This is a genomic window from Spongiactinospora rosea (genome assembly GCF_003315795.1).
Lineage (GTDB): Bacteria > Actinomycetota > Actinomycetes > Streptosporangiales > Streptosporangiaceae > Spongiactinospora > Spongiactinospora rosea.
Window position 1 is genome coordinate 448,939 of sequence record NZ_QMEY01000001.1, and the last position, 50,087, is coordinate 499,025.

The window sequence follows — 50,087 nt, forward strand, 5'->3', positions numbered from 1 at the left end:
CTCGGTGACGCTGAGATCGCCCTCGCCCCCGGCCGAGAGCTCTACTCCTGGAAGCGCAACGGCAACTTCGCCTACAAGCGGTTCCGGCAGGCATATCCCGACCTGGCGCGCGAGTACACCCGTACGGCCAAGGCGATCGATGGCGAGCGCTTGGCCGCGGAGCAACCAGAAATTCACCGGCGCTTTCGCGCCCGCGTCTTCCGAGTTCCAGGGGGAACCGTATGAGCAACCTCGGCCAACGAGTGGCCAACCGCGCCCAGGGCGGTCAGCGTCGCACCGGCAACGCCGTCGAGCTCCAGAAGAAGAAGGTCGCCACCGCGCGGCAGCTCTTCCAGCAGATGCGGCCTCAGTTCGCCGTGGCGCTGCCTCAGCATGTGAGCGTTGATCGATTCCTGCGCATGGCGCTCACGGCCGTCCAGAAGACGCCGAAGCTCCTCGACTGCACGCAGGAGTCCCTTCTCGCCGCGTTGCTGGAGTCTGCCCGCCTGGGACTGGAGCCCGGAACCAAGCAGGCCGCCATCGTGCCGTACGGCAAGACCGCCACGTTCATCGCGCAGTGGCAGGGCCTGGTGGAACTGATGTACCGCTCCGGCCAGGTCATGTCGGTCACCGCAGAGTTCATCCACGAGAACGACCCGTGGAAATACCGGATCGGCGACGGCGGCACCTTCTGGCACGAGCCCGACGTGCTTTCCGGCGAGCGCGGGCCGATCGTCCTCGCCTACGCCTACGCCGAGATCAAGGGCGGCGGCCGATCGAAGATCGTGACGCTCAATCGCGGCGAGGCCGAGTTCGTCCGGGACAGGTACAGCAAGGCGTACGCCCTCGCCGAGCAGCATCGCCGCGAGGAGCCTGACGAGTTCGCCCGCGTCCCTGACAAGGGGTGGTTTAACTCGACCTGGCACACCGAATTCGACGCGATGTGGCGTAAGAGCGCCGTCCGCCGCCTCGCGGACTGGGTGCCGCAGAGCCCGGAGCTGGTGGAGCTGTTGCAGCGCGAGAACCCGGCCGGAGAGAGCGAGCCCCCGGAGGTCGATTTCGACTTCGACGGCGAGGTCGTCTCCGAGACCGAGGAACCCTATACACCTGATGGAGACCAGGCTGGTGCGCGGTCCGACGTTGACGAGGCCGACTGGCCCCCGGTCGTCAGGCCCGGCTCGGGAGGCGGCACCGATGCCTCGTGACCCGCACCCCGGGCCCGGCTGCTCCTGCCGGGCCTGCATTGCCCGGACCGACCGGCTTGCCCGCGACGCCAAGGGCGCCCGCAGAACCGGCTGCCTGACCGCGCTGGCCATGCTCCCCATAGCGCTGATCAAGAGGACCACCCGATGATGTACGCCCTGATCGACAATGACGGCGAGCTGAACATCAAGCACGGCGCGTGGCGTACCGAGGTCGGCCCCGAAGGGCCGGGCCGGGTGCGCCTCCAGCCGGACCCGGACGGCCACGAGTGGGCCGGATGGGTCAACGACGACGGCCACCGGCTCGGGCTGCCGCGCAACATCGTCGGCGGCCTGATCCTCAACGCCCTTGGTGCGCCGCCGAGCCCGTACCCCGGGCCGGTCGTCATCACCGGCTGGGGGCCGCTGCCGCACACCGAGGTGCGCGGCCTGTCCGCCTTCGAGGCCGACGCCGTCCGCGAGATCCACGACCATGCCCGGCGCGCGCTGGCCGGCGAGGCGGCGAGCTGGGCGGATGACGCCCGTGCGATCGCCGAGTACATGCGCACCACGCCGACTCCCGGCCTCACCGTCCTCGCGGGCGCGGATGCTCTTGCCCGGCTCAGGGGGCGACTGTGACCGAGAAGCAGATCGTCATCATCGCTGGCCGCCGCCACGCGCTGGCCGCCGCCCGCAGTCTGCGAGGCGAGCCGTGATCCGCCTGCTGATCGCGCTGGACCAGTGGCTGAGCGCCAGCCGGTGGCGCGTCCCCGCTGTCATGGTCACCGCTGCGGCGGCCACGGTCGTGCTTGCCGTGGCGCTCACCGAGGTCCTGACATGAGTGGCCTGCGCATGACCGTGACCTGGGAGTTTTCGGACGGTCCTGCTGAGAAGGCCCTGGCGCTCGCCGAACGCTGGCTCGCCGAGCAGCTCGGCGAGGGCACGCCGCCGCCGCGCCCGGTCCGCGTCGAGTGCCAGAGCATCACCACGACCCGGCCGAGCGTGCTGACGGCGCGCCGCCAGGCGCTCGGGCTCACCGTCCGCCAGCTCGCCGCCCGTGCCCGCATCGACCCGCAGGTGATCGCAGCGGCCGAGAACGGTGCGCTCGCGCCCGGCACGGCCGGTTACTCCAGGGTCTCCGCAGTCCTCACCGACCTGGAAGCCCGATGACCACTCGACCCGCCGCAGCCTCCCTTCCTGCGGCGCGCCCGCCAGGCGACCACCCGACGCCGTCGGCGGGCACCCACCTGGCCCCGGACCATATCGGGGGCCGGGACCAGGTGGGACCACCAGACGTGCAGTCCCGCCCGCCGGGGGACGGGCGGGACTGCACACCAGCGGGCGCGGTGGGGGCCGCGCCCGAACCCCGCGCGACGGACCCCTCGCGCGGGTGCCCCTGGCGCTCCTCCGGCCATGGAGCGGGCCGTGGAGTCGAGCGCCAGGGGCCTCAGCTCAGCGGAGGTGTGCGATGAGACTGCGTGACCGGTACGGCGCGTACGGCACGAGCACGGAGACGACGACTTCGTGGCAGCAGCGAGGGATCTGCTGGGGCCACGAGGACCCGGATTTGTGGTTCCCGTCTGTCGCCGACTTCAAGGGTTACCGGGACGCAGGGCATGCCGCCTATTCCGACGCCCGCGTGATCTGTGCTCGCTGCCCGGTGTGGCGGCAGTGCCGGGAGTACGCCCTGGAGGCGGGCGAGGAAGACGGCATGTGGGGCGGCCTGACACCTCGGGAGCGCCGTGCCATCAGGCAGAGCCGAGCGGCCTGAAGTGCAGGTCAAGGCGACCGTAAGGGGGAGTGCGTGTGGGGCTGATTGCGGTAGATCCGTTCACCTGGCGGCGGCTGATCCGGCGGGTCCGCCTCGGCTCGCCCGCGACGAAGCTGGTCGCCTCGATCCTGGCCGACTACGCCAGCCCGGACGGAAGGGACGTGCGGCCGGGCATCGAGCGGCTGGCGCTGGTGACGGAGCTGAGCGAGCGGTCCGTACGGCGAGCGCTCGACACCCTGCGGGCGCTGGGGCTGATCGAGCGGGTGCGCGAAGGCAGCCGCCAGGGGCGGCGAGCGCTGGCGGACGAGTACCGGCTGACGTTCCCTGACGACCTGGAGCGACGGGTGCTGATGCTCGGCCCCGACGAAAAGCCTCTGGTTCCTGTGGATAACCACCGATCTCCGGTCACCATGTCCGCCGATCAGGCCCCATCCAGAGATTCACCGCCCGATGAACACCGGACATCTGATACCCGATCACCGGACATGAGCGACCGGATCACCGGACACCATGTCCGCCCACCTAATCAGGACCTAACCACCCACCAACCAGAACTCATCTCTTCGCCGTACAGGGCTGAGGTGGAAGGGGTCCGGCCACGCGCCGCGCCTGTGGAAAACCCGAATTCGATCACGAGAGGAGGACGCCGTGCAGCCCGCAACCGACCCGATCGCCGAACAAGCCCGGCGCCTCACTGCGGCCTTCGTGCGCCGACTGACCGAGGAGGGCCACCGCGACCCCGGCCAGCTCGCCGCCGAACTCGTGGTGATGGCCCGGGGCCACGGCTGGCGTCCCGTCGCGGCGCTCCAGAAGCCTGCCGCGAACGGAGGTGGCAGCGAGCCGGACGAGGACTTCCGCGCCCAGCGTGCTGCGCTCGACCGTCGGCGGCCCTGCACCTGCGGCGATGGCGTACTGGACCACCGCCTCGACGGCCCGCGCCGTACCGACTGCTCGAAGTGCCCGTGCGTCCAGTACGCCCCGGTCCCGGAGAGGAGCGCATGATGCCGATCCGGCCCCAGGAGCGCCACCGGTACCCGGCCGACTGGCGGGCGATCAGCGACCGCATCCGGTTCGTCCGGGCGGGCGGCCGGTGCGAGTGCATGGGGGAGTGCGGCCACGACCACGGCGCCCGATGCACGGCGGTGCACGGCGAGCCGCACCCGGTCACCGGCTCGCGCGTGGTGCTCACCACGGCGCACCGCAACCACCGGCCCGAGGACTGCGCCGATGACAACCTCGCGGCCTGGTGCCAGCGGTGCCACCTCGCCTACGACGCCGAGCACCACGCGGCCACCGCCGCCCGCACGCGCGAGGCCCGCCGTACGGCAGGCATGAGCGCGCTATTCACGATCCCCGAGAGGAGTACACGATGACCCCGCCGACTCCACTGCGGCTCGCGGGCAGGCCCACACAGGGCGGCCTGGTGGTGCCATGGATCTCCGTCCACCACGCCGACGGACGCGCCACGCTCGGCGCGGTCCACGGCTCTCGGGTGGACACCTGCCTGCGCGGCCGACGCTGCCAGACGTGCGGCGAACACCTCGGCGATCGCCTGGTGGTGCTGGTCCGGCCGCAGGACATGACCGACAGGTACACGGCCGAGCCCGCGATGCACCCGGAGTGCGCGGCGTACTCGATCGCCGCCTGCCCGATGACCAACGGCCAGATGGACCATTACCGCCCGACGCCGCGTCACCTGGCCGGGCGGTCCTGCGACATCCCGGGCTGTGACTGCGCCGGGTGGGTGGCCGCTGAAGATGCGACGGCGCGCCGGAACGCTCCAGCCGAGCCCTATTACGCCGTGTGGCTGCGGCTGACGGACTACAGGCTCGCGACCGATCGCACGGGGAAGCTGCTCGGCATCGCGCTGGCAATCAGGCCGCTGAAGATGCGACGAGTCGGTTCCGGCGAGCCAACCCCCGAGCAGGCGGCGCTCGCCCTGCTGCTGGACATGCCCGGGGACGGTGCATCGTGAGCAACCCGGTTGACGATGTCGCCTACACCCGGCCGATGATCAAGGCGTTGCGCGGGCACGTGGATGCCTTCGCCGAGTCCATGGCGGGCGCGCGGTCCGCTCATGGCGCGCTGGAGCGGGTACGGCCGTGTGCAGTCGCCTGGGTGTACTTCTCCACGCTGGTGGCCTGGGCAGAGGATCACGGCCTTGTCGATCCCTGGCTTCGAGCGGAGGCGAAGGGGCGGCGCGAGCTGTACGCGCCGCCACAGGCCGGCGGCATGCTCGGGTGGCTCGCCCGCGCGTACGCCTCGTTGTGCGTGCATCCGGCGACGTGGTGCCTGCTCGACCCCCGGTACTCCCAGCTTCGCGAGCACGACCCGAGCGAGCAGGTCTGCCGCGATCTCGTGGACTGGTGGACGGGCGACGCGCCGTCGCTGGCCTACGAGACCACGACCGGCCCGGCGTCGATTTCCGGGTGGATCGTCGGCGACCTTCTCCAGGCGCTGTCTACCGAGCGAGTCAAGGCGTTCGCGTTCGCGCAGACGCCGTGGTGGGTCGCCGACGGGATCACCGACTTGACCTTGATCCCGGCCTGTGACGAGTTTCGCGACGAGCCGGTGGTCCGCACGATCGACGCGACGTGCGGGACCGGGCACTTCCTGGTACGGAAGATCGACTACCTGTGGGAGTGGTACACCACCGGCGAAGTCCACCCTCGGCAGATGCAGCCTGGAGGGGAGCCGGACAGCCGGGTTCGCCCGGCGACCGGTGGACCGCGCCTTGAGCCGGCTGAGGCGATCCGGCGCATCATCGCCGGGGTGGACGGCTGCGAGATCGATCCGCTCACCGCGGCCGTCGCCCGCCTGCGGGTCGTCGTGGCCATCGGCGAGCTGATGCATCGTTCCGCCTTGATCCCGGCCCTGCGGCTCGACGGGATCCCGCCGTTCCAGCCGCGCATCGTCGTCGGCGACTCGCTGCTCGCGGGCAGGATTTCGGCGGCGGAGTACGCCAAGGTGCATCCCGAGCTCGCCGAGATCACCAACCTCGGCATTCCTGATGAGCGCTCCGCTCGGTCGGTTCAGCTCGCCATCGGCGGTGGAACGTGATCGACGTCACCGCCCTGCGCGTACACCTGGACGCGCTGTTGCCGCTCGCCGTCGCCGACCTGCGTCGCCACGGCCACACACGCGATGAGCTCACGGCGATGGCGGCCCGCTGCGGCAAGGAGTTCAGCCACCTGGGCGATGCCGCGCAGTGGCCTGCCCGAAGCAGCGGGGAAGCGCTAGGCGCACTGCTCACGGGCCTGGCCGCCGCCGAACTCGTCAACCCGGGGACCGGCCACCAGATGATCGCACTACTCGACAGGAGAGGGGCATGACGGCCCCGCTGATCACTCTCACCGTCCGGGGCGAGCCCGCGGGCCAGGGCAACCTCAAAGGCACCGCTGGCGGCAAGCTCCGTCACGCCAACGGCCGCGACCTGCACGACTGGCGGGGCCGGGTGCGGGGGGCCGCGCTGGACCTGCTCGGCGCGCACGAGTACGCGGCGCTCGGCAAGAGCGGCGTGTGCGCGCTGTGCAGCGTCCCTAAGACCCAGCACGCCGAGCTGCTCGGCGCGGTCCGCCTGGAGGCCGTGGTCACCGTGGCCCGGCCGAAGACGGCGCGCTCCAACTGGCCGATCACCCGTTCATCGAGCGACTGGGATCACTACGGCCGTGCGATCGGCGACGCTCTGACCGGCGTGACGTACCTCGACGACTCACAGGTGGTCGATGGGCGTTGCATCACCACCTATCCGTACGTCCACGAACTCGCGCTCGGTGAGCCCGGCGCGGTGATACGGCTCTGGGCAGTGACGTAATGGTCGCCATCGAGCGCGCCACCGCCGTGCCGTACCCGAAAGGCGGGCCGCCGGCATGCCGTGAGCACGATCCCGAGCTGTGGTTCCCGCCGCACGATGACCGCTTCGCGCGGCAAATCTGCGCCGGATGCCCGCTGGCCAGATCCTGCCGAGAGCACGCCCTCGCCTACGACTTGTACGGCATCTGGGGCGGCACGTCCCGCCGCGAGCGTGAGACCCACTGGCGGGAGCGCGGAATCCGGCCGCTGCCTGCCTACGTGCACAAGGACGTTGCTGAGCCGTCGCCTCAGCCCCGGCCCCGGAAGCGGCCCGCGCGCCCCGCGGCCGACGTTGTCCCCGACCCTCCACCCGTCGAGCAGGGGCCCAGCAAACGTTGCCCGCGCTGCCGGATGGTCCGGGCGCTCACCGACTACTACCCCAACGCGGCCAACCCGGACGGCCTGGCCGCCTGGTGCAAGCCATGTTTCCGAGAAATCGCAGGAAGGGACGCCACTCGCCCATGACCACAGTTCTGAAATTCGAGAGCAAGCTCGCCGTGGCCGCCGCCAACGCGCTGGAGCCGCACATCCGCCCTCTGTACGACCAGCCCGGAGCTACCCGGCTGGCGGTCATGGAGATTCGGCACATTGAGCGGACGCAGCCCGCCGACGGCTCCGACAAGGACCCGTCGGTGCGCGTGAGGATCATCGGCTGCGAGGTGCCGAACCGCGAGCAGGAGCCGCACGTCCGCGAGATGATGCGCGCTCTGTACGTGCAGCGCACCGCACAGGGCACGCTCGACGACGCGGGCGAACTCCAGCTCTCCGACCGCACCCTGAAGAACGCGGGGCCGGTACTCCACGCCATTGAGGTGTCCCGGCTCCGTGCGGGCCTCGCACACTGGGTGGACTACGCCGCCCGGGTCAACGCCAACGGCAAACTCACGGTCAGCGAGATGCATCACGAGCTCGACATCGTGGCCCGCGGCTTGAAGGCGCTGCTCGACGGCACTCCCGAGGAGGCGTGATGCTGCGCTACCTCTTCGCCGCTGTCGGTGTCTTCCTGGCCGTATACGTCGGCCTGCTGCTGCTCGGCGTCGCGACGCTGCCGTTCCGCACCGCGGCCGGGGTCGCCGAGCGCGTGGGCGACCCCGACGCAGTCCTCTACAACTACGAGCACTTCTTCGACCTCTGCGCGGACGTCCGCACGGCTGACCGGCAGATCGCCGATAAGGAAGTGGAGATTGCGGCGTACGAGCGGCGGAAGCCAGACGGTGAGCCGGGCGACCGCTTCCAGGCCGCCCCAAAGGGTGAGCGGCTCGCGACCGAGCTGGCCGGACTGCGCGAGCACCGCGCCGACTTGGCGGAGACCTATAACGCCGACAGCGCGAAGGCCAGCCGCAACGTGTTCAAGCCCGGGACGCTGCCGAAGCGCATCGGCGACACCACCCCCACCTGCAACTAACCCGAGGAGACCCCGATGAGAACCAGATACGTCGCTGCGGCGATGGCAGCGGTCGTTCTCCTGACGGCCGCCGGAGGCTGCGACAGCGCCGAGGACCGGAAGGCGGCGCAGGCCGTCTCCGGCGATCAGCAGAAGAAGTACGAGGCCGCCGACCCGTTCCCCGCCGCCGCGCTGAACGGCCAGTCGCTGGAGCGTAAGAACATCTCCGAGCGGCTGGTCCGCTACAACAACCCGAACAAGATCAGCTATATCTACCTGTTGGCGGAGAACGGCCAGGTCATCAGCTACTTCACCATCAAGGGCAAGGTGTCCAACGCGGGAAGTCAGCTCCTCCCGGAGGATGACATCCTTGACCCGTGTAGCGCGGACTACTGCCCGATGGCGGTCGATTCGGCCGGCGATGACGGGTCGTACGGCCCCGACGAGAACTCGATCTTCTTCTTCACGACGGACGGCACTCTCGTGGAGTGGGACGGCCTCTACCTGCTGTCGGATCGCCCGCTGGAGATCAAGACGCCCGTCTCGCTCGTCGCTGAGGTGAAGTGATGGGCAAGCTCGAAGCAGAAATCGGCTGGGACGCCGTACCCGCGTCGCCGGTTGCCGAGTCGGACCGGATGGAGCACGGGTCGTGAGCCCCGACCCGAAGCCGCCGCTGCCCACAGCGCTCGGCGAGCCGATTCCTCGGATCCCGGTGGACGAGCGCGAGGGCGGCCCGTTCGACCAGATCCGGCACATCGCCACCATCGCCGTAGATCTCTGGTCGGTGGGGCCGGACGGGCCCTACTACAACCCGGCCCAGACCCGATCTGAGACGACCCGCCTCCAGATGAGGGAGGCGCTGTTGCACCTGCTGGAGCTCGGATTGCTCGATATCGACACCGAGAGGCTGGCCGCCTCCCGGAGCTGGCCATCGACCCGCGAAGTTCAGGAGGGGTAATGGGCTACATCAGCTACCTGTCGGGCGAGATCACGATCGATCCGCCGATTCGCTGGGGTGAGCTTCGCGGTAGTGACTTCGTCCGCACCAAGGAGCGTGCGGAGCACGAGCGGCTCGTCTGGCTCCGCACTGTCGAGAAGACGGTGGACACCGAAGAAGGTGTGCTGACCACCGTGATGGCGGTCGCCATCAGGCCGAGCGAGGAAGACGAGCTTCGCGCTGACGCGCTGGCCCGCGAGGTGCAGGAGATCGTCGCAGCGCACGGCGACGGCCGGACCTTCGAGGGGCTGATCCTCGTTCGTGGGGAGGAGTCGCCGGACATCTGGCGCGTCCGTGTCGTGGACGGTCACGCGGTGGAGGAGCGGCCCATGCTCCGCTGGCCAGATGGCACCGAGGAGGTGGCCCAGTGATGATTCATGACCACACGACGGGGTTCGCCTCCATCCTGATCGTCAGGCGACAGCCGGACGGGACCACACTTGCCCGCCGCTGGCACACCCGCGCCTGCTGCGCCGAGACTCTGGCGGCGCAGCTCGGGAAGCCACATGAGGAGATGTTGGCCACCGCTCCGGCGGCCGACGCCGTACGGGATGTCATGCGTGACACCCCCGGCATCATCTGGGACGCGTCGTGAACGTGTCTGAGGCGCGCGACGTGCAGAGGGTGCTCGCCTGGATCCTCGGCGGTGAGGTGACCGACGAGGTCGCGATGTGTGCCGCCGGCCGCCTGGCCGCGCGGGCGCACGACCGGCTCGGCGCGGGCCCAGCCGAGGCCGCCCTTCGAGCCGAGTGGACGCGACGGCGCCCGATGGTCGTCCGCGACTGGCCAGGGAGCGACGATGCGTAGACCGCACCCTGTGGTCCAGATCCTCATGGTGCGGCGTCACAAGCTCGGGCTGCGGCAGCGTGACGTGGCTGACCGCATGGGCGTGAACCGGGTGATCATCGCCGAGTGGGAGATCGGCAAGCGCGACCCCCGCCTCAGCAACTTGGAGGCGTACGCGCATGCGCTGAACCTGCGGATCTCCTTTGAGGAGGTCGGCGATGCCTGATCACGCGATCGCCGCCGTCTACCGCTACGCCGACCGGGACGGCGACGAGCTGACGGTCGCCAGCGTGGCTTACGACGGTGTGCCACACGCGGCCATAGGAGTACAGACGAGCCGCGGCCCGGCCGCCGTACATGTCCACCCCGAGGAAGCGTGGGAGTTGTGTGAGGCGATCCTGACAGCCGCGGGCGTGGACGGCGTAGGGGGCGGTAGGGATGGCTAGCTGGACACGCCGCGAGCGCACCGTCACCTATGTCGAATACGCGCTGGATCTGCCGGCTAATTGGGCCGAGGTCAGCAAGATCTTCGCGGAACTCAACCAGGAGCTCGGGGAGCGCGCCGAGTGGGACGACGCCGTCGAGGTGACCTCCGACAGCGCGGAGCTGGTGTTCCGCTACGTCAAGGAGGGCCCGTGATCGAGATCGCCATGCCGACTGATGGGCGCCCAGTCGCTGCCGGTGTCGCGCTGGACCGCGCCCGCAGCGATGGTGGCCTGCGCCTGCGGATCGCCTGCGCGCTGTGGCAACGGGACCCGCAGGACGACCGAACGCCGTCGGCCGCCGGGCACCTCGGCGGCTACGTCTACGAGATGGCCGACCGGGTGGCCGCCGTGGTCGAGGAGATCCGGCGCGAGGACGCCGAGCGGATCGCCGCGGCGATCGAGGCACGCCGCTGCCCGTCCCCGGAGCTCTGCAAGAACTGCGTATGTCGCCGAGAGGACGCCGCTCTCGTCCGCACCACGACGGGGGAGGCGGTCGCCGAACCGGCTGAACCGGAGCTGTCCGCGCGCTTCCTCTGGCACTGGAGACCGATGTCGCCGCAGGAGGTATGCGACATGACCGGCATCCCCGAGGACGAAATCCGGCGCCTGTACGGCGACACCGTGCTCGTGAAATGGGACCTGCGCGGCCCGCAGGAGTTCCGCTGGGGCGGCCCCGGCCCGTCGCCCGAGATCGAGGAGACGCGAGCGATCGACGACCGCGCCATGGAGGGGAACGACGGTGACCAGCCCTGACGACTACCTGCGCACCGCGCTGCCGGTGCTGCTCACCTACACCCGCCAGGTCCTGCTCGATCTCGACCTGGGCCGCATGCGCGCCGCGGCCGAGGAGGCGAGCGATCAGACCGCCGTCGATTTCCTCAGCGCGGCGATCGTGTTCGCCCAAGCGGCGAGCCTCGCCCGCGACCGCGTCTACCCGGAGGGAGCGTGATGTTCCGCCACCGCCACCGCTACACGCCGATCGGCGTGCTCCATGAGCGCGCGCCGTTCGCCAACGCGACCACCCTCGTCCTGCGCCGCTGCTCCCGGTGTGGTGCGCACGACGTCGAGACGCTGCCCGGTCGCTGGGACGAGGCGCTGTTCGTGCACGGCACGGCCGCGCCCGATCCACAGGGGGCCGATCATGTCTGAGGTCGCAGGCTTCTGCCCGATGGGCTGCGGCCGGACCCTGTTCCTTGCCGAGGGCGGGCACGTCACCTGCTCGTCACTCCGATGCCCGAGGCCGACGGTGGTCGATGAGCTGCTCGACGACCGGGAGTCCGAGCACCTCGTGCTGTTCGACGCCGCCGGATTCACCATTCGCCACCCCTTGCACGAACGCCTTGGCGACGCCCTGATGATCTGCCCGCTGCACTCCGACATCCAGGGCAGCAGCGGGCCGCCGGTCGCCCCAGGCCGCTATCGCGCCGTCCGGGTCGCGGACGGCTGGGTTTGGCAGATCAGCCGAGGTGTGTCGTGATCGCGGCGGCGGTCAACGCGGCGCTCGCAGCCTGGTGGCTGTACGCGGCCTGCTACGTGGGCCGCCAGCTCACCGTGCCGCTCAATGCCGCCGACTTGACCGTGTTCCTGCTCTGGACCGGCGCGGCCATTGCCAGCGCCGTCCTAGCCGCCCGCGCCATGGAGGACCGACCATGACCATGATCAAACGCTGCGACGGCTGCGGCTCGGAGATCCGTGACCGTGACGACTGCGTGACCGTCGTGCGCGACAGCCTGTACGGCGGGGGGATGATCCACGATCCGGTCCTTCCGGATCAGGACAAGCCACTGCACTGGTGCCACGGGTGCGCGACGAAGGCCATCACCGCCACGAAGGGAAAGCCGTGAACGAACCACACCTCACACCCGCTGAGCAGGAGGCGCTCGACGCCCGTACGGCCCGCTGGGCACGCATCGCGGGGATCGCCGCCCTCGCGGCCCTGGCCATGGCCGGTGCCGCCATCTGGCTCGGCGACACGCGGTGGGCCTGGACCGGCGGCCTGGTCATGCTCGCCGCTGGCGGCTTCGGTGCAGCCGCCGCCATGGCCGCATCCCCTGAGACTCGGCGGCGCATGGCCGCTCGCCGTCGCGCGGACGAGGAGATGCCGTGAAATCGCAACCGGTCAAGGTCGAGGTCGATTTGTCCACGATTGAAACGGTGTGCGCCGAGCTGCGTGAGCTGGTCCGCGAGGCCCACGGCGTCACCGGGGATCTGCGCAAGGCCGTGAAGGACGCCAGACGGACCGTGGAGTCGGACATCGCGCAGACGATGGAGGCCGAGGTGAAGCGGCAGGTCGCCGAGCTGGGCGAGGTCACCGCCGAGGCGATGCGCAACTCCGTGGCCAAGGTCGGCCGCGAGTTCGATCGATTGGAAGCGATCTTCCTTGGCGCCGACCCGCAGTCGAAACGCAAAGGGCGGCCGCCGCTGGAGGACCTCATCCGCGAGCACCTCAACTCCACCCGATCCCAGAGAGGAGACACCTGATGAAGCGGAAGCACGCGCACGAGTACTCACCTGAGGAGTTTGACCGTGCCGTCACGATGATCCAGTCGGACGCGGACCTGCGCGCCGACATCGAGGCCATCACCGGACAGAGCCTGGAGGGGAAGACCCCGCGCGAGCTGTTCGATACCTTCCGCTCGATCCAGCATGCCGCCGAGGTCCAGGCCGCCGTGGTCAACTACGGCCGGGCCCGTCAGGCCGTTCGGGACACCCGGGCCATGCTGGAGGCGGACGCGTCGGCCGAGGAGGCGCTGGGGCTCGCCCGCAAGGAGATCGAGCGCCTGGAGAAGTCCAACGAGGAACTGAAGCGGAAGAATCAGGCCCTGTCCGCCGGTCAGGGTGCGACGCCACTGCGGGTCGCTGGAGGCCGGGCGTGAGCGCGGCCGACATCTTCGGGATCGCTGAGCCGGTCGCCACGTACCGCGTGCGGCTCCAGGTGCACAGCAAGATCGTGGGGGGCGTGCCATCGAGCTCGTCCGTCATCAAGGGCTGGCTGAAGACGCGCCTCGACCTGGGCGACCGCGACCTCCAGGAGCTGGCGGAGCAGACGTTGCGCGAGCGGTTCCCGGACCGCCAGCCGACCGCCGACGCGCTCGCCGGGGCGCTCATGGAGTCGGAGGCCGCCGAGCTGTCGGTGAACGGCTTCAAGCGCTTTGGGGACGTCCTGACCTACGAGGCGCGGTGCATGAAGGCCGCGATCAAGGAAGCGATGAACTCGGCGTATCCCGGCACCGACTGGGACGGAAAGAAGGGGGCCGGTGCCCACAAGCCGAAGATCGGCCAGCCGCTGCCCGCGAGCTTCCGCAAGGGCCTGATGAGCACCGCCGCTGAGCGCGTGTTCGTGGTCGGCGATGTGCACCGCGACTACATCTCGCTCGGTGTAAGCGCGCCGAGTGGGATCGAGGAGCGGGTGAAGCACGTCAAGACCCCGCAGGGGCCTAGGTCGTCGATCGCGCGCGTGGAGTACGTCGAGTGCCCGACCTTGAGTTTCACCGTGCGCGTGCACGACGACTTCCTGTCGCGCGAGGCGTGGGGCCGGATCTGGGTTCGCCTTCAGGACATCGGGATCGGTGCCGACCGCAGTAGGAGTGATGGGCAGTTCGAGCTGATCACCTGGGAGCGGGTGTGAGGTTCCGTTCCAGCGACGCCGTATCCGACACGGCTAGCCCAACCATGCTGACAGCCCACCGTTGCTCTTCGCGGGACGACCTGCCCGGCCCTGCCTCCACGGTCCCGGCCTCACCACGCCGACACCCCAGCTCTAGTCACGCGCCCGCCGCATCGGCCCGCTTCGACTTGCCTTGCTCGCGTCTGCTCATGCCAGGCCGTCGCACGTCAGCCCAGATCGACACGTCGAGCCGCGTCAACGCCAAGCCCTGTCGCGCCCGTCCTGTCCGCGCCGACCAGCCTTGCCGGGCCAATCCGCTGCTCTCCGCACCGACTTTTCGAACCCAACCCGCCCATGTCCGGAGCCGTCCATGTCCACCCCGTTCGACTGGCCTACCGCTACCCGAAGCCGACTGTCTCCGCGCGACTGCTCTCCCCCAGCCAGGTCCGGCCAAGGCGACATCCCCACCCAGGGCATGCCTGCCCGACCTCCCACCTCCATCCTGCCCATGCCGAGCCCCAGCGACAGGCCGTACCCAGCCTTTCCTGGCCCGGCGACACGTCATGCCGAGTCCCGGCGACAGGCCGTACCCAGCCTTTCCTGACCCTGCGACACGTCATGCCGAGCCCTGACGGGCGCGGACCGACCCACCCCGACACGCCGATCCTCACCTCACCCATCCGGCCCACCTGGAGGTGCCCATGACCGACTTGCGCCAGCGGTACGCCGCGGCGATGCTCGACAACATCTATCCGCCCGAAGAGATCACCGAGCGGGCGACCTACTGTGGGCGGGTCTTCCCCGCCATAGAGCGCATTCTTGCCGTACGCGACCAAGAGGCCGAGCGGCACCGCATCGAACTGGCGGCTGTGCGCGAAGCTCAGGATCGCGCCACACGGGCCGAAGCCGCCCTTGCCCGCGCTCTGGCGGTCTGCGGCCAGGCTCTGGCCACACCCGACGCCCCGGATCGCTGGTTTGTCGCCGCGCAGGTGAAGGCCGCCATCGAGGGGCGGCCGTGATCGCGCTGATCGTGCTGGGCGCGCTGGTCGTCTACGCGGCGGGATTCATGGCCACAGCCCGTGTGATGGCCGCTGTGGACCGCCGCGCGCATATGGAGCCTGACGAGGGTTTGATCACGCTGGTGGCCGCCGGTTGGCCCATCTTTGCTCCCGTCTGTCTCGTGCTCTTGATCGGAAGGCTGCTGTACCGCCTGGCCACGCGCGATGCCGGGATTCCTCGCGCCGAACGCCGCCGCCGGCAACTTGCCGAGCGACAGTCGGAGATCGCCGACCTGGAGCGCTGGCACGCCGCGTTCGACCACCGGGAGGATGGATGACCCCAGCCGAGGAGGTGCCCGCCCTCGTGGCCGAACTCAGGCCGCTGCTCGACCAGCTCGCCGAGCTGCTGCCCGAGCAGGTCGCCGATGCAGCGCGGGGAAGCGCGCAGCACCACAAGGTCACCGGCAGCCCCGCACCGTGGCACCCCGAGGCCGGTCCGGTGCTGCTCACCATCCACGCGGGGGTGCGCGAGCTGGAGCAGGATCTGCGGTATCACGTCGCCGGGCACACGGGAGCGGCCCGGGGCGGGTCCGATGCCAACACCGCGGCGGCGCTCGACTCGATCGAGCGCCTGGTCCACGGCGTGCCGGACGACGTGGCCCGGGACGCGGCGCGCCGCCTCGGTCGCTGGGTCGAGCGGGCCCGCCAGGTCCGCGACGTGGGGGAGTCCGAGCGGTGGATCCCCATCCACGTACCGAAGGGCCAGATCCCGCCCGCCTGCCCGTACTGCCGTACGTACAGCCTGCGGGTTGCGCAGGAGTCCGGGCGGGTGCGCTGCGCCAACCCACGCTGCACGGACGAACGAGGCGAGCGGCCGTCTGGCCGCATCGACAAGAACCAGATCAACGGAGATGCGATGCTCATCTGGCAGGACGGCCGAACGATCTACTACAGCCCCAGGGAGGCATCATGAGCGACGGTAGGCGGAGGCGAGCTGAGCTGCACAGAGCAATGGCCGCTCAGCACTCCCTGATCGCGGCGACCCTCGGTGTCACTGCGGCCTTCCAGGATGTGATCAGCGCGGCGCGAGACGGAGACGCTCGCGACATCGCCGCTCACCCGGATCTGGCGTACCTGGACGTCCAGATGGACGGCTTTTATGGGGAGGTGTCGTGATCTGCAAGCCGTGTGCCGCCATGGCTGACCTCGGCATGTCCGGCGAGTGGCACACCAACGGACAGTACGCCGGACAGTGCAACGACGAGTGCCCCGGCGGAACCTGGTGCGACTGCCAGCACCGGCCACCAAGGCTCGTGCTCGTCGCGCAGGGCGCGCCAGCAGCGCCGACCGCAGAGCAGATCGCCGCCGGGACCGGCATCGCCGAGCACCTCGCCTTCATCGAGGCGTCTTGAGTCACGACGACATCCGGGCGCGCCTGGCCGCCGTCCAGGGCATCGAATGGAGGATCGAGCGTGAGCGCGGTGAGGAGTACTACGGCGACTGGTTGAATGTTGGTCCCGTGAAGCTGATGACCACGTTCAGCCCGGGGCCGCGCGATGCTGCGACCACCTCCCAGGCGGAGGCGGTCGCTGAGTTCATCCGGCCCGCCGCCGCCGACATTCGCCGCCTGCTCGATGCGGAGGAGGGCCTTGTGGAGAATGAGATCTACGGCCCGCCGCCCGCGCCCGACCGCGGCGAGCCGGCCCGCCTGCTCGCCGACGCCATCGAGGTGCTGCGCCCCGACGGCAGCGCGGTCAGGATAGACCTCGTGGCCTTCGCCAATATCGCCCTGGCGGCGCAGCGGGAGAATGTTGGGCTGCACGCCGAGATCGACACCCTGAAACGGCGATTGGACAACCAAAAGGATCGTCAGCAGCGCGCGGGAGAACTCCTGGCGTGGCGGGGAGACGCTTGGTGAGCGGCAAGCTCTGGCTCATCGACGGAACGGGAGCTCTCCGGCAGGACCGCGACCCGTACGACTGGGATCGGGGGGGAGGACATTCCGAACCCTCCGGTCGTCGCGATCGTCCGGGAGCTCCTCCTGGCCGGACACCGAAGTGAAGCGCGAGATGTACGAGAGGCACTTCGTGGGGCGGGTGTTCGGCGTGATCGACGACCGCGCCTCGGTGGTGGCCATGTGGCGAAGCCTGGACCTGACCGTCGTCCAAGTTGCAGAAGGGGCATTTTGATGAACGACCAGCCTGACCTCGCCAAGATCTTCGCCGAAGCTGGCGCGAAGCTCCAGCAAGGGCTACAGCAAGCGGGCAACACCCTCACTGTGCAGGGCGCGATGGGCTGGGCCTACCGTGGCGACCTGGAGAAGCTCGCGGCCGCCCTGCGCGGCATGAGCACCGAGCAACTCCGCGAGGTGTCGGCCGCCGCGGCATTGCTCGCCTCGACCGCTGACGAGGAACTGGCCGGCCGGGATGGATGAGCTCTCACAGTTCGTCTCCGCCCGCCTGGACGAGGACGCCCAGGCGGCCGAGACGCTGTTGGGAGCGGACGCGCGCATCGGCCTCAAGCGGGGCGTGCCCGCGCCCCGCTGGGAGTACCAGACGGGCGGCATGATCCGGGGCACCGATGGCACTCTGCACGTCCGGTTCACGTGGGTGCGGGAGGCCGAGCACATCGTCCGGCACGACCCGGCCCGGGTGCTCCGTGATGTCGAGGCCAAGCGGCGGATCCTCGATGAGCACGCCATCGTGTATCGGGATGTCGTCTGGCTGGAAGATGACGGCGAGGGGTTCGAGGAGCGGTCTGCCGAGCTTCCTGTCTGCGGCCGATGCGTTTCAAAGAACGCAGCGTTCCACAGCCGTGGCGACGTTCCCGAGGGGCCGTGCGTTACTGTGCACCTGCTCGCACTTCCGCACGACGGCCATCCCGATTACCAGGAGGAGTGGCGGCCATGACGGGGCTACACGGGGGCGGAAACTGGGAGGGCGGGTATATCGACGCGTGGGGGCGTCGATGGGTCCATATTCCGTATCAGGGCTGGCGTCGCGACGATCGATGGGTGTACCTCCAGTCGCGAGCCTCCAGGGGGCGGCGTCGTACGTGACTCACACGCCTACCGCCGCCTGTCGAGAGGTGCACTGCTACTCGCATGGCGTGGACGAGCCCGGCCCGCACTACCTGATCTGCTTGGAGTGCGGGCACGGGTTTCCGACCGCTGACGCGCTTCTTGCCGATCGCGCGGCGCTGGTGGAACGGCTGAACGCCAGCCTGCCACCACCGCCATGGGATCCGGCCTTCGAGGGGCCCATCGAGCCCGACGGCGACCCCGAGAAGATCACCTATTGCCCGCATTGCACGCACGATTTCTAGACGGACGACCGAAAATCCGGTTACGACTTGGACGAGTATCGCGGCAGAGACTTGACGAGCACATAGAGGTGCAGGAACGTGCCAATGCAACAAAAGGCACATCCGCGTATTGGAGGGCCTCGATGGGCGATTCACCGTCGATGCCGACACCGACATGGCGCAGGGCGATCAAGGTGCGTCCGCTGCCCGACTACCTTCGTGAGCGCTGGGACGAAGAAGAGGCCGAACTCGACCGACTCCTCGGCATGAGACGTCCGCAGCGCTACATCCGCATCCACGGCGAACGCATGAGGGCCGACATCTTCGCCAAACGGAAGATCCTCGCCGAGTGCGAGAACATGGACAGCAACCTCGCCCGCCTCGTGCTCACGCTCTTAGCCGAGCCGTACGCCGACCGGCTTGACGGACCGGCGCGCTCATGAGCGAGCGGGACCGGCTGGCCGTGGTCAAGGCCAGCCTCAAGGAGCAGCGCGACCTCGTGGTCTGCCTGGAACCGCGCGCGGACCATGACGCGTGGTGGCGACAGCATCTGCGCGGACTTCGCGGCGCGATCGAAGCCAGCGAGGCGCACCTCGCGGTGTATGAGCGGCTCGCCTCGGAGGGCGAGCGGGCGTCCGCGGCGGCGGCCTTGAGCCTGCTCGAACTGGAGCAGGCCGCGATGAAGGAATGGCACGATATCGTCGTCAGCCGTCCCGGGTGGGCGGCTGGCCCGCCAGTCGGCCGATGACCGGCCCGCTTCCTCAAGGTGGCCACCGATGACTAAGCGGGTTCTACAGTGAAACCAGTTGTAGCTGCGAGGAGATCATGACCGAGGTCCGCGTCAACATCACCGTGGGGGACACCGCGGAAGTGACGACCCCCAGGCATCCGTACACCGCACCACTGCGCATCCCTGCCGCCCGGATCGCACAGCAGGCCGGCCTGCCCGCATCCGAGTTGCCAGGCCGCCGCTTCACCGTGGCGGCCCTGACCGATCAGGACGCGGACGGCTTCACGCTCCTGGACGACCCCCGCGTCTGAGAGGTCCCGCGCGGTCGGCCGCCGCCGACGCCCCGCCCCGGCCGTGCGGCGATGACGCGGTCCAGAGTGGACCGCTTGATGTGGGCCACACCGTACACGTCCACCCAGCCAGGCAATCGGCCCACTGCGCGGTCGTGCCGTACGGCCGCGTAGGTGACCCCCAGGGCGTCGGCGGCGTCCTGTTCATCGAGCAGGTCGCCGGGGTGCTCGCGTGTGCCCTGGGGCCAGACCGGCAGCTCGCGGCCGTCGCGTACGGCCTCGACTTGAGCGCGGTCGTAGAGCAGCGTCCGGCGGCCCTCGTTCAGTGGGCGCAGGCCGAACGCCTTGGCGCCGCCCTTGTTGCTCCAGGTCTTGTGGCTGATGCCCAGGATCTCGGCGGCGCCCCGCCCGTCCACCACGTCTCTTCCGTTCGGGATCACCTCTAAACGATACCGCACTCATGCCCCTTTTGGGAAGCCGAGAGAGTCGCCGGATCTGGTCACACGGATGCGTACCGAATCCAAAACTTATAAGCAGTTAGTGCCCGAAACTGCTTCCATTCGGGGTGTGAATGCGGTATAGTTTTTCTTGTCGGAAGGGGGTCGGAACCCCACCCGACAGCAGGTTGAAAACTCAAGAGAGGAGATCGTGGTGGAAGACCACGACCCGCTGGCCTGGCTGGGTGCTCTGCTCATGAGCGCCTACGCGACACTCGGCAAGTTCATGTGGAGCCTGCCGGTGCCCACCGGGCTCCCGGTCCCCGAAGGGCCGGACGGCCCCGACGCCGTAGAGGCGATCACCAGGGCGCGAGCTGCCTTGCGTGACCAGCCCATGGACGACATCACCAGGTCCATGATCGACCGGATGTGCCTCGAATGGCTCACCGTCCTGGACCTGGGCGCTGTGGTCCGCATGGCGGGTCCTGATCCGTGGCGGCTGGAGGCGATGTCCTACGGGATCGACCGCTTCTTTGCCTTGGCGGAAGTCGTAGGCCCCCGGCTCGAAGAGTGAGCCGTCGCTGCCCCGGGCTGACTGCCCGGGGCGGCACTCCTGGTCTCCGCCCTTGGGTGCGCGGGCATGAAGAGGGCCGGCGCGACGGCACCCCGAGAGGTGCTGTATCGGAAGTCGCGCCGGCCCGCAGGTCGAAACTCCGAGGAGTTCAACGTCATCGTATCGCTCGCCCGCGCGGTGTTACCCCGATCGGTGATACCCGCGCCGCTTGCCGAGGGCCGAATTTACTGTGCTGCGCCTCCATCGCTTGACGCCGTGCTCGATCTCGTCGGGCGCTGGCCATCGCCCGCGCGAGATGTCGGCGTCGATGGTGCCTCGGGCCAGACCGGTGTGGTCGGCGATCTGGGCGATGGTGAGCAGATCGTCCGGGCGGCCCTCGGCCACTGGAGCGGCCCGCAGGAACACACGGCGCACCAGCTTGTCCACGGCGTCCGCGTCGTACTCGGCCCACCGGCCGCGTCGCCCGCGCGGCTTGGGCCAGTCCGGGTGACGCGTCCACGTCTTCTGGACGGTCGTCAGCGCACGGTCGTACTTCTCGGCGATCTCCGGGGCGATGATGCCCGGCGCGGGTACCACGTGCGGACTCCTCTCGCGAGTGATCAACATGGCGGACCCGTCCGGTTCTGGGTGGCCCGCCTTCCTTCTGACTCCACCGCCCGGCCCCGGGCTGGCTGCCCGGGGCCGGTGAGAGGGTTACGCCTCCTCTTCGCCCGTCAGGACGAGGTGTGCCAGGCTGATGTGGATGATCGCCATGTCGCAGGCGAAGATGACAGCGTCATACCGCCAGTCGCGCATCTGATCGAGCCTGGCGAGGGACATGACGTCGAACGCCATCATGATGTGCAGCACCGCCAAGTCGAGTTCCCCGAGGGCCGCGTGGTCGGCGGGCTCGGACTCGATCAGGGTCCGCGTCCTCTCCATCCCGTCCATGAACTCCTCGATCGTGGAGCCGACCGCGAGGTGGGGGAGCTGGATGGGGAGGGGCAGGAACGTGAGTGCCTGCGTGAGGTGGTTGAGCGCGTGGGAGATGGCGGCTGCCATCTCGCCGTGGCGCTCGGGGTTGTCAGCCATTGCTGACCCCTCTCTGTGGAGTTTTCAACCTGCCGCCGGTCGGGGTTCCGACCCCCTTCCGACACCCCTTACATTACATGGTTGGAGTAGTGATTTGCAAGCTTTCGGGCATGCTGAATCCACCGAAACGGCCCGGCCTCACAACCGCGGGACTAGCTCTGGACCGCGGTGATCCGCTCCCCGTCCACCGCGGCCCGGAATCGCCGCCCGGGAAGGGAGGCGACCACCAGGCCGAGCATGGCCGCCAACTCCACCGCGGGCACCCTGAGCGGATCGGCCACAGGATGGAAGGGTGTCGCCACCTCTGCGTGCGGCCCGAAGAGCAGCGACACCCGGGCATCCACCCAGCGCGGCGGCGCGAGCCCCTCGCGCGCCGCGTCCGGCCCCGCCTCCCAGTCGTTCACTCTGACACCGCCTTCACCGCTTTCGGCCGACCACCCTTGCGCTCCCAGGTCGCCGCCCAGCGCCGCACGGCGGCCCCCGGCCAGATCGCCCCGGCCGCCAGCGTCTGAAGGGGCTGCGGGAAGTCGTCACGCCGACTGAGCTGATCGGCGCGCTGGCGGGTCACGTCGAGCAGCTCGGCGATCTCGCGCACGCCCATAAGCTCCGGGGGCGTCTGCCGGAGTTCTTCATCGAGCTCGTCCTCCGGGAGAGCCTCGACCCGCACCGCGCGGGCCGACACGCCGAACTCGCGCAGCGCGGCCGTCACCTCCCGCACGGCCGCGTCGATCGCCTGCCGGACGGTGGATCCGTCGATGCTGAGCTGGATGCTCACCCGGTCGGCAACCTGCCTGCCCGCCGCATAGGCCGCGCCGGCGGCGGGGTGGCGCGCCGCGAGGCGCTCGCGCAGGTGCGCGTCAAGCGCCTCGCTGTAGTCGGCGCCGGTGTCGGCGTCGATCCGCACACTCCACACGGGCCTCATCCCCTCGCTGGCGGCCAGATGAACCCGGCTCGCCGTAGTACGGCTATGGCGTTTCGGAGACCGCGATCATCACCCGGCGTGGCCGCCAGGGTTCCGATTAGGCGGCTGTCCTTGTAGACCTTCCAGTGGCCCGAGCGGCCCATTGTCACCTCGAAACCTTGCCGCCGTAGCGCCTTGATGATCTCTGCGATCTCCTTGCGGCTCATGATGCCCTTTCCCTTGCTCACTGTCAATGCAATCACAGTACCGAAACTATTGACAAAGCGCAAGAGTAAGCGCATCATGGAATCAGGAAGGCAGGAGGTCGGGGCATGTACGAAGTCGGCGCAGAGGTCACCTACCAGGGCTCTATCGAGCATCTTCACGGCCAGATCTTTACCGTCGTGGCGCACTGCTGCGGGGGAGAGCGCTACCGGCTCCAGGGCCGCAGCGAGGCTCTGCGCCACGCCCGCCCCGCCAGCGTCGCCCGCTACGCGGAGCCCATCGAGGCCCTTGCCGTCCTGGAGCGGGCCATCGCCGCAGAGCGCCCGGTGGTGATCACCTACATCGCGGCGGACGGCGAGTGGACGACCCGCACGATCGAGCCGTACGAGCTGGACGTCACCGCGCGCGGGCACCTGATCGTGCGCGCGATGGACCGGCTCAGGCGCGCGGAGCGCACCTTCCGCCTCGACCGGATCGACAGCCTTACGCAGTACCCCGGCGTGTTCCTGCTGACCGCCGCCCGCATGGAGCGTGACGCGCTGGCCCGTATCCGCGCCGAGATCGCCGAAGTCGCGTCGGCGGGCTTCGGCGGCTACGACGGCTACGGCGCGATGCGCTGGACCCCCGAGTGTCCTGTTCCCGCTCTTTGATCCCCACGCCGGGCGGCATCCGGCCGCCCGGCTCAACCCTCGAAGGGAATCCGCGATGACCATCACCGACGTCAACGAACAGCTCTATCAGCAGCGGCGGACCGCGATCGAGTCCGGCCGGTGGACCCGCCGCGATGACGGCTCCTATGTCGCCTGGGACCGGGCCGAGGTCCTCGGGCGTGAGGGGCTGGACATGACCACCGGGCAGGCCGCGCTCTACACCTCCACCCCCGCGTGGCACGGTCTCGGCAACGTCATCCCCGGCGGCATCTCCGACATCGACGAAGTGCTCCGCCTGGGCGGGATCGACTTCGACGTCGAAAAGCGCGACGTCCGGTACTCGTTCATGGGCGATGCCGACGCCGTGCCCGCGCTGCGCACCATGCCCGGCCAGTACGTCACCGTCCGCTCCGACACGGGCGCGGCCCTCGGTGTCGTCGGCTCGCGTTACGAGGTCATCCAGAACCGCGAGCTGTTCACCTTCCTGGAAGACCTGGTGGATCAGCACGGCGTGATCTGGGAGTCGGCGGGCGCGCTGCGCGACGGACGGCGGGTATTCGTGTGCATGCGCCTGCCGGAGAACGTGATCATCGACCGGGGCGGCCTGGCCGACGAGATCGTCCTGATCCTCTCGGTGATCAACTCTCATGACGGGCGCGGCACGGCCGAGGCCGTCCCGTCCGGGTGGCGGATCGTCTGCGCCAACACCGAGCGGTTCGCCCTGCGCGACGCGGTGTCCCGTTGGAGCATCCGCCACACCTCCGGCGCGCTGGGGCGGATCGAAGAGGCACGCCGCGCCCTCGGCCTCACCGTTGAGTACGCCCACGCGTTCGAGGAGGAGGAGACCGCACTCGCGCGCACGGACATCGCCCTGGACGAGTTCCACCGCGTGATCGCCGACCTGTGGCCGGTGGACCGGGACGCGTCCGCGCGCACCACGGGCATGGCCGACCGCCGCCGCGAGACCCTGACCGCGATGTTCGAGGGCGAGTCGGTCCGCGTCGGCCGTACCGCTTATGCGGGGGAGCGGGCGATCACGGACTACCTCGACCACGTCGCGCCGCGCCGCCCCGGCAAGACCATGACGGAGGAGATCGCCCGGGCGACCGCGCTCATGGAAGGCGCGGACGACGCCATCAAGACCACGGCCCACAAGAGGCTCATGACCCTGGTCCGCCGCTGACCACCCACCCGGGGCGGCCCGATCGGAGGCCGGGCCGCCCCTTCACCCGGAAAGGGAGATCATGATTCACCACTGCGAACGCGGCAGCGCCACGCTGGCCGCCGTCCAGATGACGCCGGACGGCGGCGCGATCTACCAGTCATGGCAGATCTGCGGCTGCGTCCTGGCCGGGCTCCTCGAGGCGCTCGGCGCACCCCAGCGCGAGGCCGTGGCCACCGCCGAGCAGGTTGATGCCACCGGCAATGCCGTCATGGCTGCGGGCGGCGGCATCCACCTGGTGGGGCCGGAATGAGCGGCGAGCCCGAGATCCAGGACGAGCTGGCCCGCCTCGCCGACATCGTGGACGGCCAGGGCGAGGTGACCTGGTGCGGCTGCGGTGAGCCGATCACCGAGTACTACGGCGAGTGGTTGCACGTCTACAACCCCGCGCTGACCGGCGCGAACGACCACGACGCGGAGCCCTGAGAGGAGGGGAGATGGTCATCGCCGATGACGTGGCCGCTGACTTCGCTGACGCCTTCGGGATGTACTGCTCGGGGGACGTCGCAACGAAGCTTGCCTGCTCAGAAGTGGACGCCCTCGCCGCCATGTTGACCGCGATCGGCCGCGAGGATCTTGCCGCCGTGTGGATCGAGGACCACGCCGAGGACGACGAGGAGGGCGACGCGCACTATCGCCCGCCCTTGTGATCTGAGACCCCCTGCGGGCCGGATATGCGACCCGGGGCCCAGCCGCCCCATCGACTCGCTTCCGGCCCGCAGGGCTCAGGACTCCTCGGCGGGGTCCAGGGCGTCGGACAAGCGCAGGTAGTCGAGCACCGTCCGCAGCCGCACGCCTGCGGCCTGGGCCTCGCGCACGGCCGCCGCGATCGGGGCGAGCACCTCTCGGTGCTCGGCGATCGCTGCCTCCAGGCGGTGCAGGTCGGAGGTTACGTGCGGCCGGTTCTCGGCCATGAACCTGATCACGTCCGCGGCCGGCGTCGGGGCGTCGAGTGGGAACAGGCAGTACTCGCCCGTCGCCCACCGCCACGCGGCGTCCTCTGTAGGGCTGGAGACCTCCGGCGTCAGTTCCACGCCTGCCGCGGTGCCGGCGGTCCCGGGTAGAAGAAGCCGGTTCGGGGACACGTCGAGCGCGAGGGCCAGGGCGACGAGCTCATCGGAGTCCACCCGGCGCTGGCCTTGCTCGATCTTGTGGATGCCGGATGCCAGGATGGGGCGCCCAAGCTCGGTCACGCGCGCGGACAGGGCGCGCACGCTGATCCCGCGCGCGTCGCGCAGAGCCTTGATGTTGGCCGCCACGCGCAGGCCGGTCGGTCCTGGCTCCTGGATTGTCCCCATGGCGGGCACAGTAGTAGCCGGTTGACGAACGTGCAATACGGCACCAGACTGTCCCCATCACGGGTACAAACATCAGTGCGAGGGGGACGCGAGCGGTGTCGGAGCACTGGCGGGCCCATGGGCGCCGGTAACGCCAAGCTGGCCTTCGGGCACTACGCCGGTCGCGTCCCGCCGAACTCCATGCTGGCCCTCGTCTTCATGGCCTTGACCGCGATGGACAAGGACGATCCGCCGCTCTTCTGGGGCGGCCACCAGTCCATCGCGGTCAACGTCCTCGGGCGGCGCGGCGAATATACCGACGCCGACGCGCGCGCCGTGCGGCGGCTGATCACCCCTCTGTTCCAGGTGGGGGCGATCGAGGTGTACCAGCACGCGTCGGTGCGGCGTCAAGGGTCCAGCACCGTTTGTTATCGGCTCAATCTGCATCCCGACGTAGGACGGTTTCCGTCCTATGAGCAGTCGGTCACATAGGACGGAAACCGTCCTATGAGGAGCCATTCACGTAGGACGGTTTCCGTCCTTCACGTAGGACGGAATGTGGTCGTCACGTAGGACGGAAAGTGTCCGTACACAGGACGGAAACCGTCCTACAGAGGAGTACGGCGGAGGATGAGGACCCTATTGAAGAAGGAAGGGGCGAACTTGGGAACCGACGTGCAGGTATCGCGCGCGCGAAGCTCTCCCGACGAGGAATCCCATCTACGGACTCTCGGGTGTCCGCAGAACGCCGGGCATCGCCCAGCCGGGAGTCATCATGAAGTCGTGGACGCCTGGACGATCGACGACGCTGTGGCCCTCCTCCATCCCGTCATGACGGCCGCCGAGGTCCGCGCCATGCTCGACCTGATCGGCATCACCGCCGTCGGCACACGCCGGACGGCATGCGTGTGCGCCGCTCGTGCTCAAGTCGAGGTGGAGCAGTCGGCATTGTCAGGACACAGCCGGGTTGCAGCAGCGCCACAACGCTGCATGTCGCCCGCTCGTGTCGCCACGTTTCTGGACGCGGATTGAGGAAATATGGCCTTAGCCCCTTTCTTTGGTGCCAGGGACGCGGCATTGCCACATCGTACCTATGGGCCGATTTGAGAAGCGACTTCACATCGCTGAGCCCAGCGCTATAATTGAGAATTATCGATAGCGATATCCGGCCAGATAGCCTGCAATGGGGTAGGCGCCCGAGTAACCACCGGGATATTAGCTTGGCGAGCCGCATGGACTACCGATGCTGCGACTAGAGAATAAGGGCCGGCAGGTCGTAGTACATCTGCTATCTCGCGGGCTGTGGTACGTGTCAGGTCGATGCATTGAGTGGTCGGTAGCGACAGGATCAGGTCGATGACAGGCGTCATAACCTCCGGAGCTTGGGCCAGTGCGGCAGAAAGTGCAGGTGAGGGGATTATTAGCCGCCCGCCGCTGGCCAAGCTCCGCCATATGATCGCCTCTACATATTTGGCGCGCCCTGAAGTAAGGTCGATAAGCGAGGTGTAGTCGAGCACGCGGGATGTCACAGGATCGCCATGTGAGTCCGCTAATTCGGCATCTCTACCTCTAGCGACAGCAAGTATCTCGGGCGTGGGAATGCCGAATAGGGCCTCTATTCGCTCGCGCCTTTCCTTGCGAACCTCTGATGGAGAGATGGTCATTGGGCCTATTCTGGCAAATAGATCGTCGTCGCCAGTGTGCATAGCGACATCATAGTGTGGCTCGCCTCTGAATGCTGGCCGATGCTGAGATGCTGTCAGGAGCGTTGAGACAGTCGGAATGACATTGAGGCAGGCAGGGTCGTTTAAGGTGCAGGAGCGGCTGTCGGGCGCGGGGTGTAGTGCCCGCTCCCCTGGCCAGCTACCAAGCCTGCCACGCGAGAGGCAGGTCGCGGCGGCGCCGCCGGAAATAGGGAGGGGCTTGCTACCCCAGCTAAACGACAGTCCGAAAGCCTGCTATTGGGGTGACCGATATTTGCCAGTGCAAGGCTATTGCAAAGCCCTTGCGATGCCGCTATCGTCATCCACGATTTGTCCTTACATGCTGCTTGGTGAACCACTATCCAAGTAAATGTCTAAAGGAGAAGCCCATTGAGGTTACAGGCAAAGATTGCTGCTGCAATGCTGGTCGCAGCTCTTGCGATCCCAGGCTTTGCGGCCACACCGGCTTCCGCAGCAGCTCATGATGTTCCTCCGCAGCCCAATGCGACTTACCAAGAATACTGCATGAGTATCCTCGCTCAAGAGGGCTATATCGTGGGCCCCAAGGTGACGGAGGCATGCTCCCATGCGAATACGTCTACAAGGCTCAGCCAGTGCTACGACCCCCTGCGGGCGCTGGGAGTCACGTCAGCCCATGCGAGTAGGGCCTGCTTCCTCTAAACGGCGCTGCCGTCGGGCCATCTAATGGGCGATGCCTCGGCTGTGTCGGAACCAGGCGAGGCATCGCCTCCTTAAATTGTGGAGTACGAATTAATTTAGCAAACGCGTGTGCCTACGAAATGCCTGTACGTCCACTCGCCTCCAGATGTTGAGAGGCAGTCATCCATGAGACCGAACGCGAAGCAATCTGCTACCCATGGTGGTACCACAGGCGACGGTGGGGAGTGAGGGGCACCGGCCACCGCAGCCAACGGGAATTGTCCTGAGTCATCATGGAGATATGGCTGTCGATCTCTGCCCTGAGCTATGGACCGTCGAAGACGCTGCGCGCGAGCTCCACCCCGTGATGACCGTCCAGCAGATCCGGGCGCTCATCACCCTGGCCGGCCTCTGCCCGATTGGGAAGAAGCCGCCTGGCCCCTACGGCGGCCGGCCGGCCGCCGTCTACGACGGCGAGCAACTCCGGCACGCCCATGCCGTCATCGCGCCACTGTTGATCGCCGCGTGAGGTTTGTGACAAACTGCCTGACAGGAGAGGTGTCTCCAGACCTGACTGATGGGCCGGATTCCGTGCCATCCGGATCTCCCAGAACTGTCAGACCCCTACGGCAGACTGGCGTGATGACCCCGCCGCGGTTGGCCGACCCAAGGGGAGAGCGACAGGCGTGACCCTGCATTTTCGCGACCCCAGCCCCTTCGAGCAGGACGAGACGTTTGACCTTGCCGCACGCGATCTGGAGCCGCCGCAGGCCCGGACGCCCTGCGTGCTCGACGATGCAGATCCCGAGCGGTGTGGGGGCTGGGCGGAGCCGACCGCGCCGGTCCCGCTGTGCCGGGATCACCTCGTCTTCGTTCGGATGTGGGTCAATGACCGGTTCAATGACCTGCTGAACAAGCCGTTCGCCCCACGCTCCCGGCCGATGAAGCAGTACGTGTACTTCATCCGCCGAGGCGACCTGATCAAGATCGGGTGGACCTCCGACATGGCAACGCGGATGCGGTTCCACAAGCCGGACGCGATCCTGCATTTCGAGCAGGGCGACCAGAAGGACGAATCCGAGCTCCACCGCAAGTTCGCCCACCTGCGGGTTCCGGCAGTCGATGGATGCCCCGTGCGCGAATGGTTCCGCCCCGGCGACGACTTGATCGCCTACATCGAAGAGCGCAGGCGCCTCACCGCCTGACGGGGCGAGGCAGGCAACTGCGGGACCTGTGTTCGATCGGACTTTCGGGAGGGTTCGTGAGTCCAGTAGAACTGGCGAACCGGTTCGCCTACCACCCGCCGCTCACTGACCAAAGACGTGCTGCGCACGAGACGGTCCGGGATCTGTGCTGGAAGCTCGCCGTAGAACTTAACGGCATGCTGCCCGAAGGGCGAGAGAAGGGTCTCGCCATCAAGTCCCTGGAAGAGGCCATGTTCTGGTCGAACGCGGGCCTGGCCCGGCAGGACTGATGCACGCCCCGCCACGGACAGACCAAAGGAGAGCTGGCCATGCGCTACGTCCTGATCGGCACCGTCGGCACGTACACCGTCCCCGGCGGCGCGGAACGCTGGAAGATCGACCTCGGCACCCAGTCGCCGACTCGCGTCCCCCTCGCGGCGCTCCCGAACGGTCTCGGGACGATCACCGGCTGGATCAACTCAGCCGAGACGATCATCAACAGCATCGGGGGCGAAGTCCTGGTGGACCTCGGCGCGGCGTTGGCCGACTACCACGGCCCCATCGTCATCACGGGGTGGGACGCGGTGGCCGAAGAGGTCCGCGGCCTCAACTCCGACCAGGCCGCCGCCATCCGCCAGGCGTACGACGACGCCAACGCGTAGGGCGCGCGCCGATAACCACCGGCCATGAGGTGCCTGCCGTTCCGCCACCGCTGGATCCAGCGGTGTGCGCGATGCGGAGCCACCCGCACACGGGTCCGCTGATGTCCCGCAGCAAGGGACGCCAAGGCCGCCCCTACCGCCGGGCCCGCGCTCAGCTCCTCGCCGAGTCCACGATCTGCTGGATCTGCGGACACGACGGGGCCGACACCGCCGACCACGTCATCCCGCTCAGCCTCGGCGGAGACCCGCTCGCCCCTGAGAATCTGCGCCCGGCCCACGGCGTCCGGGGCTGTGCGGTATGCGGGCGCAAGTGCAACAGCTCTCGGGGGGCGAAAATGACCCTCCCGGCCCCGCGCGCATCCCGGGCCTGGTGACTACTGGGGCGTCGGTATCGGGGCGGACCGGGGCCCTGCACTAGGGGCTCGGTGACGGGGCCCGGAGTGAAGCGGGGAACGGCTGCATCCAGGGCTACGGGGCCGAGATCAGGGGGCTGGATCGGGGATGGCGCTCTGGGTAGTGACCGGGCCGCCGGCCTCCGGCAAATCCACCTGGGTGCGCAGCAGAGCCAGGCCAGGTGACATCGTCATCGACTACGACCTACTGGCCACAGCCCTCACAGCGCCTGGCGCTGCACCACACGACTATCCCAAGGCACTGCGACAAGTCACCTCACGAGCCAGAGCCGCAGCGATCACCGAAGCGCTCAAGCACGCTGCTGGCGTCGATGTGTATGTGATCCATTCACAGCCCTCGACAGAAGCAGTCAGACGCTACACAGAGCAGACTGACGACCAGACAGAACTCCATCTCATCGTCGTTGACCCAGGTCGCGACGTGGTGATGAGGCGGATCGCCGAGCAGCGTCCACCCCAGATGCGTGCCGTCGCAGAGCGTTGGTACAGCAATGCTCACCACACAGAGCAAGCAGCGTCGAGATCGTCCCGAAGCTGGTGACGCATCGTCACAGCCAACGAGATGTCACACGTTGTGATTACTGTGATGGCGAACACGAAGAGTTATTGCAGGTGAAGCCGGTAGCCCTACGTTTCCGCAGTTCAGAATGGGTAGGGGGGCGGCTTCGCATCGTGATCATGGACCCGCGGATCACCCGCCCGCCCAGCCTCCCTCGCCCCTCCCCGCTCAAAAAAACTTTCGCCGTCACGTTCCGTGATGCGAGCCGGAGCGCCACTCGCTTCCGCTCATCCTCGTCACCGTCCGCTACATCACATCCTGTAGTCGCCCGCCGCTGATCCCGGTGGGAAGGAAGCCCCGGCCGCCCCCAGGCGCCGGGGCTTCCGCATGCCTGGGGAGTTCTCATGCCACGTAGGCCGGACACGCCGTGCTCGTCTTGCGGCAAGCTGCTCTGGTCGGGGACAACATCGCTACCGGCGGGAAGTCGCAAATGCCGACCGTGTCGGCGGGCTGCGAGCAAGGCACCGTGCAGTACATGCGGGCTGGAGTTCGACGCCTGGACGGGCGGTCATCGAAGGCGGACGTGCTCATCAGCTTGCGAACGTGAGGCTCGCCTGCGTGCTATCACCGAGGCGCGCCAGGCACCGCGCCCGCTCCGCGAGTGCGAGGACTGCCTAGTTGCAGTGGCCACGTGTGGTGTCGTTGCGCTGTGCGATCGCTGCCGGGTCGTCCGGAAGGCGCTGCGGGACCGTGAGCACTGGCGGCGGAAGAACCGGCGGCGGCGGGTCGATCTCGCCCGTGTGACGTCGGAGCCGTACACGCTTGTGGAGATCGCCGAGCGGGATGGTTTCTGCTGTCAGATCTGCCGCGATCCGGTGGACATGAAGCTCGTCTGGCCGAAGCTGTGGGCCCCGACGATCGATCACGTCGTACCGGTGGTGGCGGGCGGCGATGACACGTTGGCGAACGTGCAGCTCGCGCATTTCGTGTGCAACAGCCGCAAGGGCGCGCGGCTGGAGCTGGCCTCGTGACGCGCAGCGTGCGCGTGGACCTGGTGGCATCGGTCCGTGGGGACCTGCGGCGGCTGGGCGTCGATGCGAAGAGCACGCTAGCGATGGCCGCGCTGGACATCGCGGTACGGCTCGGCGTGGACGGCGTGCGCCCGACAGCGGCGGCGATGCTGCACAAGGAGCTGCGCGCGACGCTGGAGGCGCTGGAGCGGGTCGCCGCTGGGCAGCCGGCCGAGGACGCGATCGACGAGCTGCGGACCCGTCGGGCGAACCGTGCCTGAGCTGCTCGGCGATCAGACACCGCGGATCCGGTGGGTGCCGGAGTCGTACCGGTCATCGGGGGCTGACGCGACGGAGCTCGCCGAGACGGCCGGGCTGCTGCTGGATCCGTGGCAACGCCTGGTGCTCGATGACGCCCTGGGGGAGCGGCGTGACGGCCGGTGGACTTCGTTCGAGACCGGCCTGGTCGTGGCGCGTCAGAACGGCAAGGGCGCGATCTTCGAGGCCCGGGTGCTCGCTGGCCTGTTCCTGTTCGACGAGCGGCTGATCATGTACTCGTGCCACGAGTTCAAGAGTGCGCAGGAGTTCTTCCGGCGGATCCGGCTCCTGATCGACGGCAAGGACGAGTTCCGGCGGCGGGTCCGGAAGATCGTGACGGCGCACGGCGATGAGGGCATCGAGCTCACGACGGGCCAGCGTCTCCGGGTCATCGCCCGCTCGACCGGCAGCGGCCGGGGCTTCAGTGGCGACCTCAACATCTGGGATGAGGCGTTCAACCTCCCTTCGACCGCCGTTGACGCGCAGATGCCTACCATGTCCGCGCGGCCCAACCCGCAGGCGTGGTACGGATCATCGGCCGCAGACAAGACCATTGCGCCGTGCGAGCAACTCGCTGCTGTGCGACGCCGGGGCATCGCGGGCGACGATCCCGCGCTGACGTATCTGGAATGGAGCATCGACCCGCACACCGAGCAGTGCGCGCGCGACGCCGAGGGCACTATCACCTGCATCGACCACGACGACCGCGACGACCCGGCAAGCTGGGCGAAGGCGAATCCCAGCCTCGGCATCCGGATCTCGGTCGAGCACGTTCAGCGCGAGTACAACTCGATGTCGCCGACGGGCTTCGACCGCGAGCGCCTATCGGTGGGGAACTGGCCGACCGACAAGGCGAGTCAGTGGACGGTCATCCCCGAGGCGAAGTGGCGGGCGGTCGCCGACGAGCAGTCGGAGGCCGAGGGCCGGGTGGCGTTCGCGATCCACGTCAGCCCGGACCGGAGCTGGGCGGCGATCGCCACGGCGGGCCGCCGCGCTGACGGGCTGCTGCACCTGGAGGTCGTGGACTACCGGCCGGGCACTCGGTGGGTACCGGACCGCGCCGCGCAGCTTCAAAAGCGGTGGGATCCGGTCGCCTGGGTGGTGGACGCGGGCGGCCCCGCGGGGTCGCTGATCGCCGATCTTGAGGCGGTGCGGATCGAGGATCCGCAGACCCGCAAGGTCACCACCCTGGAGATCACCAAGCCGACGGCGCGCGAGGTGGCGCACGCGTTCGGGCAGCTCCTGGACGCTGTGATGCCCGAAGAGGGCGACCCGGGCGCACGTGTCCGGCCACACCCAGCTCTCGACGCCGCGGTGGCCGGGGCTGCGACGCGGAAGCTCGGCACCGCGCACGCGTGGGACGCCCTGACCACGGCGGTGGACATCTCGTCGCTGGTCGCGGTGACCAGCGCCGCGTGGGGGTTTGCGACAAAAGGCCATGTCGAGGACGAGGCACCTGAGCCGTGGGTGCAGTTCGGGTGAGGGGGCGGCGGTGACCTTGACGATCCCCGTGGAGCGGATCTCGCATGAGGCCCGGCGGCGCGACGTGCGCGCCGGTCTGCGCAGGCTGGTACGGGCTCTGGCGACGCTTCTGGTGGGCGTCCCGTACGTGCTCGGCTGGGCGGCCGGTCGGCTGTGGCTCGGTCTGACGATTGCGTGGGTCGCGGCCGGGGAGGGCTGGCGCGAGGGCCGGCGTTCGCATCCGGGCGCGGGAGGCCGATCCCGATGAGCGAGCGACAGGCCCTGGAGGGCATCGTCGAGGGCCTGGTCGTGCGGTCTGGGGACACGCTGATTTTGCACCTGCCTGCCGACATGACGGCGGCGGACATGCAGCGGATCGCGGAGAACGTGAAGGATGGCCTGTGCCAGAAACTGCCTGACGTCGAGATCCTGATGGTGGCGGGCATCGAGCGGATCGCGGTGTACCGGCCGGGCGAGGACGCGCCGGCCTGATGGGCCTCCTGGAGCGGGTCTCGGCGCGGCACGCCGAGCGGTTTCGGCGACCCGCCGCTGAGAATCGGTTCGGCTGGGACGACTACCTCAATCTGTTCGAGCGCAACCCGTTCGGGCTGGGCTGGTTCCAGACGATCACCGGCTCCCAGGAGCGGATCGAGGGCCACTTCGAGGGCATCGTCAACCTCGGCTACAAGCGAAGCGGCGTGGTGTTCGCGTGCATCCTCGCGCGCCTCCTGGTCTTCAGCGAGGCGCGGTTCCAGTGGCGCGGCTTCAACCGCGGTCGGCCGGGGGCGCTGTTCGGCGCCCCGGAGTTGGCGTTGCTGGAGCGGCCGTGGCCGGGGGCGACGACCGGTGACCTGCTGGCCCGGATGGAGCAGGACTCGACGCTCGCGGGCGGCTTTTTCGCGACCCGGCGGGGCGGCCGGGGCGGGCAGGACCGGATCGTCCGGATGCGCCCGGACTGGGTGACCATCGTTCTCGGCTCGTACGAGGACCCGGACTTGCAGGCGTTCGACCTGGACGCCGAGCTGATCGGCTACATCTACCAGCCGCCGGGCGGGCAGGCGGAGATCCTGCTGCCCGAGGAAGTCTGCCACTACGCGCCGGTGCCGGACCCGATCGCCTCCTACCGCGGCATGTCGCTGCTTCAGTCGGTGATCCGCGACATCGAGGGCGACCAGGCGGCCACCACCCACAAGCTGCGCTTTTTCGAGCAGGGGGCGACCCCCAACATGGTGGTCACGATGGACTCGGCGGTGACGCCTGAGGCGTTCGCTCGCTTTAAGGCCGTCATGGAGGCCGGTCACGCCGGGGCGCTCAACGCCTACAAGACCTTGTACCTGGGCGGCGGCGCCGACGTGAAGACCGTCGGCAACAGCTTCGAGCAGATGAGTTACAAGGCCATCCAGGCGCTGGGGGAGACGCGCGTGGCCGCGGCCATGGGCGTCCCGCCGGTCATCGTCGGCCTGTCCGAGGGGCTCTCATCTGCCACGTACTCCAACTATTCGCAGGCCAGACGGCGTTTCGGCGACGGTACGTTGCGCCCGCTGTGGCGTAACGCGGCCGGGTCGCTGGCCAACCTGCTGCCGCCCCGGCCGGGCGCGGAGCTCTGGTACGACGACCGCGATGTGTCCTTCTTGCGGGAGGACCAGAAGGACGCGGCGCAGATCTTCTCCATCCAGGCGTCTACGATCGCGACGCTCGTCCGCGAAGGTTTTACACCCGAGTCGGCGACGGCGGCCTGCGCCGCCCAGGATTCCAGCCTGCTGGTGCACACCGGCCTGCTCAGCGTGCAGCTTCAGCCGCCCGGTACGAAATTCAACCAGCCGAACGGCTCCGGCCAGTCCGACGAGACCGAAGACGACCCCGAGGACGATGCCGCAGACGACGAAGGCACCGGCCCCGACGAGGAGGAAGAGCAGCCGTGAAGCATCTGATCACCGTGCGGGCGAACGCCGCGCCCGTCAGCCTCCATCCGCGGGCCGCCGCAGAACCCGAAGGACTGGACTCCACTCCCGCCGCCGAGGCCCGCGCTGAGAGCACGGGGGAGCAGGTCATGGTGTTGCGCTTCTCGGCGTTCGGCGTGTGGTACGAGATCAACTCCTGGTACGAGGGCCGCTATCTGGAGCGCGTCCTGCCCGGCGCGTTCGCCAAGACCATTCAGGAGCGCGGCGACCGGGTGAAGATCTTCTTCAACCACGGCTACGACTACCAGATCGACCAGAAGATCCTCGGCGTGCCCGAGCTGCTGGAGGAGCGCACCGACGGCGTGTGGGCCGAGGTCCCGCTGCTCGACACCTCCTACAACCGCGACCTGATCCCGGGCCTGCGCGCCGGCGGGTATGGCAGCAGCTTCATGTTCAACGTGCTGGACGAGCTGTGGAATCACGAGCCCGGCGAGTCCGAGCACAACCCGGAGGGCCTGCCCGAGCGCAGCATCCTTCAGGTCCGTCTCTTCGAGGCCGGGCCGGTCACCTGGCCGGCGTCGCACGCGGCGACCGCCGGGATGAGGTCCGTCGCCGGGCTCACCGACTGGTACGGCGAGCAGCTCCGCACCCGCGACTCGGGCCGCCACGACGCGCTCGTGCGCGGCTTCACCGACTTCCGTGCCCAGCACGGACTCCGCACCTCCGAAAGCGAGGCCGTCCCGCCCGCCGCCGACCCGCAGCAGGTCGCCGACGAACGGCAGGACACCGCGCCGGACGAGGCCGCGACCACCCCGACCGACGCGCCGGACACCCTGGTAGTGCACCACGCGGCAGGTCTCACCCATTCGCAGCGCGCCGCCCGACTGCGGGCGCAGCGCTATTCGTTCCTGACCAGGGAGGCGTCCTGATGGACGAGATCCTGCGCAGGCTCGGTGAGATCGAGACCGAGATGCGTGAAATGCACGAGGCCGCTGGCGATGCGGCGTTCACCGAAGAGCAGCAGGCCCGCTGGGCCGAGCTGGAGGAGCAGCGTGCCGAGCAGCTCCGGCTCCAGGAGGAGGAGCGCGCCCGCCAGGCCGACCTGGACCGGCGGCGCAGCGCGGTCGCCGGGTTCGCCGCGCGCGGCACCACCGAGGCCGGGGACGGCAACCTCGACGTGCGTGGCGTGCAGGTGATGCAGCGCGTTGACCCGTGGGACGGCGCCGACGTGCGGGCCCTGCCGGACCTGAAGGCGCGCGACAAGGCGCTGAAGGCGCTGGAGGACCGTGACCTGACGGCGCACACCAGCGACGAGCAGCTCGCGCGGGCCATCAAGGTCCTGCGCACCCGCACCCGGGACTGCAACGGCGCGTACGTCGCCCGCCGCATGCTGCTGACCGAGAACGAGCACTACCGGTCGGCGTTCATGAAGTTGATCATGCGCGCCCACCCCGTGCTCACTCCCGAAGAGCAGCACGCCGTCGAGGCGTACGAGGAGTACCGGGCCATGTCGATCGGCAGCGACCCGGGCGGCGGCTTCGGCGTCCCGGTGCTGATCGACCCGACGATCATCCTGACGGCGCAGGGCAGCCCGAACGACATCCTCAACCTTGCGCGCGTCGAGACGATCACCAACGACGAATGGAAGGGCGTCACCAGCGCGGGCGTGTCCTGGTCGTTCGACCCGGAGTCGGCCGAAGTGTCGGACGACAGCCCGACGCTGGCACAGCCCACAGTGCCAACGCACAAGGCGCAGGGCTACCTCCCGTACACCATCGAGGTCGGGATGGACTACCCCGGTTTCGCGACGGAGATGAACGCACTCCTCGATGAGGGCTACCGGGAGCTGCTAGCGCAGACCCTCACCACCGGGTCGGGCGTCAACGCGCCGACCGGCATCGTGACCGCGCTCGACGCGAACACCAACGTCGAGGTCGCCGTCACCACGGATGGCGCGTTCGGCGGTGCGGACATCTACAAGCTGTGGGACGCGCTGCCGATCAAGTACCGCAACCGGATGCCGAATTGGATGTCGTCCACGGATGTCATGAACGAGGTCAGGCAGTTCGGCTCCGGCGGGTCCGGCGGCTCGAACTTCTCGGTCAACCTGACGCAGGAGTCGATCCCGCGGCTGTTCGGGAAGCCGTACTACGAGAACGACTTCATGGACGACTTCACCGCTACGACCGGCGCCGCGAACCTGCTGATCGTGGGCGACTTCCAGAACTACCTGGTCGCCCAGCGCGCGGGGATGAGCGTCGAGCTCGTGCCGCATGTGTTCGGCACCACGAACAACCGGCCGATCGGCCAGCGCGCCTGGTACGCCTGGGCCCGCGTCGGTGCCGACTCGATCAACGACGCCGGGTTCCGCATCCTCCAGAACATCGCGTAAGCGCAGGCGCTGAGCCTGCTCTTCACCCACCTCCCGTCGGCCGCCTGGGTGGTCGGCCGGCGGGAGTCACCACCACCCACCGCCACCGCCCGGAAGAGAAGAGAGGTTCCGATGAGGTACGTCTTCCCGACCTGTGTCGCGGTCGTCCATTGGGAGGGGGGCCGCGTCCACCTGCTCCGTGACCAGCCATGGGATGCCGACGACCCGTTCGTCAAGGCCAGGCCGGATCTCTTCGCCGAGCATCCGCAGGATCCGCAGCGGACCGCCCCTCCGGTGGAGCGGGCCACCCAGGCGCCAGGTGAGCGGCGGCAGACCCGCAGGCAGACCCGGAAGGACGGCCCGGCGGGTGAGTAACGGCACCGTCCTGGCCGCCTACCTACACCCCAACGCCGTTTCACACTCCTTCTCCGACTCGCTGATGAAGCTGATCTCCCACGACATGGTCAACCAGGCCCGGGTGGTCCGCGCCGGGGTGCTGCAATTCCGCTGTGGCGCGGGCGGCCTGGTGCAGGCCCGCAACGAGATCGTTCAGCAGTTTCTCGACCGGTCGGACGCCGAGTGGCTCTGGTGCGTGGACTCCGACATGGGATTCCTGCCGGACACCGTTGACCGCCTGGTCGAGGCGGCCGACCCGGCGGAGCGGCCGGTCGTGGGGGCGTTGTGCTTCGGGCTGCGGGAGGTGGCCCCGGACGGCATGTGCGGCTGGAAGGTGCGGCCCTTTCCCACGATCTATGACTGGGGGCGCGACCCCAAGGGCACCTTTGGCTTTCATGTGCGGCGCGACTACGCGCGCAACGCGCTCACCCAGGCCGCGGGCACGGGCGCCGCATGCCTGCTGATTCACCGGTCGGCGGCCGAGAAGGTGCGCGCCGACGCGGGCGACTCCTGGTTCGACCCCGTGAACTTCGCGGACGGCCGGCCGGTCAGCGAGGACCTCTCCTTCTGCTACCGCCTGAACAAGGTCGGACTGCCCGTCTACGTGCACACCGGCATCCCGACCTCGCACCACAAGCAGATCTGGCTGGGCGAGGAGGAGTACCGGGTGTTCGAGGCGGCCTATCGAGCCACGGCCGACAGCATGGCGGCGGTGAGCGCATGAGCGACGGCGAGGGCCTGGTCGTCATCGTGCCGTCACGCGGACGCCCGGCCGCGGCGCACGACCTGGCCAAGACGTTCAAGCAGACCTGCGGCCTGCGCACCGAGCTCGTGTTCGCCATCGATGACGACGACCCCGAACGGCCCGGCTATGAGGGCCTCGACACGCTGGCCGGTCCCAACACCACGATGGTGGAAGCGCTGAACCGCGCCGCCGCCGAAGTACTCGCCCGGCCGCGACCGCCGATGGCGATCGCCTTCATGGGAGACGACCACCGGCCGCGCACCGCTGGCTGGGACCTCGATTACCTGACCGCGCTACGCAGTCTGCCCGGCTTCGTGTACGGCGACGACCTCGTGCAGGGAGTACGCCTACCGACGCAGGTCGCGATCAGCACGACGGTCGTTCGGGCGCTCGGGCACATGGCCCCGCCGACCCTGCGGCACATGTACGTGGACAACTACTGGCTACGGCTCGGCCAGGCGGCCGGATGCATCACCTACCTGCGCAACGTGGTCGTCGAGCACCTGCACCCGGTGGCCGGGACCGCGGCCTGGGATGCGGGCTACCGACGCGTCAACGCGCGCGAGGTCTACGACCAGGACAGGAAGGCGTTCGAGGCGTACATGGCCGCCAACGGCCACCGTGAGACCCTCGCCGTGCTCCAGGCCGCCGCCGCGGTACCGAAGTGACCAGGAAGCGCCTGCGTCCGGCCTACTCGGACGCCGAGCTCAAAGCCCTCTACTGCACGCCGCACGACCATCGCCGGTGGCGAGATCACCACCTGCGCGTCGATGTGACCATCGCGATGGCCCGGTGGATGGCCGGGGACGGCGTCGCTGCGGCGGCGGACCTGTCGTGCGGGAACGGCGCGATTCTGTCCGCGGTCCCCGCGGGGGCGAAGTACTTCGGCGACTTCGCGCCCGGCTACCGGTTCCAGGGCCCGATCGAGGACACCATCATGCAGATCCCGCAGGTGGACCTGTTCGTGTGCTCGGAGACGCTTGAGCACGTGGACGCGCCCATGCTGGTGCTGGGCCGGATCCGCGACCATGCCCGCATGCTGGTGCTCTCGACGCCCGTGGACGCCTGGGACGACGACAACCCCGAGCACTACTGGGCCTGGTCGCGCGAGGACATCGAGGAGATGCTCGCCGCCGCCGGGTGGCGGCAGCACGTGTACGCGACCGCTGACTTCCGGCCGATGGGCCTTCCGTACGCATTCGGGATCTGGGGGGTGCGGTGAAGCGGGCTCTGGTCACTGGGAGCGCGGGGTTCGTCGGCCGCCACATGGCCGCAGAGCTGTTTGACCGCGGGTGGGAAGTGCACGCCGCCGACATCGTCAACGGGCACGACGCACACGAGATCTTCCGCGGCGGTGGCGACGCGCCCGGGTTGTTCGGCGGGGAAGTCGGCCGCTACGACCTGGTGGCGCACGCGGCGGCCACCGCCCCACACCGGGCGGCGATCGACGGCCAGCCGATGAACCTGGCGCTGGACCTGGCGCTCGATGCCGCGATGTTCGAGTGGGCGGTGCGCACCGGCCAACGGCGGGTGCTCTACCTGTCCAGCAGCGCGGCCTACCCGATCGACCTGCAAGATGACCTTGCCGCGGCGAAGGACCTGCGCGAGGAGATGATCCGGTTCGACCGATACAACATCGGTGCTCCGGATGCCTCATACGGCTGGATGAAGCTCACCGGCGAGCGCATCGCCGCCGCCGCGGCGCAGGCCGGGCTCGCCGTTCACGTCGTGCGGCCGTTCTCCGGCTACGGCACAGACCAGGGCGAGCAGTGGCCGTTCGGCGCCTTCATCGCGCGGGCCCTGCGGCGCGAGGACCCGTTCACGATCTGGGGCAGCGGCGAGCAGGTCCGCGACTGGCTGCACATCGACGACCTGGTGGCCGGCGCGCTGGCCGTGGTGGACGCCGACGTGCGCGAACCGGTCAACCTGTGCACCGGACGCGGCACGAGCATGCGCGAGCTCGCCGCGATGGTGTGCGCCGAGGTGGGATACCGGCCGCGGTTCGAGCTGCGCGAGGGCGCCCCGGCCGGGGTGGCGTACCGGGTCGGTGACCCGGCCCGGATGCACCGCATCTTTCAGCCGGCGGTGTCGATCGAGGACGGTGTCCGGCGCGCGTTGGCGTCGGCCTATCGGTGATCAGAGCAAGGAGGACGCGTGATTATTGACGCGGGTTCGGCCGCTGAGGGGATGGGCGTGGGCGTAGCCACCGCGCCGACCGACTGCGGCCGAGGAACGACACTGTGGCGGGTGGAGCGGTGGGACGCCGACGCGGTCGGCTGGGTGCGGCGCCGGTCGGGCCTGGCGGCACCGGAGGGCCACGTGTTCCACGAGCTTAAGGTGCCGTCCTACCGGACGACGGAGCACCTGGGAAACGCGATCCTCAGCGCAGGGTGGACACGCATCCTGAACTTGCTGATCGGTACCGGCTCGACCCAGGCCATGGACGCGACCCACACCCGTGTCGGTGTGGGCGACGGGACCACGGCGGTCACCACGGCGGACACCACGCTGACCGGGAGCACCAACAAGTACTTCAAGACCGCCGCGGGTGTGGGGACGATCGGGGCGGGCGCCGGGCCGCCTACGACGACGTTGACGATCGCGGCCACCTTCGGCATATCGCAGGCGAACTTCGATTGGAGGAAGTTCGGCGTCGATTTCGGGACTGCGGACGGCACGACAGAGGTCGCGCCGCTGCTCAACGCCGCCGTATCCAACCAGGGAACCAAAGCGTCCGGCCAGATCTGGACGGCCACCGCGACCCTCTCATGGACCTGATCACTTAGCGCTCGATCGGTAGACGTTCATGGCGATCCGGTTCAGTGGCTCTGGTCAGCGGTACACGGCATCCCTCGGGCTCGGCGTCCGGACCAGCCTGACGGTCGCCTGCTGGATCAAGATCTCCGTTGACCGGAACACTCGTGTAGTGCCGTGGGTGATCCACAACGGCGCAAGCAACTACCTGTCGCTGGAACTCACCAGCGCTGGCGAACTCGGGGTCTACACCGAGAACACCACACCCCCCGTGGCCCTCACCCCCGACGTGGGGGACTGGCTCTACGTCGCGGTGACCGTGGACGCCTCGAACGTGCGCATGACCTACGAAACGACGCCGTTCTCCGGTTCCTTCTCCAGCTCGTTCTGGGGCATCTCCCATTCGACGAACGCGGCGAGTCTGAGCATCGGCGAGTGGGTGTCCGGAACGAGCGCGTGGCTCAACGGCTGCGTGTGCGGGCTGAAGATCTGGACGGCCACGCTCACTGCGGACGAGCTTGAAACGGAGGCCACCCAGTACGCTCCGGTCCGAACCTCGGGTCTGGCGGCGTACTACCGGTTCGACGGCCCATCGACGACCGACGACAGTGGTAACGGGCGCACCCTCTCCGGCGGAGCGGGTGTCACCCAGGAGCCGGATCCGGATGACGTCACCGTGGTCACGCCGGCCGACTCCGCCGCCGCCGCCGACGCGCTGACCGCCGCCGCCACGGTGACGCTCGCGGAAGCCGCCGCGGCAAGCACAGGTGTGGCCGTGGCCGCGGGCCTGGGAGTGGCCGACTCCGGCACGGCTGCCGAGAGCCTTACGATCACCGCGACCGTACCTCTCTTGGACACCGGCACGGTCACCGAGGTGATGAGCAGCGGCATGCCGGTCCCCGTTGCCGACGCGGGCACGGGTGCAGATGCGTTCGCGACCGGCGCCACCGTGGTGCTCACTGAGACCGCCACTGGCGCCGATGCGCTGTCCATCACCGCGGCCGTACCGCTCGCCGACTCGGCGGTCGCGGCCGATGCGGTCGAGCGCGCGCAGCTCGTTGGGAAGGCGCTCGCCGACGCCGCGGCCGGGCTCGACGCGCTGGCCGTGCAGAGCTACATCGTGCGGGAGATCGGCGACCCTGGCCCGCCGCGAACGGCGTGGCCGGTGCGCACCCCGCGCCGCGCCTGGTCGGCGGCCGGGCCGCGCCGCCGCTGGTCCGTCCGCCCGCCCCGTACCGATGTGCCGCTGGAGGTGTGATGCACGCCGCGCTGTCGATCTCCAGCTTGAGCCGCGAGTACGTGTACGCGTGGGTGGGCGGTGTGCTCGGGACCGAGACCGTCGAGATCGCGCTGATCCAGGGCGACGAACCCACCTCGGGGGACTGGGAGACCGCGGACTGGGCCAACCAGACGCCCTCGGGTGCGGACGCGCGGATTCTGGTCGGGCCCGGCGGCACGGTCACCCCGACCGACGGGGTGTGGCACATGTGGGTGCGGGTCACCGCGGTCACCGAGACGCCCGTGCTGTACTCGGGGCCGATCCTCATCACATAGCCGCATGACGACGGTCAGTACCAACTTCGACGGGGGCACGAACGGCCAGGTGATCACCCTGGCCAACTCCGGTACCTCTGGCAACGCGCTCCAGTTCATCAGCGGCAGCCCCGTCTACTCCAACGCACAGGCCCACTCCGGCACCCTCTCGTGTCGATATCCCGCCTCGGCCTTCACCTCGATCGGCTACGAGCTGGCGGGCACGTCGATCTGGATCCGGTTCTACGTGCGGTTGCCGCAAAACCGTGACGAGAGCCTGGTGCGGCTGTGGGACGCGGTCGATGCCCAGGGCACGTACATGGGCGGCATCGACGCCACGGCCAGCGGTGCCATGGATCTGAACGTGGGGTTCGGCAACACCGGCACCGTGTCCGGGGCAGTGGTCCTCGGGCAGTGGATCCGCGTCGAGGCGATGTGGAGCACGACCCTCGGGGGCGAGCTTCGCGTCTACCACGACCAGGACTCGGCGACCCCCTCGGTCACGGGCACCCTCGCCACCAATCTGAGCGGCACGGTGCGCACCGAGGAACTCATCCGATTCAGCAGTACGACCGCAGTTACGTATTTCGATGACTTCGCTGTCTCCACCGATGGGTGGATCGGCCCCACGGTCACGCCGATCGCGGTCACCGACGTCGGCCAGGGCGCGGACGCCATCGGGCTCGCCGCGGCCGTCCCGGCTGGAGATGCCGCAACCGCTGCCGACGCCGTGGCGGTGTCCGCAACGGCCGGGCCGGCGGACAGTGCCGGAGCGGCCGACACGGTGACCGTGGCGGCGTCCACCGCGCTCGCTGACGCCGCGACCGCAGCGGACGCCATCACCGTGACGGTCGCCGCAGGACTGCCGGACTCGGCGGCCGGCGCCGAACTGCTCGGCGCGAACGCGGGCCTGGCGATCACTGACTCGGCGGCCGGCGCGGACACGCTGACACCCACCGCCGCAGTGGGCCTCGGCGACGCCGCCACGGCGGCCGAGTCCATGGTGAGCGGTCAGCTCCGGCCGGGCGTGGACGCCGGGTCCGGCACCGACGCCATGGCCGTGAGCGTGGACGCTGTGCCGGGCGACGCGGGCAGCGCGGCCGACCTGCTCGGCGTGAACACCGCGCTCACCCTGATGGACACGGCCGTCGCCGCAGACCACTTCGCGGCCATCGAGGTCACGCCGATCAGCCTGGCCGACGCCGCGACCGCCTCAGACGCACTGTCCGTGATCCGGGATCGCGACGTCGGGCCGGTCGGGCGCCCGCGCCGGAACTGGAGCGTCCGGGGCCCGCGCCGTGGGGTGGCCGCGGCCCGACCGCTGTAGGGGGTGCCGTGGCCGAGCCGTCGTACGTCGCCATCGGCGGATACGTCGCAGAAACGGGCGTTCAGGCGGCGGTGCCGGTCCCGCCCGGCGCGGCGGCCGGGATGGCGATCGTCGTCGGAATGTTCATGGACGGGCCCCCTCTGGCGGTCCCCCCGACGATGCCGCCAGGGTTCGAGGTTCCTGAGAACGCGCCGGTGCAGATCCCGTCCGGGGCCGGGACGCACAGCCTGTACGTGTGGATCAAGCGCCTCACCGGCAGCGACGGCGGCACCTATACCTTCACCTGGGGCGAGGAGCGCTACCAGGAGTCGCAGGCGATCCTGTACCGGGACGTGGCCACCACGGGCCCGCTGTTCGACTCACCAACCGACTCCGCAGCCGACACCGCCGCCATCACCACCAGCCCGCCTGTCGAGGTGACCAGCGCGGGCCCGGACCGGCGGCTGGTCTGGCTATCGACGAACTGGTCGGGCGGCACATGGACGGCACCAACAGGCTTCACTCGGCGCGTGCAGGGCGGCGCGCAGATCTGGAGCGCGGCCGACCGCTCGTGGCCCACGGCCGGAGCGACCGGCTCGGTGGTCGGTTCGTGTACCGGTAGCGACCGGCGCACGGCCTGGCTCGGCGCCCTGCGCGGCACCACGTCCGACAGCACACCCGTCGCCGTGGCCGATGCGGCGTCGGCCGGTGACGCGCTTGCCGTCGGCGCCACCATCGCGCGGGGCGACACCGCGACCGCAGCCGACACCGTGGCGGTCACCGCGACCGCAGCCGCCAGCGACTCCGCCACCGCGGCCGCCGCGCTGACCGCCGCGGCCACGGTGGCGACCACCGAGAGCGGCACGGGGGCGGACACCCTGGCGGTCGGGGGCCTCGCGCCGCTGGCCGACGCCGCAGTGTGCGGTGATGGGCTGATGGTCGCGGTCACCGTTCCGCTCGCGGATTCCGTGGTCGGCGGTGAGGCCCTGCTGCCCGCCGTGACCGCGCCGCTCGGCGATGTCGCGGCCGGGGCGGACCTGCTGACCGCCGCCGTACAGGCGGCCATGGCCGACACTGCGGCCGGCGCGGACCAGCTCGCTCGCGGCGAGCAACTCGCGCTCGGCGACGCCGCCACGGCGGCCGATGCGCTGGCGGTGCTCGTCGCCGCCGGGCTGGACGAGCAAGCGGCGGCCGTCGAGGTGCTCGCCGCGGCAGTGGACGTGACGCTCACCGACGCCGCGGCCGAGCTCGACGTGCTGGCCGTGGCCGGTCCGGCGGCGACCGGCGGGTTCATGACGGCCACCGACCGCCGTGGAACAGCGATGGCAGGCGCAGCGCGCGCCGGCGCGAGGATGGAGGCGCGGTGAGCTACGACCTCGGGGACGTCGTCCCACTGACCGTCACGATCACGGATGCGGACGGCCACCCGGCGAACGCCAGCACGGTGACACTGACGATCACCCTGCCGGACGGCACCGTGACCACGGTGGGCCCGGTCGCGCCGACCGAGACCGGCGTATACGGCCACGACTATCCGACCGTCCAGACCGGGCTGCACGTCGTGCGCTGGGTCGCCACCGGCGCCAACGCGAGCGCGTATGACGACGTCATCGACGTCCAGCCGGCGGCCGTGACCTTCGTCAGCTTGAGCGACGCGCGGGAGCACCTGAAGAAGACCGGACTCGCGGGCGACGACGAGAAGCTCCGGCGGTTCGTCGGGGCCGCCTGCCGCATGATCAGCGACCGGATGGGCCACGTCGCGCCGACCACGCGCAGCATGGACGGCTCCGGCTGCACGGTGATCCTGGAGCGCCCGGTCATCGCGGTGACCTCAGTGACGAAGCTTCCCGGCGGCGACGTCGTACCGGCCGCCGACCCGATCGCGGGGACCGCCGGATGGACCCTCGACGGCGCGGCCGCGGTGCTCACGCTGACGCGGTCGTACGGCCGGGTGCGCGTCACCTACCGTGCCGGACGCAGTCCGATTCCGGCGAACTTCCGCCTTGCCGCGCTGGAACTCACCGGGCACCTGTGGCGGACGTCGCAGCTCAACGGCGGCGGCGGGCGCCCGTCGCTCGCTGGCGACGAGCAGGTGGTGCCCGGCGTCAGCTACGCGCTCCCGTACTCGGTGCGGCAGCTCCTGGGGCTCGACAAGAGGCCCCAGGAAGAGCTCCTGGTCGGCTGATACCGACCGCGCCCTGTTCGCCGATCGAGGGTCAAGCCCAGCTTGACCTCTGCCAGGTCAAGCCCAACTTGACCTCAGAACTCCCAGGAGGACACGGCCGATGGAGCCGACCATAAGCACCGTCCCGGCCTGCCTGCGGGCGCTCGTGGCCGCCGCCGAGCGCGCCGTGCCACCGCGGATCGTCCGGGGCCGCGAGGTGCCGGTGACGGTCGTGCTCGGGCAGCCGAACGTCGGCCAGATGGACTCGGACGAGATGGTCCTGATCGCGTTCACGGGCGAGCCCGGCGACCCCGGCGTGACCTCCAACAGGACGCAGCCTCAGGGGGTCACCGCGCCGGACCGGGAAAGCTACGACGTGATCTGCCTCGCGACGAGCTGGCACGGGCACGATGATCAGCCGCTCCCAGTGCTGGATCGCACCTACGAGATGGTCAACGCACTGGCCGCCGAGCTTGCTGCCGACGGCACGCTCGGCGGGGTTGTCGGCCGAACGCGCATCTCGACGGACCAGCTCGTTCAGGTCCAGACCGAGCAGGGCGCGGTCGCGCTCCTCAGATTTACAGTCCACGTCGAGGCGTTCACGAGGGCGTACTGATGATGGCCAGGAAGACCCGGACGTACACCCGCGGCGCGGAGGAGATCCGGGCGTTCGCCCGAGAGCTCGGCAAGATGCCGAAGGAGGTCCGCCGGGAGCTGCGGCCCCGACTCAAGTCAGTCGGTGCCAAAGCGTTGATCAGCGCGCGGCTCCGGGCGGCCTGGTCCACCCGGATCCCGCGGGCGACCCGCCTCAAGATCGGCCTGAGCCAGCGGAATCCCGGCCTGGCCATCGAGGTGGACCGGAAACGCGCCCCGCATGCCCGCCCGTACGAGAACAACGACGAAGACGGGATTTTCCTGGCGCCGTTCTTCGGCAACAAGAACGGCCGCTGGTACGGGCACCGGGCGCGGCCGTTCCTGGTCCGAGGCGCCCGGCCCTGGTTTGAGACGACCGATCGCGATGTTGCCGAGGTCGTGGACGACGTCGCCCGCCGGACGGGCTTCCGATGAGAGAGGACACTCATGGCTCTTAGCGTGCGCGCGCTCGTGCAGCTCGCGGCCGACCTGACCAGCGCGCAGGACCTGACGACCGCGAGCGCACCGCTCAGTTTGGCCCGGCAGGTCACCCTGACCGACGGCGCCGGCCTCAACCAGGCCAACCGGATCTGGAGCGACCAGAGAACGCTCGCCGCGTCGGCCAGCGAGGACATCGACCTCGCCGGGACTCTGACCGACCCGTTCGGCGCGACGATCACCCTGGCCCGCGTCAAGGCGCTGATCGTGTCCGCCGCGGTCGGCAACGTGAACAACGTCGTCCTGGGCAATGCCGCGGCCAACGGCTGGGTCGGACCATTCGGGGCGGCCGAACACACCCTGGCCGTGCGTCCTGGTGGTGTCCTCGCGCTGCTCGCGCCGGACGCCACCGGCTACGCGGTCACCGCGGGCACCGCCGACCTGCTGCACGTCGCCAACAGCGGCGCCGGGTCCGGGGTGACCTATCAGATCGTCGTCGTCGGCGCAGCCAGCTAGGGGGAGCCGTGGAGCTGGAAACCGTGGAGATGATCCACCCGAACCTGCCGGGCCAGTCCGCGAACGTGCCACGGCAGGCCGTATCCCACCATCAGCGCGCGGGCTGGCGACTCGCCGAGGAGCCGCCGCCGGATCCACCCGCACCCGAGAAGACCGATCAAGCCCCGTCCGCCGCCGGGGCTTCTTCTTTGCCCGAAAACGAGAAGTCGCCGCGGGGTCGGCGCACCAGGGGGGATGAGTAATGCCCGCTACGCCGATCGCCACGGTCAACAGGTATTGGCCGACCGGCACGTCCAAGTGGTTGTTCTGCCCGAGCGTCGCCAACATCCAGGCGATCACCCGGGCGGAGATCAACGCCGGGACGGACCTGACCCGCGAGGTCGCGGCGACCGAGGGATGGTCCACGACCGGTGAGCTGATCGAGACGCCGGACGGCGACAGCCGGTTCGTCGCGAGAATCCCCGGCAAGATCACCGCCGACGACTCCAGCATCACCTTCTACCTCGACCCGTCCGGCGTGGACGCGAGGGCCCTGTTCCCGCGCGACACCTCGGGCTTCATCATTCGCATGCCCGGCGGCGACATCGCCGGGCGTCTCTGCGACGTGTTCCCCGCGAGGGTCACCACCGCGACCAAGCTCGTGAACGTCGGCGAGGAAGAAGCCGGGCGCCTCCAGGTCGCCTTCGCGATCGTGCGCGAGCCCGCCGAAGACATCGTCATCCCAGCGTAAGGAGAGGTCAGGCCCCCATGGCTCTACTGAGCAAGGACCAGATCTGGCAGGCCCACGACATCACCTATGAGGACGTGCCGGTGCCCGAGTGGGGCGGAGAAGTCCGCATTCGCGGCCTCGCTGGTGAAGAGCGCGACGCCTTCGAGGAGGCGTCGCTCAAGCGCGGCCGGGGCGGTTCTCGCGAGCTCAATCTGAAGAACGCGCGAGCCCGCTTGATCGCGGCGTGTGCGATCAACGAGGACGGGTCGCCGATGTTCGTCACGGCCGACGTGCTCAAGCTCGGCTCGAAATCCGCCGCCGCGCTGGAGCGGCTGTTCAAAGTCGCCCAGCGCCTGTCCGGCATGACGGCTGAGGACATGGACGAGCTGACGGGAAACTCCGAGCCCGGCCAGAGCGGGCCTTCGCCTTCCGCCTCGCCGGGCACCTCGGATACACCGTCGCCGAGCTTCTCGCTCGGATCTCATCACGCGAGCTGACCGAGTGGATGGCCTATGAGCGCCTTACCGGGGCGCTCGGCCAGCAGCGTGACGACATCCTCGCCGCACGCACCGCGTTCTACGTCGTCTCGGCGCTGAGCAGTAGCAAGACCAACAAGCCGAAGCTCTCCGACTTCCTCCCCAACTGGGGCCTGATCAGGGAGGAAGCCGGTGGCGACGATCAAGAATCTGCTGATCAGGCTGGGGGTGGTCGCTGACGTCGATCGCGGCGTCAACGAGACGACCCGCGGTCTGGAGCGTGTCGCCCGCCAGGCCGACGCCACCGACCGGAAACTCCGCGGCTTGGGCGGCGGCTTCGACTTCCTGAGCGGCGCGGCGGGCCGCGCTGGCACTGGCCTCCGTTCGGCGGCGACGGCGTTCGCCGGCCTCGGGTCCGCGGCCGGGGGCGCGGCGGGAGGACTTGGCTCACTCGCGTCACAGGTCGGGCGGATCGGGGGTCTGCTGGGTGGCCTCGGTTCCATCGCGGGCCGCGC

Annotated in this window: 93 protein-coding genes and 1 pseudogene (2 of these 94 only partly in view); 87 read left to right on the forward strand and 7 right to left on the reverse strand. The window is 69.2% G+C overall.

Going from position 1 to position 50,087, the window contains the following annotated elements; translation table 11 throughout:
* The 47 genes and pseudogenes from DP939_RS02195 to DP939_RS02400 all read left to right on the forward strand — a co-directional run.
* Positions 1–225 carry the final stretch of a YqaJ viral recombinase family nuclease gene (locus DP939_RS02195; protein WP_113978242.1) on the forward strand. Its footprint begins 825 nt before the window's first position, so the window shows 225 of its 1,050 coding nt (coding positions 826–1,050); its start codon lies off the left edge, out of view; its stop codon occupies positions 223–225.
* Complete coding sequence (locus DP939_RS02200) at positions 222–1,184, forward strand: recombinase RecT (RefSeq protein ID WP_113978244.1); 963 nt, start codon at positions 222–224, stop codon at positions 1,182–1,184. Before DP939_RS02195 ends, DP939_RS02200 begins: the two co-directional genes overlap by 4 nt.
* A 144-nt stretch (positions 1,185–1,328) precedes the next feature.
* Positions 1,329–1,799, forward strand: coding sequence for a hypothetical protein (locus DP939_RS02205; RefSeq protein ID WP_113978247.1), 471 nt, complete (start codon positions 1,329–1,331; stop codon positions 1,797–1,799).
* A 73-nt stretch (positions 1,800–1,872) separates the two neighbouring features.
* The gene (locus DP939_RS48590) at positions 1,873–2,001 is read left to right on the forward strand and encodes a hypothetical protein (RefSeq protein WP_263972287.1); all 129 of its coding nucleotides are present in this window, start codon (positions 1,873–1,875) and stop codon (positions 1,999–2,001) included.
* On the forward strand, positions 1,998–2,330 hold the full coding sequence (locus tag DP939_RS02210) for a helix-turn-helix domain-containing protein (RefSeq protein ID WP_147267829.1): 333 nt from the start codon (positions 1,998–2,000) through the stop codon (positions 2,328–2,330). The genes DP939_RS48590 and DP939_RS02210 overlap by 4 nt, the downstream gene beginning before the upstream one ends.
* A 298-nt stretch (positions 2,331–2,628) precedes the next feature.
* The gene (locus tag DP939_RS02215; protein ID WP_113978252.1) at positions 2,629–2,931 is read left to right on the forward strand and encodes a WhiB family transcriptional regulator; all 303 of its coding nucleotides are present in this window, start codon (positions 2,629–2,631) and stop codon (positions 2,929–2,931) included.
* Between the two features lie 35 nt (positions 2,932–2,966).
* Positions 2,967–3,176: pseudogene (locus DP939_RS49200) on the forward strand (helix-turn-helix domain-containing protein); the annotation flags it as partial.
* A gap of 403 nt (positions 3,177–3,579) precedes the next feature.
* Positions 3,580–3,933: a hypothetical protein gene (locus DP939_RS47525; RefSeq protein WP_225878005.1), complete on the forward strand. Its 354-nt coding sequence runs from the start codon at positions 3,580–3,582 to the stop codon at positions 3,931–3,933.
* Positions 3,930–4,304: a hypothetical protein gene (locus tag DP939_RS47530; RefSeq protein WP_225878006.1), complete on the forward strand. Its 375-nt coding sequence runs from the start codon at positions 3,930–3,932 to the stop codon at positions 4,302–4,304. The genes DP939_RS47525 and DP939_RS47530 overlap by 4 nt, the downstream gene beginning before the upstream one ends.
* Positions 4,301–4,906 carry a hypothetical protein gene (locus DP939_RS02225; RefSeq protein ID WP_113978257.1) on the forward strand — a complete coding sequence of 202 codons (606 nt, stop codon included), beginning with the start codon at positions 4,301–4,303 and terminating at the stop codon, positions 4,904–4,906. Before DP939_RS47530 ends, DP939_RS02225 begins: the two co-directional genes overlap by 4 nt.
* Positions 4,903–5,991 (forward strand): hypothetical protein, encoded by a 1,089-nt coding sequence (locus tag DP939_RS02230; protein ID WP_113978260.1) that lies wholly within the window; start codon positions 4,903–4,905, stop codon positions 5,989–5,991. Before DP939_RS02225 ends, DP939_RS02230 begins: the two co-directional genes overlap by 4 nt.
* Positions 5,988–6,263: a hypothetical protein gene (locus DP939_RS02235; RefSeq protein WP_113978262.1), complete on the forward strand. Its 276-nt coding sequence runs from the start codon at positions 5,988–5,990 to the stop codon at positions 6,261–6,263. The genes DP939_RS02230 and DP939_RS02235 overlap by 4 nt, the downstream gene beginning before the upstream one ends.
* Positions 6,260–6,745, forward strand: a complete 486-nt coding sequence (locus DP939_RS02240) for a RusA family crossover junction endodeoxyribonuclease (RefSeq protein ID WP_113978265.1) — start codon at positions 6,260–6,262, stop codon at positions 6,743–6,745. The genes DP939_RS02235 and DP939_RS02240 overlap by 4 nt, the downstream gene beginning before the upstream one ends.
* Complete coding sequence (locus tag DP939_RS02245; protein ID WP_113978267.1) at positions 6,745–7,248, forward strand: WhiB family transcriptional regulator; 504 nt, start codon at positions 6,745–6,747, stop codon at positions 7,246–7,248. The genes DP939_RS02240 and DP939_RS02245 overlap by 1 nt, the downstream gene beginning before the upstream one ends.
* Entirely contained in the window at positions 7,245–7,751 is a 507-nt protein-coding gene (locus tag DP939_RS02250) for a hypothetical protein (protein ID WP_113978270.1), read from the forward strand. The genes DP939_RS02245 and DP939_RS02250 overlap by 4 nt, the downstream gene beginning before the upstream one ends.
* The gene (locus tag DP939_RS02255; RefSeq protein ID WP_113978273.1) at positions 7,751–8,188 is read left to right on the forward strand and encodes a hypothetical protein; all 438 of its coding nucleotides are present in this window, start codon (positions 7,751–7,753) and stop codon (positions 8,186–8,188) included. The genes DP939_RS02250 and DP939_RS02255 overlap by 1 nt, the downstream gene beginning before the upstream one ends.
* Positions 8,189–8,203: 15 nt before the next feature.
* Positions 8,204–8,734: a hypothetical protein gene (locus tag DP939_RS02260; protein ID WP_147267830.1), complete on the forward strand. Its 531-nt coding sequence runs from the start codon at positions 8,204–8,206 to the stop codon at positions 8,732–8,734.
* Between the two features lie 82 nt (positions 8,735–8,816).
* Positions 8,817–9,125, forward strand: coding sequence for a hypothetical protein (locus DP939_RS02265; protein ID WP_113978278.1), 309 nt, complete (start codon positions 8,817–8,819; stop codon positions 9,123–9,125).
* Positions 9,125–9,535: a DUF6205 family protein gene (locus DP939_RS02270; protein WP_113978281.1), complete on the forward strand. Its 411-nt coding sequence runs from the start codon at positions 9,125–9,127 to the stop codon at positions 9,533–9,535. Before DP939_RS02265 ends, DP939_RS02270 begins: the two co-directional genes overlap by 1 nt.
* The gene (locus DP939_RS02275) at positions 9,532–9,759 is read left to right on the forward strand and encodes a hypothetical protein (RefSeq protein WP_113978283.1); all 228 of its coding nucleotides are present in this window, start codon (positions 9,532–9,534) and stop codon (positions 9,757–9,759) included. Before DP939_RS02270 ends, DP939_RS02275 begins: the two co-directional genes overlap by 4 nt.
* On the forward strand, positions 9,756–9,971 hold the full coding sequence (locus tag DP939_RS02280; protein WP_147267831.1) for a hypothetical protein: 216 nt from the start codon (positions 9,756–9,758) through the stop codon (positions 9,969–9,971). Before DP939_RS02275 ends, DP939_RS02280 begins: the two co-directional genes overlap by 4 nt.
* Complete coding sequence (locus DP939_RS02285) at positions 9,964–10,176, forward strand: helix-turn-helix domain-containing protein (protein ID WP_113978288.1); 213 nt, start codon at positions 9,964–9,966, stop codon at positions 10,174–10,176. The genes DP939_RS02280 and DP939_RS02285 overlap by 8 nt, the downstream gene beginning before the upstream one ends.
* Positions 10,169–10,396: a hypothetical protein gene (locus DP939_RS02290; RefSeq protein WP_113978290.1), complete on the forward strand. Its 228-nt coding sequence runs from the start codon at positions 10,169–10,171 to the stop codon at positions 10,394–10,396. The genes DP939_RS02285 and DP939_RS02290 overlap by 8 nt, the downstream gene beginning before the upstream one ends.
* Positions 10,389–10,589: a hypothetical protein gene (locus DP939_RS02295; protein WP_113978293.1), complete on the forward strand. Its 201-nt coding sequence runs from the start codon at positions 10,389–10,391 to the stop codon at positions 10,587–10,589. The genes DP939_RS02290 and DP939_RS02295 overlap by 8 nt, the downstream gene beginning before the upstream one ends.
* Positions 10,586–11,188 (forward strand): hypothetical protein, encoded by a 603-nt coding sequence (locus DP939_RS02300; protein WP_113978295.1) that lies wholly within the window; start codon positions 10,586–10,588, stop codon positions 11,186–11,188. Before DP939_RS02295 ends, DP939_RS02300 begins: the two co-directional genes overlap by 4 nt.
* Positions 11,175–11,384: a hypothetical protein gene (locus DP939_RS02305; RefSeq protein WP_113978298.1), complete on the forward strand. Its 210-nt coding sequence runs from the start codon at positions 11,175–11,177 to the stop codon at positions 11,382–11,384. Before DP939_RS02300 ends, DP939_RS02305 begins: the two co-directional genes overlap by 14 nt.
* Positions 11,384–11,584, forward strand: coding sequence for a hypothetical protein (locus DP939_RS02310; RefSeq protein ID WP_113978300.1), 201 nt, complete (start codon positions 11,384–11,386; stop codon positions 11,582–11,584). The genes DP939_RS02305 and DP939_RS02310 overlap by 1 nt, the downstream gene beginning before the upstream one ends.
* Complete coding sequence (locus DP939_RS02315; RefSeq protein WP_147267832.1) at positions 11,577–11,912, forward strand: DUF6085 family protein; 336 nt, start codon at positions 11,577–11,579, stop codon at positions 11,910–11,912. Before DP939_RS02310 ends, DP939_RS02315 begins: the two co-directional genes overlap by 8 nt.
* Positions 11,909–12,088 carry a hypothetical protein gene (locus tag DP939_RS02320; RefSeq protein WP_113978306.1) on the forward strand — a complete coding sequence of 60 codons (180 nt, stop codon included), beginning with the start codon at positions 11,909–11,911 and terminating at the stop codon, positions 12,086–12,088. Before DP939_RS02315 ends, DP939_RS02320 begins: the two co-directional genes overlap by 4 nt.
* On the forward strand, positions 12,085–12,279 hold the full coding sequence (locus tag DP939_RS02325; RefSeq protein WP_113978308.1) for a hypothetical protein: 195 nt from the start codon (positions 12,085–12,087) through the stop codon (positions 12,277–12,279). Before DP939_RS02320 ends, DP939_RS02325 begins: the two co-directional genes overlap by 4 nt.
* Complete coding sequence (locus DP939_RS02330) at positions 12,276–12,542, forward strand: hypothetical protein (protein WP_113978311.1); 267 nt, start codon at positions 12,276–12,278, stop codon at positions 12,540–12,542. The genes DP939_RS02325 and DP939_RS02330 overlap by 4 nt, the downstream gene beginning before the upstream one ends.
* A complete protein-coding gene (locus tag DP939_RS02335) occupies positions 12,539–12,916 on the forward strand; it encodes a hypothetical protein (RefSeq protein ID WP_113978313.1) in 378 nt (125 codons plus the stop codon). Before DP939_RS02330 ends, DP939_RS02335 begins: the two co-directional genes overlap by 4 nt.
* Positions 12,916–13,311, forward strand: a complete 396-nt coding sequence (locus DP939_RS02340) for a hypothetical protein (RefSeq protein ID WP_113978316.1) — start codon at positions 12,916–12,918, stop codon at positions 13,309–13,311. Before DP939_RS02335 ends, DP939_RS02340 begins: the two co-directional genes overlap by 1 nt.
* Complete coding sequence (locus DP939_RS02345; protein ID WP_113978318.1) at positions 13,308–14,063, forward strand: hypothetical protein; 756 nt, start codon at positions 13,308–13,310, stop codon at positions 14,061–14,063. Before DP939_RS02340 ends, DP939_RS02345 begins: the two co-directional genes overlap by 4 nt.
* A 680-nt stretch (positions 14,064–14,743) precedes the next feature.
* Positions 14,744–15,061, forward strand: coding sequence for a hypothetical protein (locus DP939_RS02350; protein ID WP_113978320.1), 318 nt, complete (start codon positions 14,744–14,746; stop codon positions 15,059–15,061).
* Complete coding sequence (locus tag DP939_RS02355) at positions 15,058–15,378, forward strand: hypothetical protein (RefSeq protein ID WP_113978323.1); 321 nt, start codon at positions 15,058–15,060, stop codon at positions 15,376–15,378. Before DP939_RS02350 ends, DP939_RS02355 begins: the two co-directional genes overlap by 4 nt.
* On the forward strand, positions 15,375–16,013 hold the full coding sequence (locus tag DP939_RS02360) for a hypothetical protein (protein WP_113978326.1): 639 nt from the start codon (positions 15,375–15,377) through the stop codon (positions 16,011–16,013). The genes DP939_RS02355 and DP939_RS02360 overlap by 4 nt, the downstream gene beginning before the upstream one ends.
* On the forward strand, positions 16,010–16,216 hold the full coding sequence (locus DP939_RS45295; protein WP_147267833.1) for a hypothetical protein: 207 nt from the start codon (positions 16,010–16,012) through the stop codon (positions 16,214–16,216). The genes DP939_RS02360 and DP939_RS45295 overlap by 4 nt, the downstream gene beginning before the upstream one ends.
* 20 nt (positions 16,217–16,236) lie before the next feature.
* The gene (locus tag DP939_RS02365; RefSeq protein WP_147267834.1) at positions 16,237–16,452 is read left to right on the forward strand and encodes a hypothetical protein; all 216 of its coding nucleotides are present in this window, start codon (positions 16,237–16,239) and stop codon (positions 16,450–16,452) included.
* The gene (locus DP939_RS02370) at positions 16,449–16,958 is read left to right on the forward strand and encodes a hypothetical protein (protein ID WP_113978330.1); all 510 of its coding nucleotides are present in this window, start codon (positions 16,449–16,451) and stop codon (positions 16,956–16,958) included. Before DP939_RS02365 ends, DP939_RS02370 begins: the two co-directional genes overlap by 4 nt.
* A 61-nt stretch (positions 16,959–17,019) precedes the next feature.
* Positions 17,020–17,229, forward strand: coding sequence for a phosphatase domain-containing protein (locus DP939_RS49630; protein WP_450097536.1), 210 nt, complete (start codon positions 17,020–17,022; stop codon positions 17,227–17,229).
* Positions 17,229–17,474: a hypothetical protein gene (locus DP939_RS02375; RefSeq protein ID WP_113978333.1), complete on the forward strand. Its 246-nt coding sequence runs from the start codon at positions 17,229–17,231 to the stop codon at positions 17,472–17,474. Before DP939_RS49630 ends, DP939_RS02375 begins: the two co-directional genes overlap by 1 nt.
* Positions 17,467–17,949: a DUF6221 family protein gene (locus DP939_RS02380; RefSeq protein ID WP_113978335.1), complete on the forward strand. Its 483-nt coding sequence runs from the start codon at positions 17,467–17,469 to the stop codon at positions 17,947–17,949. Before DP939_RS02375 ends, DP939_RS02380 begins: the two co-directional genes overlap by 8 nt.
* Positions 17,950–18,148: 199 nt before the next feature.
* Complete coding sequence (locus DP939_RS02385; RefSeq protein ID WP_113978338.1) at positions 18,149–18,364, forward strand: hypothetical protein; 216 nt, start codon at positions 18,149–18,151, stop codon at positions 18,362–18,364.
* A 140-nt stretch (positions 18,365–18,504) separates the two neighbouring features.
* Positions 18,505–18,786: a hypothetical protein gene (locus DP939_RS02390; RefSeq protein WP_113978340.1), complete on the forward strand. Its 282-nt coding sequence runs from the start codon at positions 18,505–18,507 to the stop codon at positions 18,784–18,786.
* Positions 18,783–19,091, forward strand: a complete 309-nt coding sequence (locus DP939_RS02395; protein WP_113978341.1) for a hypothetical protein — start codon at positions 18,783–18,785, stop codon at positions 19,089–19,091. The genes DP939_RS02390 and DP939_RS02395 overlap by 4 nt, the downstream gene beginning before the upstream one ends.
* 77 nt (positions 19,092–19,168) lie before the next feature.
* Complete coding sequence (locus tag DP939_RS02400) at positions 19,169–19,384, forward strand: hypothetical protein (RefSeq protein WP_113978342.1); 216 nt, start codon at positions 19,169–19,171, stop codon at positions 19,382–19,384.
* Here the strand turns inward: DP939_RS02400 and DP939_RS02405 are convergent.
* Positions 19,339–19,803, reverse strand: coding sequence for a hypothetical protein (locus DP939_RS02405; RefSeq protein WP_147267835.1), 465 nt, complete (start codon positions 19,801–19,803; stop codon positions 19,339–19,341). The genes DP939_RS02400 and DP939_RS02405 overlap by 46 nt on opposite strands.
* A 211-nt stretch (positions 19,804–20,014) precedes the next feature.
* On the opposite strand from DP939_RS02405, the gene DP939_RS02410 reads away from it, so the two are divergent.
* Positions 20,015–20,374 carry a hypothetical protein gene (locus DP939_RS02410; protein WP_113978344.1) on the forward strand — a complete coding sequence of 120 codons (360 nt, stop codon included), beginning with the start codon at positions 20,015–20,017 and terminating at the stop codon, positions 20,372–20,374.
* A gap of 180 nt (positions 20,375–20,554) precedes the next feature.
* Here the strand turns inward: DP939_RS02410 and DP939_RS02415 are convergent, their stop codons facing one another.
* The 5 genes from DP939_RS02415 to DP939_RS02435 form a co-directional block, all read right to left on the reverse strand.
* A complete protein-coding gene (locus DP939_RS02415; protein ID WP_113979462.1) occupies positions 20,555–20,950 on the reverse strand; it encodes a helix-turn-helix transcriptional regulator in 396 nt (131 codons plus the stop codon).
* 117 nt (positions 20,951–21,067) lie between these two features.
* A complete protein-coding gene (locus DP939_RS02420; protein ID WP_113978345.1) occupies positions 21,068–21,445 on the reverse strand; it encodes a hypothetical protein in 378 nt (125 codons plus the stop codon).
* A gap of 152 nt (positions 21,446–21,597) precedes the next feature.
* On the reverse strand, positions 21,598–21,849 hold the full coding sequence (locus DP939_RS02425; RefSeq protein ID WP_113978346.1) for a hypothetical protein: 252 nt from the start codon (positions 21,847–21,849) through the stop codon (positions 21,598–21,600).
* Entirely contained in the window at positions 21,846–22,358 is a 513-nt protein-coding gene (locus DP939_RS02430) for a hypothetical protein (protein ID WP_147267836.1), read from the reverse strand. The genes DP939_RS02425 and DP939_RS02430 overlap by 4 nt, the downstream gene beginning before the upstream one ends.
* Positions 22,359–22,363: 5 nt before the next feature.
* The gene (locus tag DP939_RS02435) at positions 22,364–22,651 is read right to left on the reverse strand and encodes a hypothetical protein (protein WP_147267837.1); all 288 of its coding nucleotides are present in this window, start codon (positions 22,649–22,651) and stop codon (positions 22,364–22,366) included.
* 27 nt (positions 22,652–22,678) lie between these two features.
* Here DP939_RS02435 and DP939_RS02440 point away from each other — a divergent pair, with 27 nt between their 5' ends.
* The 5 genes from DP939_RS02440 (at position 22,679) to DP939_RS02455 (ending at position 25,093) form a co-directional block, all read left to right on the forward strand.
* Positions 22,679–23,221, forward strand: coding sequence for a helix-turn-helix transcriptional regulator (locus DP939_RS02440; protein ID WP_113978349.1), 543 nt, complete (start codon positions 22,679–22,681; stop codon positions 23,219–23,221).
* 55 nt (positions 23,222–23,276) lie between these two features.
* Entirely contained in the window at positions 23,277–24,404 is a 1,128-nt protein-coding gene (locus tag DP939_RS02445; protein ID WP_113978351.1) for a DUF932 domain-containing protein, read from the forward strand.
* Between the two features lie 61 nt (positions 24,405–24,465).
* Positions 24,466–24,696, forward strand: a complete 231-nt coding sequence (locus DP939_RS02450) for a hypothetical protein (RefSeq protein ID WP_113978353.1) — start codon at positions 24,466–24,468, stop codon at positions 24,694–24,696.
* Positions 24,693–24,869, forward strand: coding sequence for a hypothetical protein (locus DP939_RS45955; RefSeq protein ID WP_158578436.1), 177 nt, complete (start codon positions 24,693–24,695; stop codon positions 24,867–24,869). Before DP939_RS02450 ends, DP939_RS45955 begins: the two co-directional genes overlap by 4 nt.
* An 11-nt stretch (positions 24,870–24,880) precedes the next feature.
* Entirely contained in the window at positions 24,881–25,093 is a 213-nt protein-coding gene (locus tag DP939_RS02455) for a hypothetical protein (RefSeq protein ID WP_113978355.1), read from the forward strand.
* A 75-nt stretch (positions 25,094–25,168) separates the two neighbouring features.
* Here DP939_RS02455 and DP939_RS46700 read toward each other — a convergent pair whose 3' ends face one another.
* Entirely contained in the window at positions 25,169–25,741 is a 573-nt protein-coding gene (locus tag DP939_RS46700; RefSeq protein ID WP_199564903.1) for a helix-turn-helix domain-containing protein, read from the reverse strand.
* Positions 25,742–25,858: 117 nt separating this feature from the next.
* On the opposite strand from DP939_RS46700, the gene DP939_RS02465 reads away from it, so the two are divergent.
* The 34 genes from DP939_RS02465 to DP939_RS02630 form a co-directional block, all read left to right on the forward strand.
* Positions 25,859–26,212: a hypothetical protein gene (locus tag DP939_RS02465; RefSeq protein ID WP_113978357.1), complete on the forward strand. Its 354-nt coding sequence runs from the start codon at positions 25,859–25,861 to the stop codon at positions 26,210–26,212.
* A 291-nt stretch (positions 26,213–26,503) separates the two neighbouring features.
* Positions 26,504–26,752 (forward strand): hypothetical protein, encoded by a 249-nt coding sequence (locus DP939_RS02470; RefSeq protein ID WP_113978360.1) that lies wholly within the window; start codon positions 26,504–26,506, stop codon positions 26,750–26,752.
* A gap of 1,632 nt (positions 26,753–28,384) precedes the next feature.
* Positions 28,385–28,612, forward strand: a complete 228-nt coding sequence (locus tag DP939_RS02475) for a hypothetical protein (protein WP_113978362.1) — start codon at positions 28,385–28,387, stop codon at positions 28,610–28,612.
* A gap of 157 nt (positions 28,613–28,769) precedes the next feature.
* On the forward strand, positions 28,770–29,288 hold the full coding sequence (locus DP939_RS02480) for a GIY-YIG nuclease family protein (RefSeq protein WP_113978365.1): 519 nt from the start codon (positions 28,770–28,772) through the stop codon (positions 29,286–29,288).
* Between the two features lie 56 nt (positions 29,289–29,344).
* A complete protein-coding gene (locus DP939_RS02485; RefSeq protein ID WP_113978367.1) occupies positions 29,345–29,557 on the forward strand; it encodes an Acb2/Tad1 domain-containing protein in 213 nt (70 codons plus the stop codon).
* 39 nt (positions 29,558–29,596) lie between these two features.
* On the forward strand, positions 29,597–29,929 hold the full coding sequence (locus tag DP939_RS02490; RefSeq protein ID WP_113978369.1) for a hypothetical protein: 333 nt from the start codon (positions 29,597–29,599) through the stop codon (positions 29,927–29,929).
* 101 nt (positions 29,930–30,030) lie between these two features.
* A complete protein-coding gene (locus DP939_RS02495; protein WP_113979463.1) occupies positions 30,031–30,303 on the forward strand; it encodes an HNH endonuclease in 273 nt (90 codons plus the stop codon).
* 127 nt (positions 30,304–30,430) lie between these two features.
* Complete coding sequence (locus DP939_RS49205; protein WP_113978371.1) at positions 30,431–30,883, forward strand: AAA family ATPase; 453 nt, start codon at positions 30,431–30,433, stop codon at positions 30,881–30,883.
* A gap of 782 nt (positions 30,884–31,665) precedes the next feature.
* On the forward strand, positions 31,666–31,872 hold the full coding sequence (locus tag DP939_RS45960; RefSeq protein ID WP_158578437.1) for an HNH endonuclease: 207 nt from the start codon (positions 31,666–31,668) through the stop codon (positions 31,870–31,872).
* Entirely contained in the window at positions 31,869–32,132 is a 264-nt protein-coding gene (locus DP939_RS02510; RefSeq protein WP_111166110.1) for a hypothetical protein, read from the forward strand. Before DP939_RS45960 ends, DP939_RS02510 begins: the two co-directional genes overlap by 4 nt.
* 34 nt (positions 32,133–32,166) lie before the next feature.
* Positions 32,167–33,651, forward strand: coding sequence for a terminase (locus DP939_RS02515; protein ID WP_147267838.1), 1,485 nt, complete (start codon positions 32,167–32,169; stop codon positions 33,649–33,651).
* Positions 33,652–33,661: 10 nt separating this feature from the next.
* Positions 33,662–33,898, forward strand: a complete 237-nt coding sequence (locus DP939_RS02520) for a hypothetical protein (protein ID WP_113978379.1) — start codon at positions 33,662–33,664, stop codon at positions 33,896–33,898.
* Positions 33,895–34,122 (forward strand): hypothetical protein, encoded by a 228-nt coding sequence (locus tag DP939_RS02525; protein ID WP_113978381.1) that lies wholly within the window; start codon positions 33,895–33,897, stop codon positions 34,120–34,122. Before DP939_RS02520 ends, DP939_RS02525 begins: the two co-directional genes overlap by 4 nt.
* Positions 34,122–35,552 (forward strand): phage portal protein, encoded by a 1,431-nt coding sequence (locus DP939_RS02530; protein WP_113978383.1) that lies wholly within the window; start codon positions 34,122–34,124, stop codon positions 35,550–35,552. The genes DP939_RS02525 and DP939_RS02530 overlap by 1 nt, the downstream gene beginning before the upstream one ends.
* The gene (locus DP939_RS02535) at positions 35,549–36,460 is read left to right on the forward strand and encodes an HK97 family phage prohead protease (RefSeq protein WP_113978385.1); all 912 of its coding nucleotides are present in this window, start codon (positions 35,549–35,551) and stop codon (positions 36,458–36,460) included. Before DP939_RS02530 ends, DP939_RS02535 begins: the two co-directional genes overlap by 4 nt.
* Positions 36,460–37,923 (forward strand): phage major capsid protein, encoded by a 1,464-nt coding sequence (locus DP939_RS02540; protein ID WP_113978387.1) that lies wholly within the window; start codon positions 36,460–36,462, stop codon positions 37,921–37,923. Before DP939_RS02535 ends, DP939_RS02540 begins: the two co-directional genes overlap by 1 nt.
* A 111-nt stretch (positions 37,924–38,034) precedes the next feature.
* Positions 38,035–38,277 carry a hypothetical protein gene (locus tag DP939_RS02545; protein WP_113978390.1) on the forward strand — a complete coding sequence of 81 codons (243 nt, stop codon included), beginning with the start codon at positions 38,035–38,037 and terminating at the stop codon, positions 38,275–38,277.
* Positions 38,270–39,022: a glycosyltransferase family 2 protein gene (locus tag DP939_RS02550; protein WP_113978392.1), complete on the forward strand. Its 753-nt coding sequence runs from the start codon at positions 38,270–38,272 to the stop codon at positions 39,020–39,022. Before DP939_RS02545 ends, DP939_RS02550 begins: the two co-directional genes overlap by 8 nt.
* Positions 39,019–39,711, forward strand: a complete 693-nt coding sequence (locus DP939_RS02555; RefSeq protein WP_113978395.1) for a glycosyltransferase family 2 protein — start codon at positions 39,019–39,021, stop codon at positions 39,709–39,711. Before DP939_RS02550 ends, DP939_RS02555 begins: the two co-directional genes overlap by 4 nt.
* On the forward strand, positions 39,708–40,265 hold the full coding sequence (locus tag DP939_RS02560; protein ID WP_113978397.1) for a class I SAM-dependent methyltransferase: 558 nt from the start codon (positions 39,708–39,710) through the stop codon (positions 40,263–40,265). The genes DP939_RS02555 and DP939_RS02560 overlap by 4 nt, the downstream gene beginning before the upstream one ends.
* Positions 40,262–41,179 carry an NAD-dependent epimerase/dehydratase family protein gene (locus tag DP939_RS02565; protein ID WP_113978399.1) on the forward strand — a complete coding sequence of 306 codons (918 nt, stop codon included), beginning with the start codon at positions 40,262–40,264 and terminating at the stop codon, positions 41,177–41,179. Before DP939_RS02560 ends, DP939_RS02565 begins: the two co-directional genes overlap by 4 nt.
* An 18-nt stretch (positions 41,180–41,197) precedes the next feature.
* A complete protein-coding gene (locus DP939_RS02570; protein ID WP_147267839.1) occupies positions 41,198–41,821 on the forward strand; it encodes a hypothetical protein in 624 nt (207 codons plus the stop codon).
* 28 nt (positions 41,822–41,849) lie between these two features.
* Positions 41,850–43,055 (forward strand): LamG-like jellyroll fold domain-containing protein, encoded by a 1,206-nt coding sequence (locus DP939_RS02575; RefSeq protein WP_113978404.1) that lies wholly within the window; start codon positions 41,850–41,852, stop codon positions 43,053–43,055.
* A complete protein-coding gene (locus DP939_RS02580; protein WP_113978406.1) occupies positions 43,055–43,351 on the forward strand; it encodes a hypothetical protein in 297 nt (98 codons plus the stop codon). Before DP939_RS02575 ends, DP939_RS02580 begins: the two co-directional genes overlap by 1 nt.
* A 4-nt stretch (positions 43,352–43,355) precedes the next feature.
* Complete coding sequence (locus tag DP939_RS02585) at positions 43,356–44,657, forward strand: hypothetical protein (protein WP_113978409.1); 1,302 nt, start codon at positions 43,356–43,358, stop codon at positions 44,655–44,657.
* An 8-nt stretch (positions 44,658–44,665) separates the two neighbouring features.
* Positions 44,666–46,003: a hypothetical protein gene (locus DP939_RS02590; protein ID WP_113978412.1), complete on the forward strand. Its 1,338-nt coding sequence runs from the start codon at positions 44,666–44,668 to the stop codon at positions 46,001–46,003.
* Positions 46,000–46,821: a head-tail connector protein gene (locus tag DP939_RS02595; RefSeq protein ID WP_113978415.1), complete on the forward strand. Its 822-nt coding sequence runs from the start codon at positions 46,000–46,002 to the stop codon at positions 46,819–46,821. Before DP939_RS02590 ends, DP939_RS02595 begins: the two co-directional genes overlap by 4 nt.
* A 100-nt stretch (positions 46,822–46,921) precedes the next feature.
* On the forward strand, positions 46,922–47,416 hold the full coding sequence (locus DP939_RS02600; protein ID WP_113978418.1) for a hypothetical protein: 495 nt from the start codon (positions 46,922–46,924) through the stop codon (positions 47,414–47,416).
* Positions 47,416–47,868: an HK97 gp10 family phage protein gene (locus DP939_RS02605; protein WP_113978421.1), complete on the forward strand. Its 453-nt coding sequence runs from the start codon at positions 47,416–47,418 to the stop codon at positions 47,866–47,868. Before DP939_RS02600 ends, DP939_RS02605 begins: the two co-directional genes overlap by 1 nt.
* A gap of 12 nt (positions 47,869–47,880) precedes the next feature.
* Entirely contained in the window at positions 47,881–48,387 is a 507-nt protein-coding gene (locus tag DP939_RS02610; RefSeq protein ID WP_113978424.1) for a hypothetical protein, read from the forward strand.
* 241 nt (positions 48,388–48,628) lie between these two features.
* Entirely contained in the window at positions 48,629–49,117 is a 489-nt protein-coding gene (locus DP939_RS02615) for a phage tail tube protein (RefSeq protein WP_113978427.1), read from the forward strand.
* 17 nt (positions 49,118–49,134) lie between these two features.
* Complete coding sequence (locus DP939_RS02620; RefSeq protein ID WP_113978429.1) at positions 49,135–49,593, forward strand: hypothetical protein; 459 nt, start codon at positions 49,135–49,137, stop codon at positions 49,591–49,593.
* Between the two features lie 8 nt (positions 49,594–49,601).
* Positions 49,602–49,811, forward strand: a complete 210-nt coding sequence (locus DP939_RS02625; RefSeq protein WP_113978431.1) for a phage tail assembly protein T — start codon at positions 49,602–49,604, stop codon at positions 49,809–49,811.
* Positions 49,765–50,087: the 5' end (the start) of a hypothetical protein gene (locus DP939_RS02630; protein WP_147267840.1), read on the forward strand. The gene runs 4,270 nt beyond the window's last position; 323 of the gene's 4,593 nt are visible here — the first part of the coding sequence; the start codon lies at positions 49,765–49,767; its stop codon lies beyond the right edge, outside the window. Before DP939_RS02625 ends, DP939_RS02630 begins: the two co-directional genes overlap by 47 nt.

What these genes read in the sequence shown, in the direction of transcription:
- DP939_RS02310 (WP_113978300.1), top strand. Translation starts at nt 11,384, where the DNA reads ATGTTCCGCCACCGCCACCGCTACACGCCGATCGGCGTGCTCCATGAG.
- DP939_RS02340 (WP_113978316.1), top strand. Translation starts at nt 12,916, where the DNA reads ATGAAGCGGAAGCACGCGCACGAGTACTCACCTGAGGAGTTTGACCGT.
- DP939_RS02315 (WP_147267832.1), top strand. Translation starts at nt 11,577, where the DNA reads ATGTCTGAGGTCGCAGGCTTCTGCCCGATGGGCTGCGGCCGGACCCTG.
- DP939_RS02255 (WP_113978273.1), top strand. Translation starts at nt 7,751, where the DNA reads ATGCTGCGCTACCTCTTCGCCGCTGTCGGTGTCTTCCTGGCCGTATAC.
- DP939_RS02495 (WP_113979463.1), top strand. Translation starts at nt 30,031, where the DNA reads ATGTCCCGCAGCAAGGGACGCCAAGGCCGCCCCTACCGCCGGGCCCGC.
- DP939_RS02625 (WP_113978431.1), top strand. Translation starts at nt 49,602, where the DNA reads ATGGCCTATGAGCGCCTTACCGGGGCGCTCGGCCAGCAGCGTGACGAC.
- DP939_RS02620 (WP_113978429.1), top strand. Translation starts at nt 49,135, where the DNA reads ATGGCTCTACTGAGCAAGGACCAGATCTGGCAGGCCCACGACATCACC.
- DP939_RS02440 (WP_113978349.1), top strand. Translation starts at nt 22,679, where the DNA reads ATGTACGAAGTCGGCGCAGAGGTCACCTACCAGGGCTCTATCGAGCAT.
- DP939_RS02375 (WP_113978333.1), top strand. Translation starts at nt 17,229, where the DNA reads ATGAACGACCAGCCTGACCTCGCCAAGATCTTCGCCGAAGCTGGCGCG.
- DP939_RS02435 (WP_147267837.1), bottom strand. Translation starts at nt 22,651, where the DNA reads ATGATGCGCTTACTCTTGCGCTTTGTCAATAGTTTCGGTACTGTGATT.
- DP939_RS02445 (WP_113978351.1), top strand. Translation starts at nt 23,277, where the DNA reads ATGACCATCACCGACGTCAACGAACAGCTCTATCAGCAGCGGCGGACC.
- DP939_RS02270 (WP_113978281.1), top strand. Translation starts at nt 9,125, where the DNA reads ATGGGCTACATCAGCTACCTGTCGGGCGAGATCACGATCGATCCGCCG.
- DP939_RS02240 (WP_113978265.1), top strand. Translation starts at nt 6,260, where the DNA reads ATGACGGCCCCGCTGATCACTCTCACCGTCCGGGGCGAGCCCGCGGGC.
- DP939_RS02350 (WP_113978320.1), top strand. Translation starts at nt 14,744, where the DNA reads ATGACCGACTTGCGCCAGCGGTACGCCGCGGCGATGCTCGACAACATC.
- DP939_RS02580 (WP_113978406.1), top strand. Translation starts at nt 43,055, where the DNA reads ATGCACGCCGCGCTGTCGATCTCCAGCTTGAGCCGCGAGTACGTGTAC.
- DP939_RS45955 (WP_158578436.1), top strand. Translation starts at nt 24,693, where the DNA reads ATGAGCGGCGAGCCCGAGATCCAGGACGAGCTGGCCCGCCTCGCCGAC.
- DP939_RS02210 (WP_147267829.1), top strand. Translation starts at nt 1,998, where the DNA reads ATGAGTGGCCTGCGCATGACCGTGACCTGGGAGTTTTCGGACGGTCCT.
- DP939_RS02285 (WP_113978288.1), top strand. Translation starts at nt 9,964, where the DNA reads ATGCGTAGACCGCACCCTGTGGTCCAGATCCTCATGGTGCGGCGTCAC.
- DP939_RS02225 (WP_113978257.1), top strand. Translation starts at nt 4,301, where the DNA reads ATGACCCCGCCGACTCCACTGCGGCTCGCGGGCAGGCCCACACAGGGC.
- DP939_RS46700 (WP_199564903.1), bottom strand. Translation starts at nt 25,741, where the DNA reads ATGGGGACAATCCAGGAGCCAGGACCGACCGGCCTGCGCGTGGCGGCC.
- DP939_RS02545 (WP_113978390.1), top strand. Translation starts at nt 38,035, where the DNA reads ATGAGGTACGTCTTCCCGACCTGTGTCGCGGTCGTCCATTGGGAGGGG.
- DP939_RS02490 (WP_113978369.1), top strand. Translation starts at nt 29,597, where the DNA reads ATGCGCTACGTCCTGATCGGCACCGTCGGCACGTACACCGTCCCCGGC.
- DP939_RS02610 (WP_113978424.1), top strand. Translation starts at nt 47,881, where the DNA reads ATGGCTCTTAGCGTGCGCGCGCTCGTGCAGCTCGCGGCCGACCTGACC.
- DP939_RS47530 (WP_225878006.1), top strand. Translation starts at nt 3,930, where the DNA reads ATGATGCCGATCCGGCCCCAGGAGCGCCACCGGTACCCGGCCGACTGG.
- DP939_RS49205 (WP_113978371.1), top strand. Translation starts at nt 30,431, where the DNA reads ATGGCGCTCTGGGTAGTGACCGGGCCGCCGGCCTCCGGCAAATCCACC.
- DP939_RS02475 (WP_113978362.1), top strand. Translation starts at nt 28,385, where the DNA reads ATGGCTGTCGATCTCTGCCCTGAGCTATGGACCGTCGAAGACGCTGCG.
- DP939_RS02400 (WP_113978342.1), top strand. Translation starts at nt 19,169, where the DNA reads ATGACCGAGGTCCGCGTCAACATCACCGTGGGGGACACCGCGGAAGTG.
- DP939_RS02455 (WP_113978355.1), top strand. Translation starts at nt 24,881, where the DNA reads ATGGTCATCGCCGATGACGTGGCCGCTGACTTCGCTGACGCCTTCGGG.
- DP939_RS02450 (WP_113978353.1), top strand. Translation starts at nt 24,466, where the DNA reads ATGATTCACCACTGCGAACGCGGCAGCGCCACGCTGGCCGCCGTCCAG.
- DP939_RS02465 (WP_113978357.1), top strand. Translation starts at nt 25,859, where the DNA reads ATGGGCGCCGGTAACGCCAAGCTGGCCTTCGGGCACTACGCCGGTCGC.
- DP939_RS02215 (WP_113978252.1), top strand. Translation starts at nt 2,629, where the DNA reads ATGAGACTGCGTGACCGGTACGGCGCGTACGGCACGAGCACGGAGACG.
- DP939_RS02540 (WP_113978387.1), top strand. Translation starts at nt 36,460, where the DNA reads ATGGACGAGATCCTGCGCAGGCTCGGTGAGATCGAGACCGAGATGCGT.
- DP939_RS02575 (WP_113978404.1), top strand. Translation starts at nt 41,850, where the DNA reads ATGGCGATCCGGTTCAGTGGCTCTGGTCAGCGGTACACGGCATCCCTC.
- DP939_RS02600 (WP_113978418.1), top strand. Translation starts at nt 46,922, where the DNA reads ATGGAGCCGACCATAAGCACCGTCCCGGCCTGCCTGCGGGCGCTCGTG.
- DP939_RS02205 (WP_113978247.1), top strand. Translation starts at nt 1,329, where the DNA reads ATGATGTACGCCCTGATCGACAATGACGGCGAGCTGAACATCAAGCAC.
- DP939_RS02260 (WP_147267830.1), top strand. Translation starts at nt 8,204, where the DNA reads ATGAGAACCAGATACGTCGCTGCGGCGATGGCAGCGGTCGTTCTCCTG.
- DP939_RS02525 (WP_113978381.1), top strand. Translation starts at nt 33,895, where the DNA reads ATGAGCGAGCGACAGGCCCTGGAGGGCATCGTCGAGGGCCTGGTCGTG.
- DP939_RS02585 (WP_113978409.1), top strand. Translation starts at nt 43,356, where the DNA reads ATGACGACGGTCAGTACCAACTTCGACGGGGGCACGAACGGCCAGGTG.
- DP939_RS02390 (WP_113978340.1), top strand. Translation starts at nt 18,505, where the DNA reads ATGCCGACACCGACATGGCGCAGGGCGATCAAGGTGCGTCCGCTGCCC.
- DP939_RS02615 (WP_113978427.1), top strand. Translation starts at nt 48,629, where the DNA reads ATGCCCGCTACGCCGATCGCCACGGTCAACAGGTATTGGCCGACCGGC.
- DP939_RS02605 (WP_113978421.1), top strand. Translation starts at nt 47,416, where the DNA reads ATGATGGCCAGGAAGACCCGGACGTACACCCGCGGCGCGGAGGAGATC.
- DP939_RS02360 (WP_113978326.1), top strand. Translation starts at nt 15,375, where the DNA reads ATGACCCCAGCCGAGGAGGTGCCCGCCCTCGTGGCCGAACTCAGGCCG.
- DP939_RS02290 (WP_113978290.1), top strand. Translation starts at nt 10,169, where the DNA reads ATGCCTGATCACGCGATCGCCGCCGTCTACCGCTACGCCGACCGGGAC.
- DP939_RS02395 (WP_113978341.1), top strand. Translation starts at nt 18,783, where the DNA reads ATGAGCGAGCGGGACCGGCTGGCCGTGGTCAAGGCCAGCCTCAAGGAG.
- DP939_RS02420 (WP_113978345.1), bottom strand. Translation starts at nt 21,445, where the DNA reads ATGGCTGACAACCCCGAGCGCCACGGCGAGATGGCAGCCGCCATCTCC.
- DP939_RS02365 (WP_147267834.1), top strand. Translation starts at nt 16,237, where the DNA reads ATGGCTGACCTCGGCATGTCCGGCGAGTGGCACACCAACGGACAGTAC.
- DP939_RS45295 (WP_147267833.1), top strand. Translation starts at nt 16,010, where the DNA reads ATGAGCGACGGTAGGCGGAGGCGAGCTGAGCTGCACAGAGCAATGGCC.
- DP939_RS02555 (WP_113978395.1), top strand. Translation starts at nt 39,019, where the DNA reads ATGAGCGACGGCGAGGGCCTGGTCGTCATCGTGCCGTCACGCGGACGC.
- DP939_RS02530 (WP_113978383.1), top strand. Translation starts at nt 34,122, where the DNA reads ATGGGCCTCCTGGAGCGGGTCTCGGCGCGGCACGCCGAGCGGTTTCGG.
- DP939_RS02295 (WP_113978293.1), top strand. Translation starts at nt 10,389, where the DNA reads ATGGCTAGCTGGACACGCCGCGAGCGCACCGTCACCTATGTCGAATAC.
- DP939_RS02250 (WP_113978270.1), top strand. Translation starts at nt 7,245, where the DNA reads ATGACCACAGTTCTGAAATTCGAGAGCAAGCTCGCCGTGGCCGCCGCC.
- DP939_RS02245 (WP_113978267.1), top strand. Translation starts at nt 6,745, where the DNA reads ATGGTCGCCATCGAGCGCGCCACCGCCGTGCCGTACCCGAAAGGCGGG.
- DP939_RS02325 (WP_113978308.1), top strand. Translation starts at nt 12,085, where the DNA reads ATGACCATGATCAAACGCTGCGACGGCTGCGGCTCGGAGATCCGTGAC.
- DP939_RS02200 (WP_113978244.1), top strand. Translation starts at nt 222, where the DNA reads ATGAGCAACCTCGGCCAACGAGTGGCCAACCGCGCCCAGGGCGGTCAG.
- DP939_RS02380 (WP_113978335.1), top strand. Translation starts at nt 17,467, where the DNA reads ATGGATGAGCTCTCACAGTTCGTCTCCGCCCGCCTGGACGAGGACGCC.